Below are 49,007 nucleotides of genomic sequence, written 5' to 3'. Positions count from 1 at the left end.
ATATAATATTTATAAAACACGTGAAAACTTAAATAAATTTACAACGCAAATACAAGATACATCAGTAAAAGATTTAGAAGATGTTATCCATACAATTGAAAATGAAAGTAATGTTTCAATTGTGTATACGCCAATCAACCAGTCAATAGTTGATATGAACGAAGCACTACACACAAAACTTATGAGAAAGAAGGTAACATTAAATAAACTGTGGATTACGAAAGACGAAGTCATAAAAGTGAAAACGGAAGGGCAATCGAATAAACTATATGATCAAGGAAAGGTAAAAGCAAGCTTTTTTGCTAAATATATTGCGAAAGATGATACGATAATTTTAATTGGGACTTCTATTGCAAATTCAAATGAAATTATTAATACGTTAAATACATTTTACTTATACATTTTGTGTTTCTCACTCCTTCTCATTATTTTACTTGTGTGGATACTTTCAAAAACAATCACGACACCATTGAAAGAATTAAGTGATGTTGCAGAAGAAATTTCACGTTTGAAGTTTAAAAGAACGAAAGTGAAAACGAACGATGAAATAGGAGACTTAGCCAATAGTATCAATATTATGAGTGATAAATTGCATGAAGCACATCAAGATTTAACAGATCGTAATGAACATTTAAAACAATTTATGGGTGATATGACTCATGAATTAAAAACACCTATCGCATTAGTAAAAGCATATTCTATGGGAATAAAAGATGAGTTAGATGATGGTACGTACGTAGATACAATTATTAAACAAACTGATCACATATCAAATCTAATTGAAGAGTTATTACGATTTTCTAAACTAGAAAGAGATATATTACAAAAAGAAGAATTCCCTATTGAGCCACTAGTCCAAAGTATAATAGATAAACATAAGATTGAACTGGAATCGAAAAAAATCAATTTGCAAGTGAACAATACTGTTGGTGATACAATCATTTATGCAGATTTAAATAAAATGGGAATGGTGTTTCAAAATTTAATTTCTAATGCGATTAAATATGCAACGAATCAAAATGTGAAAATTTATTTACAAAATAGAAACGATGGTATATATTTTCAAATTCAAAATGGTATTCATGCTGAACAAATTAAAGATATCGATAAAATTTGGGAACCATTTTATGTATTAGAATCTTCTCGTAGTAAAGAAAAATCAGGTACAGGATTAGGATTAGCGATAGTGAAAAGTATTTTAGAAAGACATGGTTTTGAATATGGAGTCTCTACTATAGATGGAGAGATACAGTTTGATATTTATATGAAGAAGGGCTAATTAAAAACTAAAAAACATCGTCTATTTTCAATAGGAGACGATGCTTTTTTATGATTATAAAACAGTATTAAGTGGAACTATATAATTTTGAAAGCTCGTAGGGAGAATGTTCTACAAATTTCTCAAGTTATTGTATAAAATATAAACTGAATTTTCAGTAATTTTGTTGTATAGTAAGAAGAGAAGTATTGGGGAGGGAAGGGCATGGAGAAAAAGAAAATTGCAATTACACTATCAGCTATTTTATCTTTATCAATTACATCAGGAGTTTCTACTATGACTGCGTATGCAGAAAATAAGGAAACAAACAACAGAAATGAAAATGGCGTTAAGTTAAATGGAAAAGTTTCAGAAGCATTACATTCGAACACAAAAATTGAATTAGAAAATGGGATGACAAAACCTATTTACTCACTTGATGAAGCGATTATTGAAAATTTGTTTGTAGAAACAGAAGTTGATAGTGATCGCAATGGTAAAAAGGATCGTGTATCAGTAAAGGTTATGCGTCCAAAAACTGATCCGAATGTGAAAGTTCCTGTTATTTATGAAATGAGTCCATATCGAGCTGGATTAAAAGATGTTCCTGTATATAATGTAGATGAAGAATTGTATGCGTATGAAGGAAAACCGTATGGAGCGGTTAATCTTGGTTCGTACGGAAACTATTACGTGCCAAGAGGTTATGCAGTTATTTTAGGAGAAAGTATCGGTACTGGAAAATCAGATGGCTGTCCTACGACTGGAGACGAACAGGAAATATTGGGGACGAAGTCTGTCATTGATTGGGTAAATGGGCGTGCGAAAGCATATACAGAAGAAGGAAAAGAAGTAAATGCAAATTGGTCTACTGGAAATGTAGGTATGACAGGGGTTTCTTATAATGGTACGTTACCAAATGCTGTTGCGACGACTGGAGTTGAAGGGTTAAAAACAATTATTCCAATCGCAGCGATTAGTAGTTGGTATGATTATTATCGTGCAAATGGCGCAGTCATTGCGCCAGGTGGGTATCAAGGGGAAGATACAGATAATATGGCAGAAGCAGTACTAACAAGGGAAAACCCTGAAGTTTGCGGACAAGTTATAAAAGAGCTCACTGATGGACAAGACCGGAAAACTGGTAATTATAATGATTTTTGGGATAAACGTAACTATGTGAAAGATGCTAAAAATGTAAAAGTGAGCGTATTTGTCGTTCACGGTTTAAACGATTGGAACGTAAAAACGAAGCAGTTTTCACAATGGTGGGATGCGCTTGGAGAAAATGATGTACCTCGTAAAATGTGGTTACATCAAGGTGGACACGGCGGAACATCAAGTAATAACTGGCAGCAAACACAAAATAAATGGTTAGATTATTGGTTGTACGGAATTGAAAATGGAATTATGGATGAACCAATGGTTGATGTACAACGAGAAAATAAAACATGGGAAAGGTTAAAAAATTGGCCAGATCCAGCGGCTGTGCCGTCAAAAATCCGAATGTATTTAAGTAATAAAGCAGTCAATTTGCCATTAAGTATGGGATCTGCTAATAAGGTTTTCTCATTCGTAGATGATGCAAAAATGAAATCAAACCAATTAGTAGCAAACCCAGAACTCGAAGTAGCCAATCGATTAGTGTATACAATGCCTGTACTGCAAAAAGATACGCGTATAAGTGGTACACCAAAGATTTCAATTACGGGAAATATTGATCGATCTGTATCAAATTTAACCGCTTTACTTGTTGATTATGGAGAAGCGAAGCCAGAGGTCGTAACGAGAGGCTGGATGGATCCTCAAAACTTAAAGAGTATAGAAAATTCAACAGCGATTCAACCGGGCAAAGATTATACATTTACATGGGACATGCAGCCAGATGATTATGTCTTTAAAGCGGGGCATCAAATTGGAGTTGTTTTAATTGCTAGCGACTATGATTATACAATTAGACCGAAAGCGGGTACGAAGCTTACAGTAAAATTAAGCGAAATAATATTACCGATCGTGAAATAAATGATTTTTAATGAAGAGCTTACTATATAGTAAGCTCTTTAAATTTTGGGGTGTAATTGTTTATCAATACGAGGAGGCAATTATGAATTTCTATTAAAAGTACTTACAACAAATAAAAAAATTGCATTTAGGATTAAAATGCCACTGGCAATTTTCCATATTCGCCTATACTTCTTTGCAATAAAGAAAATTAGAGCATTAAAAGTGATAAGAAGAAAAAGAAATCCAATTAATAAATTCATCATATCATCCTTTCAAAATAAGTCTGAATTTTCGATTTCTATATATTCATTTTGAAGGAAATATTATACAATATGATTATATTCTATGGAAAGCGAGTGATATAGTATGACAGTCAGCTCTTTCGAATTTTCATTAAAATTAAAGGTACAGGAAGATTAATTGAATTGAAATGAAATCTTCCGTACGTATAAAACGGAGGAGAAAATAAATGTTTAGTTTTTATAGTACACTTTGCACGGAACTTTATGATTACACAAAGCCTGTCGGTTATTCTTTAAATGGTGATATTGAGTATTATGAAGAACGTTTAAAAAATTGTAGAGGAAGAATTCTCGAAGCGGCGGTAGGATCAGGGCGTGTCATCATCCCACTTCTAGAGGCTGGATTTAAAGTAGATGGGATAGACTATTCACCTGAAATGCTAGAATCGTGCCGTATACGATGTAAAGAGAGAGGATTACATCCTAATCTATATGAAGGAAGCTTACAAAAATTTTCACTGCCACATAAATATGAGGCAATTATCATTCCTACTGGATCTTTTTGTTTAATTGAAAATCGTGTGGATTCTATAAACGCATTGAAATGTTTTTATGAGCACCTTAAGCTAGGTGGTCGGTTAATCGTCGATATTATGCTTCCGCATGACTGGAAGACTGGAGAGATTCATACATCAAATTTTTCTTTGCCGAGTGGTGACGGAATTACATTAGAAAATAAATCAATTGAAATAGATTGGCTGAACCAAGTTACTCTATCCTATTTAAAATATGAAAAATGGAGTAAAGGAAAGTTAGTACAAACAGAACTACAACGCTTCGCACTGCGCTGGTATGGAATAGAAGAGTTTAAACTTCTGTTAGAAAGTATAGGATTCTCTAACATTATTTGTTCGGCTGACTATGTTTATGAAAAAAAATCGTCAAATGCAAATCAAATGTTTACTTTTGAAGCTGTGCGAAAAAAATAGTACAGAAACTATTAATAAAAATAAGGCAATCGATACGAAATCGACTGCCTTATTTTCTATTTTATGTAATTGTTTATAGAGAGCGATAGGAGGGAAATAAATGAAATTCATATTAATATTTGGCCCACAAGCAGTTGGGAAAATGACAGTGGGGCAAGAATTAGCAACATTAACCGGTTTAAAACTTTTTCATAACCATATGACAATTGATTTAGTAAGTCCAATTTTTGATTACAGTACGAAACAAGCAAAAAGACTAGTAAGTTTATTTCGTAATGAAATATTTGAAGAAGTATCTAAAAGTGATTTATCTGGAATGATTTTTACTTATGTATGGGCATTTGACCTCCAATCCGATTGGGATTATATACATCATGTAGTAAGTATTTTTGAATTAAAAGGTGGGACGGTATATTTTGTAGAGCTGGAAGCGGAATTAGATGAAAGATTAGAAAGGAATAAAAGCCCGCATAGATTAGAACATAAACCGAAAAAAAGAGATATTGAATGGTCTGAAAATAATTTAAAAGAAACGATGAAAAAGCATAGATTAAACTCTCTTCATGGTGAAATTGAAAAAGAAGAGTATATAAAAATTAATAATACTTACTTGAGTCCAAAAGAAGTAGCGGAAATGATTAAAGAGAAGTTTCGATTGTAAAATTTTTAAATGCTGATACGTTTTCATTGTCCAAGCATTCTCCTACTACCTACATATACTATTTATGTTAAAATCGGTCACTATTTTAAACAGGACTGCCATTTTAATATATATAACTATTCAAGGAAGAGGGGAGAATAAATTTGGAAAACGAAGAACAAGGAAGAATTGAAAATCAAGTGTATTCTAATCGGGTAGTTAGATCAGAATTTGATGAGAATTGGGAAACGTGTATTTCAAAAAGCGGTTATGTAATCTATGTAGCTACAAGTGATCATGCGGAAGTAATAGTACTTCTTGCAGATGGTTCAAGTAAATTATTAATCTTTGGAAAAGGCGGTAAAGTAGTAGTAGGTGGCGGCGGAACGAGTCATTACAGCAAACCACATATTGCAAGAAATATATAAGGTAGAACGTGTTTATTAAAAAGACACTCGAAAACGGTTAGCCACTCATGTTTAGAACATGATAGACGAACCGTTTTTATTTGTTTAAGTGATTTTAGAAAAACTTAATTTATTATTAACTTATGCATCATTCATATCATTTCGTCAAATGAATGTCACATAAAGGCTTTATAGTGTGAGTAGGAAGTGAAACATACACAAAGCAGGAGATGAAATGATGAAAAAAACGTTACAATATATATTCATATTACTTACGTTAGTAACAGTAACGAATGCTTTTTATTCAAAATATGAGAAGTATAAAGAGATTGAAAATAATAAGAAAATAATTGGTGAAGTTGCTAAGAGGTATGATATTCCAGATTGGATTCCACTATCTATCGCAGACCATAAAACAAAATTGAATCGAAAAGCGATAGGGGATAAGGGCACATCATTTGGATTATTCCAATTGCATCGGGGCGGATTAGCACCAGCCTCTTTATCTGAAGAAAGTTTAATGGATTCACAAATCAATGCAAAAATAGCAATCACTAATATGGTCAAATCATATGAGCGCGGTGTGAAAAAAGGATTAAAAGATTGGAAGTTATTAAAATATGTCGCTAATACATCAGGATGGCCAGGTAATTTAGGAGAAGACTGGACGGATAAAAACACGAAATATAATATAGGTTTGGAAGAATCATATAAGCAATATAAGAAAGTGAATTAAGAACAAGCATTTCCTATTTCGGGAAATGCTTGTTCTATGTTATAGTATAATAGTGTTTTAAAATGATGTTATTTTAATATACTTCAGATGTTGTTATGTATTATTTTTATATTAAATAATCATTTAAAGTATTTTTTTATATAAGGAGCAATAATTAAAGAAATGAAAAATATAGACTTTATACTAGAAAGTGATGAGACATTAAAACCGTCAGAACGATTAGTACTATTATTATTAGAAAAGCATAGAATGTTATATACGAACGATCTATTGGCATTGTCTAATTTATCATATAAAACATTAACGGATTCATTAACTGCGCTTGTTTTAAGATCATATGTGTTAAAGGAAACAGGTAAGGGGAGAAGGCAAAATTGTTATAGATTAGTATGATAAGTCTGCTCATATTAGAGGGTTTATACGTATTTTTTCAAATGAAAGGTTAAAATTCATTTTAGCTTTCAAATGATAAATGTTTAATAGGTAGCTATTTTTTGATATGCATAATGCGCTCGGTTTTTAATATATATTTTTATTTCATTATTATAAATCCAATTCAGTTAAGGTAAAAACGATTAAATTATTTAAAGAATTATAAAAATGAAACGTAAAAACAATCCATCTAACAGATGGATTGTTTTTTTATTGGGATAATAAATTATAAAAATAATAGTATTATGTAAACAATTTAAATGGAGAAGTAATGCGCCGTTAGTAATAGAGTTTATCCCGCTATTTGCCGGGAAGTAAAACTCCCACCTCAAAACTCGGCTGGGGCAAAGAAGTTAGGTGGGAGTGGGGCTGAACATAACCCACATTGATTAAAGTTTTACTTTATAAAAATAAAAACATTATATATTAATAAAAAGATGTAATTGTAGAATGATTCATATTAATATTAAAAGTAGTTATAGGTTGGCATAAAATTCAACTTGAAGTCTGTAGTAAAATGGAACGATTGAATTAAATAATAATTTATTTTTAATAAAGGTGTGAGATTAATGGATGAAACGCAAGTAATGGTTTATTTCAATCTGTCTGGAGATGAATTTCCAGTAGAGGTTGTTTCTGAAAGATTGCAAGTAAGCCCAACTAAAAGTTATAAAAAAGGGGACATAATTAGAAAAACAAACGAAACTGAAAACATAACAAGAAACTATACATCTTGGCAACTAAGTACAGGATATCAGGAATCATTAGATGTAGGAGATGTAATGGAGCAATTAATTCTAAAACTAAAAGATAAGTCAGCCATTATAAATGAACTAAAAAGAGAATTTGGATTAGAATGTAGATTCACTATTGTAATTAAAATAAATGATAGTCATACACCAGCTTTTCATTTAGATAATCCAGTAATTGATTTTTCTAACAGTATTAAAGCTGATTTTGATATTGATTTATATGCGAATCCTGATGTTGAGGAGATAAAATAAAGTGCTAAGTAAAAAACTCTTCTACAATAGTAGAAAAAGAATAACATAAACTACTATTTTATTGCAGCATACATAAAAAATCTCGATGTAAATATGGAAATGTCGTCGAATGCTAGCTTTAATTGGTTAATTTGTGAGATATTTTTGTGAAGGAACTTATTTTATAAGAATAGAATTTAGTTTAGTAAGAAAACGTGCCTATGGTAGTGAAAAATATGGGTTAGGGGGACTTGAAATGAGGAAACTCAAAAGAGTAAATGTTCCTAATATACCAGAGCAACTATCACAACCTAGTGACAATCGTACTATAAATAAAAAGAAGTTAAGACGATTTATTTTAATGGTTCTTTTTATTGCAGCGACTACTTTGTATGTTCAATATATTTTAACGAAACAGCAAGAGATAATAATGAATAAAAAAGATACGATTACAAATCAAAAGAAACAATTAGTTACATTAAAGAAGGATCAATCGTTTTTAAAGACTAACATTGAGAATTTAACGGATAATGAAGAGGAAATTTTGAAGTTTGCGAGAAAAGAGTACCAATTTTCTAAGTCAAATGAAACAATTTTCGTATTACCAAAGTAATGAAACAGTTAGCGATCGCTAACTGTTTTTTATTTGTAAATGAAGTACGAAAACAGAAAAGCTAATTCTTTGCATGGTACAAGGAGTTCTAACATAATGTAAGATGTACAGTTGAAGATATTACATCAAAGAAATTCACAATTATCCATAATTATGAAATATGTGTAAAGATAAATGTTGTTAAAATTCTGATAATTTTATATAATATTCGTAAGCGGATACATTTTTTAATGAACGTTGAGTTTATCGCTCGTACGACTATTAAGAAACCCGTTATCCTTGTATAAGAAAGGAAGATAGCTGTGTATGCCTCAAATACAATTTATGTCGTAGGGGATGCGAAAGCGCCTCAAAATAATCCCATTACGGAAAAGTTTAAAAGCTATTTTGTAGCTTTTGTACTTGTGAAGGAGACAGGGGAAATTGTAGATGCAGATTGCTCAGCGACAATTGCATTAACATCTCAATTCGTTAAATATTTATTTCTACATAAAAATATTAATGATCCAGCGCTAGTAACAGAAATAAAAGATCGTTATTTCGGTTCATCTCAAAAGGCATTATTAGTAGCGCTAAAAGATGCGCAAAAAAAATATAATCAGATTGCTGCTTTGTCTACTCAATCATAGACAAAATCCAGCCGTAAGGAAGTTCTTGCGGCTGGATTTTTTTATTGGACAACGAAAGGATGAGCGAAATGAAAATTACGGATATAAAGGTGAAGCGTCGTTGTGTAAAGCTTCATACTCCATTTAAAACCGCACTTCGTACCGTAACTGAAATTGAAAGTATTGATGTGTTTATTCATACAGATGAAGGAATTGTTGGAAAAGGAGCTGCGGCCGCAACACCGGTTATTACGGGAGATTTCGCTAGTGGGATTGAGGAAGCTATATTAGGGCCGCTGCGTTTATGCTTAATTGGTCAAGATATAATTCAATTTCAGCAGTTATTACAGTATATCCAAATGAGTTGTATTGGAAATACAAGTGCGAAAGCGGCGGTTGATATCGCTTTATATGATGTGTATTGCCAATATCAAAACGTTCCACTTTACGCATTATTAGGCGGTAAGAAAGAAATCTATACAGATATTACAGTAAGTGTAGATGATCCTATTATTATGGCAAAAGAGGCAAAGCAACATGTAGAAAAAGGATTTCAAACTTTAAAAATTAAAGTTGGTAAATCTGTGCATTTAGATTTAGAGCGTATTGAGGCGATTCGAAATAGCGTACCAAAAAATACAACGTTACGATTAGATGCAAACCAAGGATGGAATCCAAAAGAAGCGGTTTCTATTGTTAAAGAGATGGAAAATCGTAATTTAAATATAGAATTCATTGAACAACCAGTTCACGCGAAAGATTGGGATGGATTAAAGTACGTAAAAGAAAATGTACAAACGCCTATTATGGCTGATGAAAGTATATTTTCATCAAGTGACGCATTAAAACTCGTGCAAGGAAGCTATGCGGACTTAATCAATATTAAATTATTGAAATGCGGTGGTATACGTGAAGCGTGGCGTATTGCAGATATTGCAGAAGCGGCAGGTGTGAAATGTATGGTTGGCAGCATGATGGAATCTTCACTTTCCGTTAGTGCAGTAGCACACTTAGCTGCTGCACATCCAAATATTCATTATTTCGATCTTGATGCACCGCTATGGTTAATGGAAGAACCGGAAGGAATGACTTACTCCAGCTCAAAGGTAAACCTTCATTCTAAAGTGAATATGTAATCTTAGAAAAAATGACTAGTAACTTACCTTTTAAGGAGGATATATATGAAAAAAGTAGGAACTGCATTATTAACAACTCTATTTATATTTTCATCGTTTACATCGGCAAATGCTGAAGAGAAGAAAGATAGCAAAGCGTTTATAGATGTATCTGCCGCAACGTTATGGACTGCACCTGATTCGTTACGGCCAATTGATGCACCGAGTGCAACAAATCCAGTTGATTTATGGAAATGGACGAAATCAATGACGCTCGATGAAAAACTATGGTTAACAAATGCAAATAAATTAGAAACGCAAGCACTACTCGGTCAAGAAGTAACGGTTGTTGATAAGAAAGGTGACTGGGTAAAAGTGTTAGTACACGGACAACCGACACCGCGAAATGAAGAAGGTTACCCGGGATGGATGCCGGAAAAACAATTAACGTATAATCAAGAGTTTGCAGATAAAACAAACGAACCGTTCGTATTAGTAACGAAACCGACCGCAATTTTATATATAAATCCTTCTGAAAAACAAAAAGCACTTGAAGTTAGCTATAATACGCGACTGCCGCTACTAAGTGAAGATACCATTTCATACCGCGTATTGTTGCCAAATGGACAGAAAGCATGGCTACGAAAAAATGATGGAGCGGTTTACCGTTCTCAAGATGATATTCCAACACCGACAGCCGATGATTTAATCAACATAGGGAAAATGTTTTTAGGTTTACCATATATATGGGCTGGTACAAGTGGGTTTGGATTTGATTGCTCTGGATTCACACATACGATTTATAAATCGCACGGTATTACAATACCGCGCGATTCTGGACCGCAATCAAGAGCAGGGGTTGCCGTTGATAAAGAAAACTTACAAAAAGGAGACTTAATCTTCTTTGCGCATGATCAAGGGAAAGGTAGTGTCCATCACGTTGGGATGTATATTGGTGATGGTAATATGATTCACTCACCAAGAGCTGAAAGATCAGTTGAAATAATCCCGTTAAATACACCCGGATATATAGAAGAATACGCTGGTGCTCGCCGTTACTTACCGTAAAAAATAGAGGGGGTTTGGAAATGAAAAAGGTAGTTCGCTACTCGTTAGTTAGTACTCTATTAGTTTCTTCATTTTTAGTTGGTTGCGCAAAAGAAAAAACAGCTACAAAGCCGAAAGATGAGAAGAAAGTATTGCAGCTACTAGAAACGGGTGAAATTCCATCATTAAATTCAGGGAAAGTAACAGATGCGGTATCATTTAACGTTTTGAATAACGTAATGGAAGGGCTATTCCGATTATCGAAAAATGATGAAGTAATTGAAGCCGGAGCGCAAAAATATGAGGTTAGTAAGGATGGAAAGACTTATACATTTCATTTACGTGATGCGAAATGGTCTAACGGAGATCCAGTAACGGCTCACGATTACGTATATGCTTGGAAGCAGCTTATTAATCCAGATACAGCTTCTCAATATGCATATATTGCGTATGATGTGAAAAATGCGGAGAAAATAAATAAGAAACAACTAGGATTAGATGAATTAGGAGTAAAAGCAAAGGATGATAAAACATTTGTCGTAGAGCTGGAACATCCTGTACCGTATTTTACGAAACTACTCATTTTGCCATCTTTCTATCCGATTAATGAAAAATATGCGAAAGAGCAAGGTGATAAATACGGATTAGAAGCAAATAAAACGGTATATAATGGACCGTTTACATTATCAGAATGGAAACATGAAGCTAGCTTTACAATGAAGAAAAATGATAAGTATTGGGATAAACAAGAAGTGAAGTTAGATGAAGTAAACTATCAAATTGTTAAAGAAATTTCAACTGCGGTAAATTTATATGAAACAGATAAGGTTGATAGAGCGGTCATTTCTACAGAATTTGTAGATAAATATAAAACGAATAAGGAACTGAAACAATATACAGATCCAGTCATGTATTTCTTCCGTTTCAATGAAAATGTACCGATTCTTAAAAGTAAAAATGCGCGTCTGGCACTAAGTACAGTGTTTGATAAGAAGGGCCTTGCGACTTCATTTTTAAATGATGGTTCTGTTGCTGCAAACTACTATGTACCAAAAGGTTTTTTAAAAGGTCCAGACAAGAAAGACTTTAGAAGTACAGCAGGCGAATTTAATAAGACAGACGTAAAACTGGCAAAAGAATATTGGGAAAAGGCAAAGCAAGAAACAGGAACGAATGAAGTAACGCTTGAGTTATTAAACTATGACTTAGAAAACTTTAAAAAAGTAGGCGAATATATTAAAGAACAGCTTGAGAAAAACTTACCTGGGCTTAAAGTAAATGTGAAATTACAACCACATACGCAAAAACTAGCGTTAGAGAAGAAAAAAGAATATGAAATGTCGTTATCACGCTGGTTACCTGATTATCCAGATCCAATGACTTATTTAGAAGTATTCCTTTCAGGAAGTACTGTAAATAATACAGGGTATGCAAATCCAGAATATGATGCGTTAATTAAGAAGATTAAAACTGAATTAGGTAACGATGAAAAAGCACGTTGGAAAGCACTGCAAGATACTGAAAAAATGCTTCTGGATGATGCAGTAATTGCACCGGTATTCCAGCGCGGTCTATCTTACTTACAAAAACCATATGTGAAAGACTTATATGTGCATCAATTCGGTCCAGCTACAAGTTTAAAATGGGCAGATGTACAAAAATAAAGTGATGGAGAAACAGACTTCACGTATGTGGTGGTCTGTTTTTTTTCTTATGTAATACATAATCGGATGAATTATAGACATTTCATTTGTTTTTTCGACGTTTAAAAATAAAATTATTACTAAAATTCCAGTGTGAAATTTATGTAGAATCTTGTATAATTAACGTGTTTCTATGGAAACATTTGCTTGCGCTATTTGTATAGGACTTAATAGAACAAGGAAGGAAATACATACATGTATATAATAGATAAATAGAATGGAACATGTATAGAGAAAAAGGAGAGAAAAGATGACGTGTCAAAAACAAGGGTTACAATTTAATAGTAATGGAATGAGGAATATTTAATGAAGATGAAGCATGCTTTCGGACCAATTATTTTAGCCTGTGTACTTTTTTTCATTGTATTGCTTATTCCGTCTAAAAGTTTAGTATCGCTAATTAGTGATAAAAAGATAGAAGATGCGGCAACGTCCTTACAAAAAGAAAAACTACAAAGTGTTTTCTTACAACAGAAAATGTTAGAGAATTCTCAGTATTTACCGATGTACGGTTCATCTGAATTTTTACGAATGGATGCATACCATCCATCTAACTATTTCAAAGTAAATCCAGCAGGTTTTACACCATTTTTAATTGGAACTGGCGGTACGCAAAGTTTAGCTCATATTTTAAATATGACGTCTACAATGGATGATTTGGAAGGTAAAAAAGTCGTCTTTGTTCTTTCGCCACAATGGTTTACAAAAACGGGTGTATCACAAGGAGATTTTACTAATAATTTCTCCAAACAACAAGCATATCATTTTATTTTTAATGATGACATTAAACCTGAAATGAAGAAGCAGATCGCGAAACGACTATTAGATTATAAAGTTGTTCAAAAAGATGATATATTAAAAAATTCATTAGAAGGTATTGTTTATAATGATACGAAACATAACATAAAAGCAGGTCTAGCCAAACCACTTGCTTATATGTACCGAAACATTTTAGATCATAGAGATTTATTTAATTCTTTATTTAAGATTGAACCGATGAAAGAGAAAACAAATATGGGACTACGTTCAATTTCTTGGGAGAATGCACGTAAACATGCGGAACAAGAAGGGCAAGCGGAGTCTACTACAAATACATTTGGAATTGAAAACCCGTATTACTATAAACATAATTTAAAGAAAAAATTAAAAGGCCTAAAAAATTTTAGAGCAAATGAATCGTATGATGAATCACCAGAATATGATGATTTACAAATTGTTTTAGATCTTTTCAAAGAAAAAAATGTTAAGCCACTCTTTATCTCTGTACCTGTAAATGGACCTTGGTATGATTACGCTGGTTTCCCGAAAGAACGCCGTGAAGTGTATTATACAAAGGTTAGAGAGCAAGTTGAGAAAGCAGGGTATCCAGTAGTCGATTTCTCTAGCCATGAATATGATAAGTATTTCTTAAAAGATACGATTCATCTAGGCTGGAAAGGCTGGATCTATTTTGATGAAGCTGTGCAGAAGTTTTATTCTGAGAAATAACAACTTAGAAACAGGAACGGCTATGAGCTGTTCCTGTTTCTTAATAAAGAGGATTTTGATGTGGGCAATTCGGAAATGCGTGTATATCTTGAATTTGTCTGAAATCATAATGTTTCATCGCGAACTAAGATTGGTAAAGGTATTCATACACATATAATTGGCCATCATATGCTGAACATAATACCCCAGTAGTTCCTTGCCCATTCATGAAGGAAATGCCGATAGGGCGTCCAATTAAGTATGGTATTTTTTGTTGCCAGTGCATTGGGGGAATCACTCCTTTTTGGGATAATATACGAAAGGGATGCCTAAATTGTTGCTTATCCATGTAAATATGGGGGCTTTTCATACAATTTCTAGAAGGTGTTATTAGGAGTGGGTTATAAATGGCAGACTTGAAGCATAAAGAGGAAATAATACAATTTTTAATACATAATCAAGCCTATAATAAAAACCGCTATAATTCTGAATGAATTTTTAGCGGTTTTTTTATTATCTTAAGCAAGTTTTTTACGTTTTTTTGTCCACTTTTTTATTACGAAATATAAAAGAATAAGTACGACGCCACCGATAGCGAATGATTTCACATACGGTCCAGCAATATCATTAATATTCTCCCAGTTTTCACCTAGTTTTTCACCTAAATAAATAAAAATAATAGACCAAGGGATGATTGCAAGTGCCGTTAATGTAGTGAAACGTAGTAATGGCATTTTTGTAATACCAGCAGGGATTGAAATCGCATGACGCACTACCGGAATGAAGCGAGCTGTGAAAATTACGCCAGTTCCGTAACGATTAAACCAATCTTCGGCAGCATCGATTTGTTTTTTATGAATGAAAATATATTTTCCGTAACGTTCTAATATAGGGCGTCCACCGTATCGTCCAATCCAATAAATAAAGATTTGAGCAATAACGCCGCCAATGGTACCAAATACAACTGCACCAATAAATGAGATGCTACCATTGAATACTAAGTATCCTGCATAGGCGAGAACAATTTCGCTTGGAATAATCTCGATCATAAGTCCAAGCATAATGCCCCAATAACCTAATCCTTCAAAAAACGTTAATACTGAGTGAATAAAACTACTTAACATTGTTACACCTTCTAATGTATGGATTTTTGAATATATACCCTTTTACTTAATTACATAAAAGGTTCACTATGTGTAGATTATACCTTATTTATATAGGGGATTGCTATTTCAATTCTTTTATGTCTCTTATAAGTATTATAGTAAAGGATATAAATTGCGTTTTCATGAAGAAATAATGAAAAGTTCATTAAAAATTTCTCATATATTAATGAAAATAGACTGAAAATTAAGTATAATAATATAGGTTTTAATTTACAAAATAGGAGGAGAATGTATGCGTGTTGCAGATCCGATTTATGGCCTAATCTCTATTCATGATAGAGATATCCTTCAATTGATAGATACAAGAGCATTTCAAAGGTTGGCATATATTAAACAACAAGGACATACTTATTTTTTACATGAGAACGCAATACATACGAGGGAAGAACATTCGATAGGTGTATATGTACTAGTAAATAAAGTGATCGAACACCTTACTGAGATTGGTGATATACATTTATCGAAATATGAACGAAAGCTAGTATCGACTGTAGCTCTTCTACATGATGCTGGACATGGTCCATATTCACATTGTTTTCAGGAAATATCAGGTGAAAATCATGGTGAGTGGACGATACGAATCATTCAAGAGGATGAAAAAATACGCTCGATTTTAAATCAAACTCCTGGATTATTAGATGATGTAACGAAAGCTTTAACAGAAGATGGAGTTTTTCCAATTATAGATGAACTATTATTTAATTCATTAGGAATGGATCAATTAGATTTTTGGAATAGAGATTTATATTATTCCTCGCTTGAATTCGAGTGCTTACGAGTAGAAGGATTGATTGCTAGTATGCGTTTTATTAACGGTAAACTTGTTATTGCAGAACAAGGAATCCCATACATTGAACAACTAATGAAAATGAAAGAAGGGCTTTACAATAATGGCTTTGGCCATCCGTTTGTAGTAGGGAAAGATTTATTGTTGCAATCCATATTTCAAAAGATAAAGGAGAAAAATCTTTCGTTCCATACTCCTGGGCTACAAAATTTCTTTTATAAAAGAAAGAAGATAGAGGACTTTCTTCCATTACAAGATGAAATGATTATAAATGAAATAAAGTGCTTTGCAAAATCAGATGACATAGAAATAGCAGCATTAATCCATCTTTATTTCTCAGCAACTAAAAGTTTGTCATTTGAAAAAGGAAAAGAGGGCGATTATAAAAAGGAAAATAGCACCGCAGTGGTAATAACTGAGAAAAAGGCTTACAGTTCATACGTAGGTGGTATTTATGTGTATAGTGAGGGGCAGCTAGATGACATTTTAGAAAAATCGAATTTTATTCAAGAGATAGTAAAATTGCCTAAAAAAGAATATGCGTATTTTTTTTAATTAGGTGTAGTAATTTGAAATGTAGATGAGGTGAAAATATGGATTGGCATGAACGTTTATTACAAATAGATGATTTATCAATTATATTAGAATGGTATAACAATGAAGAATTACATAATATAGCAGATGTGAAATCATTTAAGCGATATACAATTGAAGAGCTTCGGCAGTATTGGACTGAAAAATTGTCGCGGTCTTATGCGAGCTATCATGTAATAGTAGTAGAAGATGAAGTAATAGGGAGAGTCGGATTAAAAAAGAAGAAATATGAAGATGCGTACGTGATGGAATACTCTATCCTCATTGGTGTTTCGAATTTATATTCAAAAGGGCTTGGAACGGAGATTACAAAGTATTTTATTAGTAAATCATTTTTAGATCCTGATATAGAAGCTGTTGTATTACAAGTTAGGGAAGATAATAAGAGGGCCATTCGTTGTTATGAGAAAGCTGGATTTAAAAAAGAAAAATCGTATATAGAGAATCAAGTGAAAGTGTATGATATGCACAGAGTTAAGAAAGAAGAAACAATATAGAAAAATACATGCAGTTAATTCGGAATATAATGTTAATTTAGGGGGATGAAATACATGAAACATAAAATTGCTGTACTGGCAGATGTACATGGAAATGCAACTGCTTTAAAAGCAGTTATCGAAGATTCTTTGAAAGAAGGTGTGACTGATTATTGGTTTTTAGGCGATTTAATTATGCCTGGTCCTGGATCGAATGATTTATTTGAAATGTTAGATAGTATTAACGTTGATACTTATGTACAAGGAAACTGGGAAGATAGCTTTCTTGACGTTCTTAATAAAAACATTGATATTGATAACGCAACTGATATTTATGTTTCTAGATTAGTTCAGTATCAATGTGAAAACTTGGATAAAAACTATATTAATTATATTAAAAATTTACCATTACATATAACAAAACAGGTTAATGATTTATCAATCAGTATTAGTCATAATCTACAAAATAAAAATTACGGAGGGGATTTATGGCCCACTAATAATCAAGAACAGTTTGATCGGTTATTTGATCGTGATTACGATATTGCGATTTATGCTCATACCCACCATCAATTGTTGCGCTATAGTAGCAATGATCAATTAATTATTAACCCAGGAACAGTTGGACAACCTTTTTACAAGTGGAATAAGCTAAACTCTGACTTACGTGCTCAGTATGCAATTCTTGAAATTGATGAGGCAGGGATTACCGATGTGAGGTTTAAAAAGGTTTTTTACGATGTAGAAAAGGAATATAAAAATGCCACTAATAAACATCTTCCTTATATTGATTTATATCGAGAGCTGTTAGAGACAGGAAGAACTCATACGCATGATATTGAATTATTACAAGAAATTAATGAAAAATATAATTATAAAAATGAAGTACTTAAGTTTATCGAGAAAATCTGATAGGAATTTAATAGAAAGAAATGAACATTGTTGAATGTTAGGTTAGTAATGATTTTTACATAATCAAGAGCTATTGTAGAACGAAACTTAAATGTAAAATGATTTGTGTAGTTTATATTGATTGAAAACAAGCATCCCCCTGTCATATACGTAGGACAGGGGGATGCTTGTTTTTTTACGGTTTCACATCTAAGTTTTGTAAAAATAACGTTGCTGTTACGTAACGTTTCGCTAACATTTGTACATATGCGGTATGTACAGAAAGGGTCGCAATAATGATAGCGTTACGAATTGCTTCGCGTTGTTCGTTATTAATTTGATCGAACTTGCTTGCGATTTTATCAGCTTTTTCTTTTACGATGTTTTCAATTGTATGAACGGTATCTGTTGCATTTAATTGTAAGCAATTCCCTTGATTGAGTTCTTCAAATAGAGAAGAGTATGCTACATATAAATGAACAGGATTGATTAAATCATCACTTCGATCGGCTGGGTCATTTACAATAAGGCGTAATAGCTTACGAATGGATTCAAAATCAAGTGCTGTTTTTAAATCTTCGACAATAAATAGTAAGGCTGCTTGTTCAATTGAATATTTTTTCCCTTTTTGAGGAGAGCCAATCATTTCTTTTATATCTCGTTTCACCCAGTTTTGCATAGCAGTTACAGAGAAACTTGTGTTTTCAATCTGATTGCCAAGCGCAACTATTTCATTTAAAGAAAAACCGACATCAGTATCGTCAATTTTAATCAGCTTTTCAAAAATAGGTGAAAGTGCGGTAGTAATAAAAGCTGTAACGCTTTGTCCGCTTTCAATATCTTTTTTATGTGACTTTGCCCAAGCTTCTTGTAAAATACCGAGAGGCTTTTTCGTATTCCATCCTCTTAGTGATAGAAGAAGGGTAGCCATTTCGTTTCGTGTGAGATGAAATGTTTCCATCTTTTCACCTCCAAAATAATAAAAAGTTCTTATGAACTTATAATATGTTTTGTTTCATTTAAAGTCAATTCTGTTTTGCTTAATTTTTCCTTTGTGACCAAACTGTTGAAAGTAAATAATACTTGCATATTTCGACAAAAGTTCATATAATAAGTTCATAAGAACCTTTAAAATGTTCTTAAAAACAAATCTATCATTCTAAATTTACAAGAAAGATAGATTTCACATATATCTATATAAAAGGAGAATGGATATAATATGTTGAAAAAACTTGTAGCAGTAATGACAGCATTCATGGTTATCTTTGGAGCTAGTAGCTTCATGTTTGTAGATCACGCAGCAGCGAAGAGTTACAAATCTGGTAAAAAATCATTTACACCAAGTTCAGGTCAAAAGTCAAAAGTTGATTTAAACAAAAAAGACTCAAACGTGAATTCTCAAAAAACGAATCCAGATTCAAAAACAAAAGCAACAAACACAGCGCCAAAAAGTAATAAAGGAAGCTTTATGAAAGGTTTATTACTAGGTGGTCTTGGTGGTTTACTAATGGGTAGCTTATTTGCAAATATGGGAGCTCTTGGTTCTGTATTAGCGTTTATGGTAAATATGTTAGTAATGGCTGGTATCGTAATGTTAGCAGTTCGTGCATTTAAATACTTCAAAGATCAACGTAAGAAAAAGGCAGATGAAGTAGCATGGAAACAATAAAAATTTCTGAGCAAGAGCTTATAAATGCGCTTTGCGTATATATCGCTGAAAAAAGACAAGTGGGTCCAGAAGAAGTATTAGTTGAACTAATGTATGATGATGAGTATGGTTTCTCTGCTGAAGTAGAGGTAAATGGTCGTCAACAAATTTTAATTCAAGCGAACTTAATCGAGGCACTACGCTTATTACTTGACAGAGAATACAATGTCAATTCATTCGCAGCAAGATTACAACTTGAATTAGATGATGAAGAAGGCATTTATGCATTAGCGAAATTTAATAACTCGGATGAGTAGTGAAAAGAGCTGTTGAGAGTAATCTCAGCAGCTCTTTTTAGTATGTGCATATGTGGTGGAATAATCACGCCAAATTTCATTCATCTTTCGTCTACCAGCATCAATCATTGGATTAAACTGAATCGCAGCATGATGGCGTACGGTGTGAACATGTTGGATTGCTTGTTGTAAGTGTTGTTCAACTGAATTTGATTTTATATTAGCTTGTTTTACGATTGAATATCCAGCGACACTCCCTTGCGCCATCGCGATTTTCCCACTTTCAATCCCAGTAATATTTCCGGCTACAAATAAACCTGGAAGAGAGGTTTCCATTGTTTCGGAATGAAGTGGGACGTGTCCACCTAATTCTGGGATGTAATGGAAAGGGCATCCAGCTACAGCAGCAAGCTCAGCAAGCGGATATAAACCTCCAGCGATACAAACGAAGTCTGCCTCATATATCTTCTCTGATCCATTCATAATGTTTCCTTTAGAATCAATAGTAGCAACACGAACACCTTCAACTTGATCTGTTCCAATAATTTCAAGTGCAGCTTTCCGAAGATGAAGTGGTGTCCCGTTTATTTTCATTCCGTTATTTGGATAGAAGTTTAAGCTGGCTTTTCGAATCCAATCATATTTCATAAAACGGCTACCTATACGCAAAAAAGCAGAAGGAGCGAGATGAGCTGCATTTAAAAGGGAGTTCAAAACTTCTTCTGGTTCACCAGCTTTTTGGCTTAACTCACTTTTTTCAGGAAGTACGATATGATCCACTTTAATTCCAGCTAATTGCAATTCATTTAAAATAGCGAATGATAAAATGTTAGCACCAATAATGATTCCTTTTTTTCCGACTTGCACGCGATGAACATTTGTCATAACTTGAGCCGCTCCAATTGACATAACTCCTGGAAGTGTCCAGCCAGGAAGGGGGATAGAATACTCCGCAGCGCCAGTAGCAATTAATACGAACGGAGCTTCTAACGTACCGATATTTGTATGTACGAACCAAGAACTATCATCTTTATCTAAATTATAGACGGAAACACCGCACCGAATATCGACTGACAGTGATTCGGCTTCTTCGTAAAGACGTTTTGCTTCTTTAATTCCGTTCCACCATTCTCCAGTAGGCTCTTGATGTAACTGTCCTAACAATCTCCCGCCAGGTTTCATAAATTCATCAATAACAAGTACGTTAAGTCCAAAACGTGCACAAGAGATGGAAGCTGATAATCCTGCCGGCCCTGCACCAATAATAATTACATCGATCATCGCTTTTTCACCATCTCTCTCACGATATTTGGATGCTGTTTTCCGCTTTCAACAATCATATCGTTTTCTACAACTGTTAAGCATGCGCGTACATTCGTTTGATTATTTACTGTCACACGGCATTCTGAACAATGACCGATATTACAATAAATACCTCGCGGGTTCCCGCTATCTTCATGTACACGTAGCGTTCGTATTCCATTTGCTAGCAGGGCAGCAGCAATTGTTTCATGCTCATATGCTTCATATTGTTGCCCGTTAAATTGAAAAGTGATGCGCTGACTATTATGTAAACTACCTAAAATAGGGTGATGTGTAATTCTACTCATTTATTATCACCTACCGCTCCAAAGGTAACAGCACGTATTGGTGGTTGATATTTTAACGGTATTTCATTAGGAGTTACGTCAGGATTTGCACTTTCAATCATTCGATCTAACATCATTCTACATGTGCGGCCACCGCAAAATCCCATACCGGCACGTGTTCTTAGTTTTAATTCTCTTGCCGAGCATTTATATTCAGCAATTGTCGATTGAAGTTGTCCGTATGTAACCTCTTCACAACGACAAACAATTAAGTTCTCTTTATTCGTCATATGTATTCCTCCTCTAGTTCGGTTTGCACAAATTATAATGCAAAAACTATGCCAATATAGAGGAGTTAAGAATTATCCCGCATTAACGGGCAGTAAGACCCCACCGCAAAATCCAGCGAAAGTAAAGAAGTTAGGAGGGGGATCAACTGTCCGTAAAAGCCTGATTGGTGAGGGCTGATAATCAAGTGGGGATGAACAAAACCCCCACTGATTAATGCTTCACTTTATTGTAACCCAAGTTTTTTTAAACGATTATATAAAGTGGCTCGCGTTACCCCAAGTTGTTTCGCACATTCTAATTTATTCCCCTTTAAAATGTGTAAAGCTCTTTCAATGACTTTTTTCTCATGCTCATCCATCTCTTCTTGTAAAGAAAGAATCGTATGATTATTGCTGAGTAATAGGGAATGAGACGTATGATTGTCTAAAGTATCATTTGTATGAAATGGCAAATATTCTTGTTTTATAATACCGTCTGTCGCAAATACGACGAGTCTCTCAACTACATTTCGAAGTTCACGAATATTACCAGGCCAATCGTAATGAAGTAGTTCATGCATAATGCTTGAAGGTAAGTCACGAATAGGTCTGTTATAGTTAATCGAAAAATCGTTTAAGAAAGAGTATGTTAATTCAATAATATCTTCTCGTCTTTCTCGCAGCGGTGGAATCTGTAAGCTAACTACATTTAAACGATAGTATAAATCTTCTCGGAAAGTTCCTTTTCGCATTTCTTCTTGTAAATCACGATTTGTAGCAGCGATAATACGGAAATCAATATTTATTTCTTTCTCTCCACCAACTCGGTAATACTTTCTTTCTTGCAATACACGTAAAAGTTTCACTTGCATATCGAGAGGCATTTCACCTATTTCATCAAGGAACAAAGTACCACCTTGAGCGAGCTCTATTTTACCTTTTTTTCCTTTACTATTCGCTCCAGAAAACGCCCCACGTTCATATCCGAATAATTCACTTTCAAATAACGCTTCTGGAATTGCGCCGCAGTTAATTGAAATGAAAGGCGCCTTTGCTGCCTCACTTGCTTCATGTATTGCTTTCGCAAATACTTCTTTTCCGACACCGCTTTCGCCGAGTATTAAAACGGTTGATTTCACTGAACAGACCTTTCTAGCTAATTGAATAGTCCTTTGTATAACAGGGCTTTTTCCATTCATCGCGAGGAAAGGATCGGATGTATCTTTATATTTTGCTACTTCTTGCTCTAATCGGTGCATTTCATGTGACATATTAAATAGTTTTTCATTCAATACAACTTGATTTGTCACATCTGTTTCTGAAACGACTGCTCCTATAATTTCATCGTTACAGAAAACGGGGTTTGAATTTATTAATACGAACAAATCAGGACGAGGCTGATGGAATTGAGCGATTATACTTTTTCCGTCATGCAATGATTGCAAGATTTCCAAGTCTTTATAATCAAAAAAACGAGTAATTGGTTGTCCAATAATCTCATTATGATTAACCGAAAAAATTTTTTCAGCACCATCTGTCCACGTACGGACACATTCTTTTTCATCAATGACTGTAACAGAAGAATCAGTCGTTTGAATTACAGTGTTATAAAAAGATTGTAACTCAGTGTAAGACTTATAAAGAAACGGAATCATTTGCTGAGCCGTTATACAACATATTGGCTCTTCGTTTTTGTTAATGATGACAACGGCTAATGCATGTGAAAGTGCATCAATTAAAGTAGTGAACGAGTCGTCCTCATATATATAGCCACAACTATATTCTTCTGTAGTAGAAGGGAGGTAATAAAATGTCCCATCTACTTTGTTAATGTGTTTCATGCTACTTGTATAATCGATAGACAAAATTTTCATAAACTCTTTGATTGTTGGAAATGAAAATGTCATAGCGTCCTCCTGATATGTATAAAAATTTAGACAGTGATAAAAAAATAATACACCTATTTACGATAAATTTAAAATATTTTTACAAATAAAAATATTATTTATAAAAAGTGTATATATGTAGAGTTGGCACGTCAATTGCATAAAAGAAAATGAGAGATGTAAGTGAAGGAGGGGTGTTTTGTGAGGCACTGTGACGTTTTAATAATAGGTGGTGGAATTATAGGATGTTCTATTGCATATTACACTTCAAAATACGGAAGAGACGTAACAATCATTGAAAAAGGTGAGTTTGTCAGTGGGACGTCTTCACGGTGTGACGGAAACATTTTGGCGATTGATAAAGACCCAGGGTTTGATAGTCAAATGTCATTAGTAAGTCAAAAATTAGTAACAGATTTAAGTGAGGAGTTGGAGCACTCATTTGAATATAGGGCGCCAGGAAGTATTCTAGTCTGTGAATCAGACGAAGAGATGGAGGCAGCGCAGCAATGGGTGAATCGTCAAAAAGATGCTGGGTTACCGTTTCGAATGCTTGATAGGCAAGATATAAGAGAGGAATCACCATTTTTTGCGGATGATTTATTGGGTGGTTTAGAATGCGCAACTGATTCTACTGTAAATCCATATCTCCTTGCATTTTCACTTCTAGCAGAGTCGAAAAAAATGGGTGCGAAAGCGATTAATCATACAGAAGTAAAAGAAATGAAAAGAGATATAGACGGCTCCTTTATTGTAGAAACGACAAATGGGACGTTTACTGCGAAGCAAGTTGTGAACGCAGCCGGTGTGTGGGCTCCTAAAATCGGGCAGATGTTAGATGTAAATATTCCAATCGAACCGAGAAAAGGGCATATTATTGTAGCCTCAAGGCAACAACATGTAGGTTGCCGTAAAGTAATGGAATTTGGTTATTTAATTTCTAAATTTGGCGGAAAACGAAAAGTGGATGCTTTAACTGAAAAATACGGGGTAGCTCTTGTATTTGAACCGACAGAAAGCCAAAATTTTTTAATTGGTAGTAGTCGAGAGTTTGTAGGATTTCATACGAGAATTAACAACGAGGTTATTAAATGCATTGCGAACAGAGCAATTCGTTTTTATCCGAAAATGGCAGATATGATGGTGATTCGTTCATATGCCGGCTTACGTCCGTGGACAGAAGATCATTTGCCAATTATTTCACGGGTGGATCATATTCCAAATTATTATATTGCAGCTGGACATGAAGGTGATGGAATTAGTCTTGCGGCAGTTACTGGGAAAGTGATTGAAGAGTTATTAAATGAAAAAGAAACAATTATTCCTATTGAACCACTTCGTTTGAGTCGTTTTACAGAAAGGGTGTTAAACGGATGAGGTCACAAAGAGTCTTTACGACGATTGATACACATACGGGCGGGAATCCAACGAGGACATTAATTAGCGGACTTCCTAAGTTAATTGGAGAGACGATGGCAGAGAAGATGTTACATATGAAAAAGGAATATGACTGGATTCGCAAATTGTTAATGAATGAGCCGCGTGGTCATGATGTAATGTCTGGAGCATTGTTAACAGATCCGTGTCATCCTGAAGCTGATATAGGCGTTATATACATAGAGACAGGTGGATATTTACCGATGTGTGGTCACGATACAATTGGTGTGTGTACAGCTTTAATTGAATCAGGTTTAATTCCAATAGTTGAACCGATTACTTCTTTAAAGCTTGATACACCAGCCGGCTTAGTTGAAGTGGATATTACTGTTCAAAATGGAAAGGCGAAAGAAGTTTCATTCTGTAACATACCAGCTTTTTTACTGAAAAATATTACTGTACAAGTCGAAGGAATTGGAACTGTAGAGGCTGATATTGCGTATGGAGGAAATTTTTATGCCATTATCGATGCGAAGTCAGTAGGTTTAGAGTTAGTACCAGAAAATGCATCCATAATTATTGATAAGGCGATTCATATTCGAAACACAATAAATGAGAAGTTTGAAATTATTCATCCAGAGTATTCGTTTATAAAAGGATTAACACATGTTGAATTTTATACAGATCCTACTCATAAAAGTGCGCATGTGAAAAATACAGTTGTTGTTCCGCCAGGAGGAATTGATCGATCTCCATGTGGTACAGGAACATCAGCGAAGTTAGCTGTATTATACGCTCATAAAAAAATCGACATCGATGAAGAATTTGTTCATGAGAGTATTGTAGGTTCACTATTTAAAGGGCGTGTCATGAATACAACATATGTAGAAAATATTGAAGCGGTAGTAACAAAGATTACCGGCTCAGCTTGGCTTATGGGGATGCATAGATTTTTCTACAATGAAAAGGATCCACTGAAAGAAGGCTTTTTGCTAATTCCGCCGATGGAACATGAAACGGAGGATGTAAAATGAACATTCAAAAAATGTATACAGCAGTAGATGTGCACGTAGCTGGCGAAGCGTTTCGTGTAATAAAGGACGTACCATGCAAATACTACTACAGTTTAGAACATTTAAATGAACAATTTTCAGGCGAATTAGCAGAAGAAATGCAGCTTTTATTAAATGAACCACGTGGTTTTATTGGGTTAAATGGATGTATTGTCGTTCCTTCTATTCATAAGGAAGTGGATGCAGCTGTGTTATTTTTTAATCATGAAGGAACCATTCCTCTTCATTATGGAGGTATTGTCGCAGTAATAACGATGTTACTAGAAAGTGGATATTTAAAAAAGAAAGAGTCTAATCAATACAAAATTGAAACGCTATCTGGAATATTTTCAGTTCATGCCTATGTAGTGGATGATGAAGTGATATCGGTGTCGTTTGAAAGTAAACTATGTTATATGGTTGAGAAAGATTTGAAGATTGGTAATATACGTTACTCTCTTATACAGGCTGATAAAGTATATGCAATTGTAGAAAAGGATACGTATTCACCAAAAATTTGTATTGAAAATATCTCTGAATTAAAGAAATGGGGAGAAGCTACACTTCAAGCGATACAAAAACAGTCGCTTATAAAAAGACTTATTTTAGTAGATTCTTCGCAAACAGAAGAGAAACATATAAAGTCGATTACATTTCATGAAGATAACTTTATTGTCCGTTCTCCGGGTTTTGTTTCTACTATTGTGTCCTATGTACATGCGTTATTTAATAATGAGTATATAACGGATAAACCTTTTAAAAATGAAAGCATATTTAATAGCTTTATAACAGTAGAAAAAGTGAAAAAAGAAGAATTAGGATATATTTTCCGTTTTGAGAGTAGAGGATTTATTACAGGGATGCAGACGTTTCTATTAGACCCTACTGATCCATTTCCAACAGGTTTTTTATTAAAATAAAATGTTAAAGGGAGAGATAAATATGCAAAAAATTAAAGGGGCATTTCCAGTATTAATAACACCAATGGATGAATTTCAAGAGATTGATTGGAAAGGTGTAAAACAAAACGTAAACTACTTTATTGATCAAAAGGTAGCTGGAATTATTATTAATGGAAGTACGGGGGAGTTTGTTAGTTTATCAAAAGAAGAACGATTTAACATGGTAGAAACAGTATTAAAAGAAGTCGATGGCCGTATTCCAGTCATTGTTGGAACTGCAGCAGAAACGACGAAAGAAACGATTGAATATACGAAACATGCAGAAGCACACGGAGCGGATTGCGCATTAATTATAAACTCTTACTATTGTAAACCGAAGGAAGAGGAAATTTATTTTCATTTTAAAGAAATCTCACAAGCTGTAAATATACCAATTATGTTATACAATAATCCATTTACTTCTGGTGTTGATATGAGTACAGAGTTAATGCTTCGAATTGGAAAAGAGTGTGAAAATGTTACACATATTAAAGAGTCTAGTGGAGATATTCGTAAAGCAAGAGATTTAGTAAGACAAGGCGAAGGTGCTTTTCAAGTTTTCTGCGGATCTGAAGATTTAGTTATGGAGTCTTATTTAGTTGGTGCCTCGGGATGGGTTTCAGTTGCAGGAAATATCGTACCAGGACTCGTTACGAAAATGTATGAGCATTTTCAAAATGGTGAATTAGAAAAAGCATGGGAGATAAACGATGCGATTTTACCGCTTTGTGAATTTCTTGAAGGTTCAGGGAAATATGTGCAAATCGTTAAACGGTCAATGGAATTACACGGGCAAGTTGGAGGACCTTCTCGTTATCCGAGATTAGGATTAACTGAAGTAGAAGATCAAAAGCTTCAAACGATATTATCTGAAATCGCAGCTCATGCAGCTGTTTAAATAGGGAGGCGTGTATATATGTTAACGACAAACATTGAGCTAAAACCAAAAGTGAAAGCGTTTTTAAATGAAGAGATTAAAATGTTTATTAATGGTGAATTTGTTCCTTCTATTAGCGGGAAGACGTTTGAAACATATAATCCAGCAACAGAGGATGTTCTAGCTGTCGTATGTGAAGCACAAGAAGAAGATATTGATGTCGCAGTAAAAGCTGCGAGATTGGCCTTTGAATCAGGCCCTTGGACAGAAATGACTACTGCTGAAAGAGCACATCTTATATATAAACTAGCGGATTTAATTGAAGAACATAAAGAAGAATTAGCACAGCTAGAAGCATTAGATAATGGAAAACCATATCAAGTAGCACTTGAAGATGATATTGCAGCGACGGTTGAAAACTACCGTTATTATGCAGGTTGGGCTACAAAAATTATCGGACAAACAATTCCGATTTCAAAAGATTACTTAAATTACACACGCCATGAACCAGTTGGTGTTGTAGGTCAAATTATTCCGTGGAATTTTCCACTCGTTATGTCTTCTTGGAAAATGGGAGCTGCACTTGCAACTGGTTGTACGATTGTATTAAAACCTGCAGAACAAACACCTTTATCGTTGCTATATACAGCAAAACTTTTTAAAGAAGCTGGTTTTCCAAACGGTGTTGTAAACTTTGTACCAGGTTTCGGCCCTGAAGCAGGAGCTGCGATAGTAAATCATCATGATATTAATAAAGTTGCTTTTACAGGATCTACTGTTACGGGAAAATATATTATGCGTCAATCTGCAGAAACAATTAAACATGTAACGTTAGAGCTTGGTGGTAAGTCACCAAATATCATTTTAGAAGATGCTGATTTAGAAGAAGCGATTAATGGTGCATTCCAAGGGATTATGTATAATCATGGCCAAAATTGTAGTGCGGGATCCCGCGTATTCGTTCATCGGAAGCATTATGAAATGGTAGTAGAAGAGTTAGTAAAAAGGGCAAATAATATTAAACTTGGAGCTGGGATGGAAACTGATACAGAAATGGGGCCACTCGTATCTAAAAAACAACAAGAGCGTGTGCTGCATTATATTGAACAAGGAAAGAAGGAAGGTGCTACTGTTGCAGCTGGTGGTGAACGTGCATTTGAAAAAGGCTATTTTGTTCAGCCAACTGTATTCACAAATGTTACTGATGATATGACAATTGTTAAGGAAGAAATCTTTGGACCGGTTGTCGTTGTACTTCCATTCGATTCAACAGAAGAGGTAATCGAAAGGGCAAATCACTCTTCATATGGACTTGCAGCAGGCGTATGGACACAAAATATTAAAACAGGACATCAAGTTGCCAATAAATTAAAGGCAGGAACAGTATGGATTAATGATTATAACTTAGAAAATGCAGCTGCACCATTTGGTGGATATAAGCAATCTGGTATTGGGCGCGAACTAGGTTCCTATGCGCTTGATAATTATACAGAAGTGAAGAGTGTTTGGGTTAATATTAAGTGAAAAACTAGTTTGTGAGAGTCTTGCAGACGATGAATAGTGAGATAAAAGAATGATGAAATAGTATGAGAAGCGGACAACTGGAATGTGGGATAAAGGTTGTCCGTTTTCTTATATAAAAAATTACTTTTTCAAAAGAATGATAAGGGGGATTTGGATGGAAAAGTTAGTAGAGTGGTTAGTGGGGCAAGTATGGAGTATAGGTTTAGTTGTTTTCGCATTAGGAGCAGGAGTGTATTTTACCATTGCGACTCGTTTTTTACAGATTCGTTATTTTAAAGAGATGATTAAGCTACTTTTTGAAGGGAAAAGTTCAGAGACTGGAATATCATCCTTCCAAGCATTTTGTTTGGCTCTATCAGGAAGGGTTGGAATAGGTAATATCGCAGGGGTAGCAACAGCAATAGCTTTTGGGGGACCGGGCGCTGTATTTTGGATGTGGGTGATGGCACTTTTAGGAGCCGCTAGCGCATTTGTTGAATCAACATTATCTCAAGTATATAAAAGTAAAGTAGGAAATGAATATCGTGGTGGTACACCATATTTCATTGAGAAAGGTTTAAAAATGAAATGGTTTGCAGTCATTGTAGCGGTAGTTGTAACACTTTCATACGGCGTTTTATTACCAGGTATTCAATCGAGTAGTATCGCTGTTGGATTTGAAAACTCTAACGGTATTAGTAAATATGTAACAGGTATATTTTTAGTTGTGTTACTAGCAGCGATTATTTTTGGGGGAGTAAAAAGAATTGCTGGTGTGTCACAAATGTTAGTACCTTTTATGGCAATTGGTTATGTAATTGTTACATGCATCATTTTAATTGCAAATGTAACAGAAATTCCAAGTATGTTTGCTTTAATTTTCTCAAGTGCATTTGGTGTAAATGAAATGTTTGGCGGGATCGTTGGTGCAGCAATTGCATGGGGTGTAAAGCGAGCGGTGTTTTCAAACGTTGCAGGTGTTGGAGAGGCAACATATAGTTCGGCTGCTGCAGAAGTATCGCATCCTGCAAAACAAGGGTTAGTTCAAGCGTTTTCTGTATATATCGATACAATTGTAGTTTGTACAGCGACAGCGCTTATGATATTAATAACAGGTATGTACAATGTTATACCTGAAGGGAAAAGTGCAATTGTACAAAATATAGGTAATGTAGAAGCAGGTCCTATTTATACACAACAAGCAGTTGAAACTGTTATGACTGGATTTGGTCCAATATTTATTTCAATCGCAATCTTCTTCTTCGCATTTACAACTTTGCTTGCTTATTACTATATCGCAGAAACGACTCTCACTTATTTAGATCGTGAATTGAAATATGGATGGTTAAAACCAGTTTTAAAAATTGGATTTTTAATTATGGTATACATCGGTAGCGTAGAATCAGCTTCACTTTTATGGAATCTTGGAGATTTAGGAATCGGTAGTATGGCATGGTTAAACCTTATTGCAATCCTATTATTAAGCAAAACCGCATTAAAAGTGTTAAAAGATTATGAGGCGCAGAAAAAAGAAGGGAAAGATCCAGTATTTGATCCTAAAAAAGTAGGAATGGAAGGTTTAACGATTTGGGAAGAGCGAAGTAAAGAGGGAGAAAGGAAAAGTTCTAAAGAAAAAATGTCGGTGGATGATGGGCTGAAACTGTAAACGTGTAAATTTAAAAGTTTAATAAACTGAAAATTCTTTCTGTTTTTAAAGTGAATATTTGTATATATCATTCATTTTATCTCATACTAAAGTAAGTGTAAATAAAATGAATGGAGGATATACGATGGAAAATCAACAATTTGGCTCTATAAATGATGTATTACTTCATTACAAAGAAGGTATTGGGAATTTCACACAACAAATTCCTGAAATTGCAGAAACCTATAACGCTTTTACACAAGCGTGTTTTCAGGAGGGTGCATTAACTAAAAGAGAAAAACAGCTTATTGCATTAGGGATTAGTTTAGCAACACAAGACGAATATTGTACGATTTATCATACAAAGGGATGTATTGACCAAGGATGTTCTGATAAAGAAATTTTAGAAGCTTGTGGTGTTTCGACCGCGTTTGCTGGCGGAGCTGCAATGAGTCAAGCAGTAACTTTAGTACAAGAGTGTATGGTGGAATTAAAAAATCAAAGTCATTAAACTAGAAAACCCTCCTTAAAATATTATTTTAAGGAGGGTTTTCTAGTTTATCCTAATTTTTTTGAAAAAGTTTCAATTGCTTCATATAGTCGATAGCTTTTGTTTTATTTCTTTGCTTAGAAACATATTGTGCCTCGTTTAAATGCCTATAATAATTTTTAAATATTTCTTCAGAAAGAATTCCATCAGACATGGCTTTTTTAACCGCGCATTGTGGTTCATTTGTATGTGAACAGTTAGAAAATTTACATTCCCTAGAGATATCAACTATATCTTCATATCCAATATTTAAGTTACCTTCATGATTTATTAAGTCAAATCCTATTTTACTAATAAGTAATCCCTCCACTTTTAAATGAGTTTTTTAGAAGCATACTTACAAATTGTATCGTTTTTAAGTTATGCTTGTTTTAATATTCTGTATGCTTATAAATTGATTTCTCTACATCAGGGAGAAGGGTGTATATGCTCTTCCCAATTAAAGATTCTAATTCATTCTTAATTGTATAGAATCCTTTCCAATGTAAAGAAGTATGAGAGGTTGTGCCATGACGTAAACCAACAGAAACCAATCTTCTTTCAAGCGTAGTAAAACCATCTGCATCAGCAAGAGCGTCGCAAAGAGTAATTACTTTATTGTATAAGTCATAGTCACTATGTTCATTCAATATTTCAATTAATCGGCTTTTCATATAATCGGGAACAAGGCTCCACTCTGCTGCGATATCTATATGCTCATTTTTGCAAGGAAATGAATGCGTCACACATATAACGGCGTTTCCTGTATACCCTAAATCATTCATATACATGTAACCATCATAGGAATGAATAACAGATTTAGTAAAACCTTTATATCTTCCTATATCATGCAGGAGAGCGGCATTATATGCTATATCAACATCTAAGTCATACCCATTTTTTATAAGTTCTACAATTATTTTTTCAGTTGCATTGGCAACATGAATTGAATGCTTGAACCAAGGACCTGGGTTTTGTTCATATGCCCAATCCAGTAATTGTCTTGCGTATTTCCTGTCTAATATATATTTCATATAGTGATCCTTTCTCTAAAAAATCGTATCTTAATTAATTTCATCTTAATATTTAATTATTCCTGCTATAAAAATTGTTAAAATGAAAACAAAAGGGGGAAAAGTAATGCGAAATTTAGTAATTGAAGAAATGAAGCAACTAGAAAATGAGATTGAAGATCTTTCTAAACTTTTGACAACGGTTGTAGATGATGGGGCATCAATTGGTTTTTTACCTCCATTGGAACAAAAAGAAGCAACAAATTATTGGCAAACGGTATTAGCACCAGAAGTAATATTGTATGTTGCTAAAATAAACAATGAAGTGGCAGGAAGTGTTCAATTACATTTAGTTACAAAGCCTAACGGGAGCCATAGAGCTGAGATTTGCAAGTTAATGACTCATCCGAATTTTAGACGTAACGGTATTGGACGTTCACTTATGCAAAAAGCAGAGGAAAGAGCGAAACTAGAAAACAGATCTCTTTTAGTATTAGATACTAGAGAAGGAGACCCTTCCAATAGATTGTACAAGTCATTAGGCTTTCAAGAATCCGGTAAAATACCGGGGTATGCAATTTCTCCGGATGGTGAGTTAGATGCAACGGTTATTTATTATAAAATGATTTAGTTTTTTCTTTTCATTCTTTAACTTCAAATTGAACGTTCAATTTGAAGTCCAGTTTATATAAGAGTTTAACAGGTTTTTAAGAGGTAGTATTAAAATAGGGATTTTGAAGCCATTTGGTGAATAGTAAATATTAATCTAAAAGATGGAGGTTGCTGTGATGTTGAAACTGTTTCAATATAACTGGCAAGTTCGTGATGATTGGTTTACATGGTGCGAAGACATGTCGGCTGAAGAACTGGTAAAGAAACGGGTCGGTGGGTTCGGCAGTATACTACATACCCTATTTCATATTATAGATGTGGAATATATGTGGATCTTAGGGTTGCGCGGTGAATCAGTCCCTGAGGAACCAGTGTTTGAAGAGTATGCCAGCTTACAAAAAGTGAAAAATCTTTCAGCTCAATACCACGAGAAAGTGAAGCCGTTTGTGACTTCTTGGACAAATGAAATGGATTCTCGGAAACTTTCAAAAGCTGACTTCAAGGAAGAGCCGATTAGCTCAAGAGACGCACCAATTAGGCGCCGAGTCATTGAATGTACACACGGAGAGTTAATACGTCATGTCATTGTCCACGAAATCCATCATATCGGCCAGTTATCTATATGGGCACGTGAGATAGGAAAGGAGCCAGTTTCTGCAAATCTGAGAGGGAGAGGGCTATTTGATAACTAGACTACCTTTGCAAAATTCGTAATTGCACGCTTTAATGGCACAAGGATCAAGTAATAATCAACCTTTTTCTATTTATTATTTTATCTAGGTTTATAGAGTTAATGTAATCAAACTTTTTTAAGCGCTACACTGTGAGATATAATTGTAAGTAGTTAACAATAAAACGACAAAATAAATAATAGATGTGATAACTGATAATTAAAATGCGTGAAGAATTGATATTGTTGTAGCTAAACGAATTTGAGAAAGTTTTTAGAGGGTTCTTTTAGTAATGCTCTTCCACTTATAATGGATGTAGAGAAGATGACTAGGCAACTATAGTTATTTTCGTTTCATTTTTGGGAAGGGGATGAAAGAATGAAAAAGACAAGTTTACAAAAGATGAAAAAGGTTATGTTAAGTGGCGGGATATTACTTACGGGATTATTAACATTTGGATTTTCAGAAAAGGCTTCAGCTCATGGGTATGTAGAATCACCAGCGAGCCGATCTTATTTATGTAAGCAAGGGGTAAATGTAAATTGCGGTCCAGTTCAATATGAACCACAAAGTGTAGAAGGAATAGGCGGCTTTCCGCAATTAGGACCTTCTGATGGACAAATTGCAGGTGCTGGTCATTTTCCTGCTTTAGACGCTCAATCAGTAGATAGGTGGAAGAAAGTTACGTTAAACGGCGGGACGAATACATTCAAGTGGAAACTAACGGCTCCTCATAGTACGAAAGAATGGAAATATTACATTACAAAGAAGGATTGGAATCCAAATATGCCTTTAACAAGGTCTAGTTTAGATGTAGTGCCGTTCTATGTGAAAAATGATGGCGGAGTTAGACCGGGGACAACAGTAATGCATGAAGCAAATGTACCAACTGATCGTAGTGGCTACCATCTTATTTTAGCTGTTTGGGAGATTGCGGACACTGGAAATGCATTTTATCAAGTTATTGATGTGAACCTTGTGAATAATGGTTTAAATTCCAATTTTGCGTTTAACAATGCAGTGCAAGTTCCTACACTATTTTAAATTAAATATACATTTTGATCATCTAATTCATTTTAGATGATCTTTTTTATGAAAAATATAGAGGAAAGTACAATTATTTATAAAAAATTCGGCTTTAAATATTGTCATATTTGCTTCTTTAAGATATCCTTTTCATGAAGAGGTGGAAAACATGGAAAAAGTACTAGTTTTCGGGCATAAAAACCCAGATACAGATGCAATTTGTTCTGCAATTGCTTATGCAGAATTGAAAAAAGAATTAGGAATGAATGCTGAGCCTGTACGTTTAGGCGAAATCAGCGGTGAAACTCAATTTGCGTTAGACTATTTTAAAGTAGAAGGACCGCGTTTTGTTGAGACAGTTGCAAGCGAAGTGGACAACGTTATTTTAGTTGACCATAACGAGCGTCAACAAAGTGCTAACGATATCGAATCTGTTCGTGTGTTAGAAGTAATCGATCATCACCGTATTGCTAACTTTGAAACAAGCGATCCTATTTACTACCGTTGTGAGCCAGTTGGATGTACAGCTACAATTTTAAACAAAATGTACAAAGAAAATGGCGTTACAATTCGTAAAGAAGTTGCAGGTTTAATGTTATCTGCAATCATTTCAGATTCTTTATTATTCAAATCTCCAACTTGCACAGAACAAGACGTAGCAGCAGCTCGTGAATTAGCGGAAATCGCTGGTGTAGATGCAGATAGCTATGGCTTAGAAATGTTAAAAGCTGGTGCTGACTTAAGCGGAAAAACAATGGAGCAATTAATCTCTCTTGATGCTAAAGAATTCCAAATGGCTAACGCGAAAGTTGAAATTGCACAAGTAAACGCTGTTGATACTAACGACGTTCTTGTACACCAAGCGGAACTTGAAAAAGTTATCTCTGTAGTAGTAGAAGAAAAAGGTTTAGACCTATTCTTATTCGTTGTAACTGATATCTTAACTAACGATTCTGTCGGTCTTGCGATCGGTAAAGCAGCAAACGTTGTTGAGAAAGCATACAACGTATCTCTAGAAAACAATACAGCTACATTAAAAGGTGTTGTATCTCGTAAAAAACAAATCGTACCAGTATTAACTGAAGCATTCCAAGCTTAATACTATTTAGTACTGATTAACAAAAAGGACAAGTAGTCGGATGGCTACTTGTCTTTTTTATTTGTTACATAGGATACTGATATGAAAATAAGGACAGCATTAGCTATCCTTATAACTGTTTATTCCGCATTAACGGACAGTAAGAGCATTACCTCAAAGTTCAGCGAAAGTAAAGAAGTTAGGTGAGGGATCAACTGTCCGTAAGAGCCCGATTGGTGAAGGCCAATAATCCGTGGGGGATGAAGAAAACCCTCACGGATTAAAGTTTCACTTTATTCGTAAGACTTTTTCCTGTTTATATAAAATGTAATAACAGCAGTAATGAGGAAAATGGGTATTGCGTATGCTTGCCCAACAAACAACTTCCAACTAATAGAATTATAGCCTTCAGATGCTGGAACAATCATAACAATAACACAAACGATAAAATAGACGAATAGTGCAGGGATAATATTTTTCATTATTGTTCACCTCCTTTAAAAAAACAATAAAATAAATATATTCATATATTACAATTTTTATGATTTGTTTTAAAGATTAAGCTCACAAAATGTTTATGAAGTAGTATTATATTTGTATAGAGTGCAGTGTACTACGTAGATGTAGAACGAAAAAAATTGGACTATGCTTCTGAAAAGAAGTGAAATATGAGTGGAAATCGATATAAATATGGTGAAATATTCAATTGTGACGTTTGGAATTATTATATAGTATTTTGCGAGGGAAATGTATGAAATAATTGATTTAACATAAGGAAGAAAAGAGGTAAAAAATATAGATGAAAAGATTATGTATAATCCCATGTGGAAAGAAGAAAATCTGGGATAAGTATGTAGATTATGGACCTACTGAGGCGAAGAATGTATATATTAGTCCTTTCGGGAAAGCATGTCAGGCGTACGCAACTGAGTTTTTTGATGATTGGGTTATTTTATCAGCAAAGCATGGATTTTTAAAGCCGAATGATATTGTACAAGAAAACTATGATCTTGCATTTGATTCGAAGAGTGATGAAGTTATTAGTATAGAGCAACTACAAAAACAGATGATTGATAAAGGTTTAATACAGTTTGACGAAATTGTTTTGCTTGCGGGAAAGAAGCATAAAAAAGTAGTCACAAAGTTATATCCAGAAGAAATCATTACATATCCGTTAGAAGGATGTAAAGGGATCGGGTATATGCTGCAGAGGTTGAAGGGGGCTGTGGAAGCGCAGAAAGAAGTATAACCTTAGAAAAAAGGCGCTGAAAATGATTTGTAATACAAAGTTATATGAATGAAACTATTTATAATACATATAAAATAGACTAGTAAACAAGCCTTTTTATACTTTCAAACATAGAATATGATGAATGCCATTGAAGGGAGAGTCATATTCATGGGAAACAATTGTCGTTGTAGACAGTTCCGGGATTGTAATAGATTTTGGGATGATCTAATGTTTGGAAGATGCAGACGTAGAGATTGTGACGATTGCTGCTGTAGACGTAAACGTCATTGTGATTGTGATGATTGCCGTTGCAATCGTAAGCGTGACGATGATGACGATAAATGCCGCAAGTGGTAATTTTTTTGAAAGAGTACTTACTTTAAAGTAAGTACTCTTTTTGTGTATGAACCTTTTATATTCCAACTTGAACTAATTTTTTTTCAATTTCCCATGTATCTCGCTTTTTAATTTTTATAGTTACATTAGTTCCGCCAGATTCTTTATAAAAAATATAGCCATTGTTTGCGTTTACGTATGTTATTGGTTCACTTATGCAATCTCGTGAACAAGATGTATTAACGAGCTCAAGTAAGGATAGTTCGCTCGGGTCGGTTTTACTTTCAGCTATAACGGCATCAATGTTTGTTTTACGATAACCTTGTAAATTCACATGGAAAATCTGTTCAATTTCTCCTGTAATGCCAGTATTCATTACTTCTACTGAATTCTTTTTTTCTTGAAGAAATCCATTTTCATAAAGTAATTTTGTATATCCAAGCCAGGCGATTAAAACTAGTATGATAAACATACTAGACATTTTTAGTGTTCGAAGTCTTTTACTAACAATTGTTTCTGAGTATTTCATTCAGTCTAATCCTCCAATGTTTTTAATTTAAAGTATGCCTGGATACATACATTTAGAAGAGGATGGAAGGCAACAAGTTGTTGATTCAAAAAAGAAAACATCAGAAGTTAGATGCTTTCTTTTTGAATGATTATTGTTATCTGTTCGTTACTTGTTTCATAAGCGGTCTTATTTCTTTAACAGGTGGTTTTTTATCATAGGCATCAACGTAAGAAAAGTAATAATTTAAATTTCTAAGAAGTCCTTTTCCTATTTTAGCGCTTAAAAAGGGGAATACTTGTCCAGTATAATCATCGAGAGATTTACAGTAGTATTTTTCATCTAAATATATACTGTATTTACAAGTGAGTTCTACTAATGAGTTACCTTCATCATCAATTACCTCTTTAGAATCAATAATGTCTATTAATGCAAATTTTTCATTCAAATACACTTTCTTCTTTTTCTCGTGTTTATTTGTGAGTATAAATACGAGACCAATGGCGTTAATCAAACTATTTCCTCCTATAAAAAACGGATATAAATAAAATATATCGATATACGTTAAATGTAAAGAGGAGAGGCGAAATAACATTGAGAGAAAGCTAAATAAGCCGATTTTTTTTTTGAAATCGGCTTATGCTTATTTTTATCCCGCATTTGACGAGAAGTAAGAATCACACCTTGAAATTCAGCTTAAGTAGAGAAGTTAGGCGGGAGATAAAATGCTCGTGAAACCCTGATTGGTCTGGGTTAGTAATCGGTGGGGATGTACAAACCCATCACTGGTTAACGTCTCAGTTTATTGAAATACTTGCGGGAATTGTTTTACGATTCCGTTTGTTATCATGTCGGCCATTTCTAATGCTTTTTTTTCAATTTTATCGTAAAGTTTTACTCCTGCTTCAAAATCTTTATTAAGGAAGGCAAGCGCTTCTGATTTCGTTAGTGCTAAATGTTCATAAAACATTTTTCTAAATTCCTCTTTATCTATATATGGATTGATACTGTGAAGAAATTCAATAATTTCATCACCATTAGCGTACCATTTCTTCTCTATAGCGGCAGCTGCATTTTGATCACCAGCTTTTGCGGCTTTCACAAGATCGGCTGCAATTACTAAATGATCTTTAATTAATGCACTATATTTCTTTACTGCATCCTCGCCATAGAAGGGCTCAAGTGATAGTCCCATATGTGTTGCGTTTTGTAGAAGCCGTCCAACAGTAACGTTAACATCGGGTAAATTAAAGACAATACTTATAATAGCCAATCTCGTCCAAGCGACGTGTTGTTCCCATAAAGAACGTATATATCCTTTTAAAAAATTCTCGTTTTTACTTATTCGGTAGTTACGTACGGATAAATCATAGTTTACATAAAGGTTATGATAGGGGGAGTAATACGATTGCCAATAAGAATACATAAAAAGTAACACTCCTTTGAACATGTATAACTCAAAGTATGATAAAGATTTATTTTTAGTTACGTGTCCTAGATAATTTTCAGGTAATTTGAAATGGAGAAATTCAATGAATGATATTGTGATATATATAAATAAATTGAATATAAAGTAAAAGAGGCTCTGCAAGGGAAGTTGCAGAGCCTCTAAAGGGTATTGCCGAGATGTCGGACTCGACTACGTAATATTATCATAAAATTCTTTTAAAAAAACCTGGTAAATGTGTCCAAATGAAAATGGAACTTTAATAAAGTCAAAGGGACCTGCTTCCCGCGGCAGGCCCCATTAACTAGATAATGTAGATGAGCAAAAACTCATCTGGAGTACTTTTATAGTAACAAGTAAAATGCGTTTTGTGTATTGAGAAAAAAGAATTGCATAATTACATGTGAACAATTTATATTTTACTTTTTATGATTATCATGAATTGTTGGGATTTAAATCTGGTTATAAAATGGAGAAAAGACTTGGAAGTGAAATTGAAGTGCACAAAAATATGTAATCATGAAAAAGACCTGCTATTATGAGCAGGTCTTTTTAAGGGGTTTATCTAACTGATTATTATATAGGATAACAACTGAATTTTAGTAAGTCTATACGTTTCATATTGAGAAACCTTCTGTAAATGATATATTTTTACGCATATATTAACGTCTAAAAAGTTGAGAAAGAAAATTAAAAATCTTTTTATAAGAGAATAATGGCTGGTATTTATAGTATGATTCATATTTCCACGCATCATTATTAGAGAATTGGAGTTGTTTTGTTTTCGTTTTTGCCTTGGTGGAACCCATATTACGATGCTTCATATAGTAACCTCCTGCATTTATATGTATACGATTAGTAGTATTCAAGAAAGGGCAATAAAATGAATATTAAAATTGAAATGCTTTCTTCATGTGTAATGGATGTATGTTTTAAATGTTGTGAAACATACAAAACACCGATGCTAATTAATATTAAATACGAGGAGAAATATAGAATAATGAAAAAACAATAAGCATTTATTCATCGCTTTCAAGTCGCATAAGTGATGATATAATAGAAGTAGATGAAAGATAAAGAAAAGCAGGTGAATCTTTTTTGTTTACAAAAGCACAAGAACTTTTAGCGTCTTATTTCGGTTATTCGTCATTCCGAAGAGGGCAAGATGAAACAATTAAAAATGTATTAGAGGGGAAAGATACAGTCTGCATTATGCCTACGGGCGGAGGTAAGTCAATTTGTTATCAAATTCCCGCATTAGTATTCGAAGGAACGACGTTAGTAATATCACCTTTGATTTCACTTATGAAAGACCAAGTAGATACACTAATACAAAACGGTATATCCGCTACGTATATTAATAGTTCTATTTCAATGACAGAAGCTAATCATAGAATTCAATTAGCGAAACAAGGGCATTATAAGTTACTTTATGTCGCTCCTGAGCGTCTTGATTCAATGGAGTTTGTTGATCAACTTATCGATATGAAAATCCCGATGATTGCGATTGATGAGGCGCACTGTATTTCGCAGTGGGGACATGATTTCCGTCCAAGTTATTTACATATACATCGTATACTAGATTATCTCCCAGAAAAACCGCTCGTATTAGCGTTAACAGCGACAGCAACTCCGCAAGTACGTGATGATATTTGCAAAACGCTTGAAATTAATCAAGAAAATACAATTATGACAACTTTTGAGCGTGAGAACTTATCATTTTCTGTCATTAAAGGACAGGATCGTAATGCTTATTTAGCGGATTATATTCGTCAAAATCAAAAGGAATCAGGGATTATATATGCAGCTACTAGAAAAGTAGTTGATCAGTTGTATGAAGATTTAATGAAAGCGGGAGTTTCGGTATCAAAATATCACGCTGGTATGAGTGATCATGATCGAAATGAGCAACAAGAAATCTTTTTACGAGATGAAGTAAGTGTAATGATAGCGACATCTGCATTCGGAATGGGTATTGATAAATCGAATATTCGTTACGTTATTCATTATCAGTTGCCAAAAAATATGGAAAGTTACTATCAAGAAGCAGGACGTGCTGGTCGTGACGGATTAGATAGTGAATGTATTTTGTTATATTCTTCTCAAGATGTGCAAGTACAACGCTTTTTAATTGATCAATCAACAGGAGAATCACGTTTTTCGAATGAACTTGAAAAATTGCAAAATATGACTGATTACTGTCATACAGAACAATGTTTACAATCATTCATTTTGCAATACTTTGGAGAAGAACCGAAAGAAGATTGTGGACGCTGCGGTAATTGTACGGACGACCGTGAGAGCATCGATGTGACGAGAGAATCACAAATGGTTTTATCCTGTATGATTAGAACGAACCAACGATTTGGAAAACAAATGATTGCACAAGTATTAACTGGATCGAAAAATAAGAAAGTTATTGAATTTAATTTTCATACTTTACCAACGTATGGCCTTTTATCAAACCGTAGTGTAAAAGAAGTGAGTGACTTTATAGAGTTTTTAATTTCAGATGAGTTAATTGCAGTTGAACATGGTACGTATCCGACATTAAAAGTAACCGGAAAAGGGAAAGAAGTATTACTTGGTAATGAGAATGTTCTACGAAAAGAACGAGTAGAGACGAGACAAATCGTCCAAGATCATCCTTTATTTGAAGTGTTGCGTGAAGTACGTAAAGAAATCGCACAAGGAGAAGGTGTACCTCCGTTCGTTATTTTCTCTGACCAAACATTAAAAGATATGTGTGCAAAAATGCCGCGAAATGATTCCGAACTGTTAACAGTAAAAGGTATTGGAGAACACAAACTTGTGAAGTATGGCTCGCACTTCTTACAAGCAGTTCAGCATTTTATTGATGAAAATCCAAACTATGCAGAAACAATTAAGACAGAAGTTGTTTCTGAGCGTAAAAAATCAGGAAAAGCTTCAGCGAATTCTCATTTGGAAACGTATGAAATGTATAAACAAGGAATTGACCTAAATGAGATTGCAAAAGAACGTGATCTATCAAGACAAACAATTGAAAACCATTTAATTCGCTCTTTTGAGGATGGGATGGAAGTAGATTGGCAAAGTTTTGTACCAAAAGAGTATGAATCTCTTATAGAAACTGCTGTACAAAATGCAGAAGGTGGTTTGAAATCTATTAAAGAACAGCTTCCAAATGAAGTGAGTTACTTTATGATCCGTGCTTATTTACAAATAAGAAAGTAGAGACATACAAAGGGGATAGGGATTTATGTATCATGTTTTCGTTTATGGCACGTTAAGAAGAGGGCAAACGAATGCTCATTATATGCAAGGTGCAACATGCATCGCAGACGGAGCATGGACGTATGGGGAATTATTTGATACAAACGAAGGATATCCGGCCATGATTTGTTCTGATGAAGTAAAGGTATATGGGGAAGTTTATGAAGTAAATGATGATGTTTTGCATAAGTTAGATGAACTAGAAGAATATACAGGTAATGCAGAGACTGATTTATATGACCGAATAACGCAAACAGTGTATGTTGCTGATACGGAAATACATGCGTATGTGTATATTGCTCAGGATAAAAAGATGTTAAAGAAAGTGATTAATTCTGGGGATTGGCTTTTATATCAAAAAGTATAATAGAAGTAACTATATAAAATTGGAAAGCAGATAATGAAATATTTCATTATCTGCTTTTTATTGTTTCTTTTAATTGAACTTCTCAAATTAATAAAGAATGTTTTAAATATGTTATATCGAATTAAAGCAAAGCAGAGTAGGGATTAATAGTTACTCTTTTATATTTTAGAAAATTCTCACTAGAACTATTGACTTTGCGAATGGATTTTTAATACAATTATATTTCGACTGAAAAATTAGAACGGACAGGAGGGAATCGTCGAAATGAGCAACATATTTGAAGATGAGTTACAAAAAATGAGGGATACTTTACATACGATGGATGATCAATTAGAACAGCTTGAAAAAATCCCGGTTTATTATGGAGAAGATTTTAAAGAGCAAATTCTTGAAAGCATGAGGGAGTCAAATAGACAGAACTTACGTATCGGTGTGGAAGAGCCGTATTTTGGAAGACTAGACTTTCAAGAGGATGGAAAAGAACAAGTTATGCCGATTTATATCGGTAAAGTAGGTGTTTCAGATAAGGACACGATGAAACCAATTGTTATCGATTGGCGAGCGCCTGTCGCAAGTATGTTTTATTCATTTACCGGTGGAGAAGAACTAGCGTTTTATCAATCACCAGATGGGCTAGTTGAAGGTGATGTGTATTTAAAACGAAACATTTCCATTCGTAAAAGAGAACTTGAACGTGTTGTTGATACATATGTGAAAGGAAATGAAGATGTATCGCATGCCGATGATTTTCTTCTATATCGATTAGGTGAGAATAAAGATAATAAACTAAAGGATATTGTTTCAACGATTCAATCGGAACAAAATGATATTATTCGAGCGGAAAGAAATTTACCATTACTTATTCAAGGGGTTGCAGGGAGCGGAAAGACAACAATCGCTTTACATCGCCTTGCTTTTTTAATTTATGAATACCGTGAACAGTTAGAGGCAGAAAGAATGATTGTATTTGCTCCGAACAGCTTGTTTTTAGATTATATTTCGAGTGTACTGCCTGAATTAGGGGTAGGGAATATTAGTCAAACAACGTTTCCAGATTGGGCATTGCGTACGTTAGATGATTCAGTGAAACTAAAGCAAACAGAAGAGAAATTGAAAGAAGCATTTTCAATTAATCGTGATGAAAGTAAGGTAATGCTCGGTAAATTAAAGGGTACACTGGAATTTAAGGCGTTTATTGAAGAGAGAATGATTCAATTTGAAAATGACTTAGTTCCGACAAACGATTTTGAGGCGTGGGATAAAGCGATTATTCCAGTGGAAGACATTAAAAAATGGATGCAAGTTGAATATAAACATTATCCACTAAAGAAAAGAAGAGAACGTTTAGTAGGCCGCATGAAGCGCTGGATTGAAATTGAACTTAAAAAGTTTGGGGAAACGAACGAGAAAAAATTGCTCAAAAAAGAAGCGACTAAGAGATTGAACACATATATGAAGTTTTGGCCAAAAATGAGTGCTCTTTCACTGTATAGTTCAATATTGAAAAGTAAAGAAATACTCGAAGTTTTACCTGAAGAACTTGTTAAAGAAACAGAAAAGAGTTGTCGTAAAAAAGAAGTGTATGTAGAAGATTTACCTGCCTTAATTTACATCCATCATCGCATAACAGGTATTGAAATCGGTCAGAAGTTTCATCATGTCGTTATTGATGAAGCGCAAGATTTTTCGCCATTTCAAGTGTATGTATTAAAAGAAATTACACTAGGTAATTCTTTCACTATATTAGGTGATTTATCGCAAGCGATTTATGATTACCAAGGAATTGAAGATTGGAACGCATTTAAGGAAGTATTCCAAGAAACAGGTTATTTTGAATTGACTAGAAGTTATCGTTCTACAAAAGAAATTATTGAATTCGCAAATGAAATTATTAAAAATGCAGAAATACCAGTGGGGCTCGCAACACCAGTTTTCCGTAGCGGTGAAGACGTAAAAGTAATCCATGCAGAAGATCAATTCACTGAAGTTTTGAAGACAATAAAGCATTTGCAAAATGAAGATGTGAAAACAATTGCGGTAATAGGTAGAACAGATGATGAATGCCACGATATGTATGAGAAATTAACGAATGCAGGATTGACGGTAAATGTCATTGAAGCAAATCAAAGTAAATATGAAGGTGGTATTTCAGTAGTACCTGTATATTTAGCGAAAGGTTTAGAATTTGACGCTGTAATTCTAATGGATGTTGATGAAGAACATTATAAAAATACAAAGCATGATGCGAAGTTACTGTATGTCGCATGTACGAGATCACTGCATGATTTATGGATTTTCCATAGCGGTGAAGCGTCGCCTTTAATTAAAGGATTAAAATAAATGTAAAAAGAGGATTTTCTAGTAGGGTATGAAAATCCTCTTTTTTATATTTAAAAGCTAGATGAATTAACGACCTGAGCGGTTATTTAAATAATATAATAAAGTAAAAAAAGTGCAATGGAGTTATATGCATTAATATGTGCGTTTAAGTATAAATCTTGGTGATGGAAGTGTTTCTTGTTCTGCTTCAAAATACGCAACTTGATTTGTAATTGAGTATAGAATAGAAGGCATTCCCATTCCAACAGCAGCCTCTAATGCGTCCAGCAAAGGGAGTGTTTTTCCATCGATTTTTGTGTCCCATGATATGGCGTAACAAGAATCAACAGCCCCATGTTTTTTTAACAGATCTCCTATATCAATTGGACAAGAATTAGGCTTAGGAATTTCAATCATATATTCTTCACGTAACGTAATTCTGTAATTATGGCAAAGTCGACCGATCGCATCTTTACGTTTTTTTGAAGAAGAAAGCTCAAATAGTACTCTATTTTGAAGGCGCTTAGTAAAAAATGATTTTACAATGATCTCTTCTAATTTTTTATCCATTGAGATTCTCCAATCAACTAATCATTTGTTGGAAATTTTAGTGTTATTATATCATTACATATATTAAAAAAGGGGAAAAGCTATGATTACAAAAGTAATAACAAAAAGAAAATGGGAAATCGCAAAAACAACTGGAGAAATTCATGAAGAGTCACTTATAAAAGAGGGGTTTATTCATTGTTCATTATTTGAACAAGCTTTAAAGGTTGCAGAAAAACATTTCTTTCATGAAGAAGAGGTTTTATTACTTACAATAAATCCATCCTTGGTAAAAGCAGAAATAAAATATGAACTTGCTTCAAATGGTCAAGAATACCCGCATGTATATGGAGTAATCAATGTTGAGTCGATTGTAGGGGTTATCCCATTTCCTAAAGAAAAAGGAGAGTTTATATTACCAGAGGTACAAAGTTAAGCGTGTTATAAATATATAAGTTAGCTAGAAAAGCACAAATCGTATAGTTTGTGCTTTTTTTATCCGTTTTTTGGTAAATGATGATTGTTTTTGTCACACGAATACTGTACGATACATAGTATAAAACACATACTGTATGACATATAGTAATAAAAATGAGGTGGGTGAATGGATACTTTATTAAATTCATTAATTACTGAGTTAAGAAGAGGGACATTGACATTAGCGGTTTTAAGCCAATTAAGAACGCCGCAGTATGGATATTCACTTGTCCAATTATTGGAGCAATCAGGGATTACAATTGATCAAAGTACTTTATATCCACTACTTCGTCGATTAGAAAAGCAGAAACTAGTTACGAGTAGTTGGGATAAAACGGAGAGTAGACCTCGTAAGTATTATGTTTTAAGTGAATATGGACTAGAGATATTTTTACAATTGAAACAGGAGTGGATAAAGGATTCGAAAGAACTTTATAACCTATTAAAGGAGGAGGACGAGAATGAGTTTGATTGATATGTACGTCCAAGAAGTGGCGAAGAGATTACCTGAAAAAAATCGTGAAGATATTACGCTTGAGCTACGGTCGACAATAGAGGATATGTTACCAGACGATTATAATGAGGATGATGTGAAGAGCGTTCTCGAAAAATTGGGAAGTCCAGTTTCATTGGCTAATGGGTATTTGGATAGACCGATGCATTTAATTGGACCACGTTATTTTGATGTATATACGACGTTATTAAAAATGATTATACCAATTGCAGCTGTTATCGCACTCATTGCAATGGTTGCAGAAAATTTTATAGGCTATACTGGTGATCAAGCAGTATTAGATGTTATTTTAAAATTGATAGGTAAAGGCATTGGGGAAATTGTTGAAGTAGGCCTCCATGTGTTTTTCTGGTTGACACTTGTTTTTGCTGTTTTAGAAAGAACTGATAAAGAAAAGGATCCACACCCATTAACAACAAGTTTAAAAAAATGGACGCCAGATGATTTGAAAAATATCTCGTATATCCCGAAGAAAAAGGCAATCTCAAAGTTTGAAGTTTTTGGAGGTTTAATGTGGACAGCAATATGGGCTACCCTTTACTTTTATGCAAACCATCTTGTAGGCGTATATAATGGTACGGAAAACGGACTGAAGTTTATCGCGCCAACGTTTAATCAAGATGTTTTACTTCAATATTGGCCAATTATTTTGGTTATGATCGTTTTTGAAGTAGCTATATCTCTTTATAAGTTAGTACAAGGACAATGGACGAAAAGATTGGCAATCGGAAATGGTATTCTTCAAGTAGTCGGAACGATAGTATTCATTGTAATTGTAGTAAATCCACATATATTTAATGAAGGATTTATTACGTATTTGGCAAATGTGTTTACTATTTCCCCAGAAGGATTTAAAACGTGGTTAGTTGGCGGTGGAATTATCATTTATACGTTGTCCGCTGCGATTAATATATTTGATGGTTTCCGAAAATCAAGTATTCGTATGTGGGAATAAAACAGAAATTTCGGTAAAATAAAATTGTTAAAAATATAGTGAAAGAAGATAAGCATTAGGGAAGGAAGAAAACAATGATCAGGGAAGCAACGAAAAGAGATGTAGCATATATTTTAGACATTTATAATGATGCGATACTTTATACAACAGCTGTATATGCGTATAAACCTGTAACCCTTGAAAATAGAATAGAATGGTTTGAACAAAAAAAAGCTGATGGCTATCCAATTTTCGTATATGAACTAGATAATAAAGTAGTGGGATTTGCGACATTCGGCCCATTTAGAGCGTGGCCTGCTTACAAATATTCAATTGAACATTCTGTGTATGTTGATAAGGAATATAGAAAAAATGGCATTGGATCCTCTTTGATGGAAAAATTAATCGCAACCGCAAAAGAAAGAGAATATATGACCTTAATTGCTGGAATCGATGCGGAAAACGAGAAAAGTATAGCCTTGCATCAAAATTATGGATTTGTTCATGCCGGAACAATACAAAAAGCTGGTTATAAGTTTAATAGATGGCTAGATTTAGCCTTTTATCAATTGGAGCTTAACGGGCCTGAAAATCCTATAGAAGATTAGAAGTTTTTCGTGAAAATGAATGTTTTAGGTAGCAAGGAGTAATTCATGCTACCTTTTTCTAATTGTCATTACAAAAATAACCTGTCAAAAAAGGTTTTTTATATTCCATATTGAATTATTAGAAGGTGATATAACGATGTGAAAAGAGGAATGGAAATGGAAACTGTCATTCAAAAAATGAAAGAGATACAAGTTGGTCATGTAGGAGTAGCTATTTATTCTACAAAAAACGAATGTATAATTACTTCATATAATAGTGAATTATATATTCCATTAGCATCGGCAGCAAAAG

General features: G+C 34.0%; 54 protein-coding genes and 1 pseudogene (1 of these 55 only partly in view). 40 read left to right on the top strand and 15 right to left on the bottom strand.

Annotated features, from left to right (window positions below):
• The 14 genes from JDS81_RS15945 to dltD form a co-directional block, all read left to right on the top strand.
• The coding region (locus tag JDS81_RS15945; RefSeq protein WP_206772286.1) for a HAMP domain-containing sensor histidine kinase at positions 1-1,279 on the top strand (1,279 nt) is incomplete at its 5' end.
• A gap of 204 nt (positions 1,280-1,483) precedes the next feature.
• Entirely contained in the window at positions 1,484-3,280 is a 1,797-nt protein-coding gene (locus tag JDS81_RS15940) for a Xaa-Pro dipeptidyl-peptidase (RefSeq protein ID WP_199688520.1), read from the top strand.
• Positions 3,281-3,731: 451 nt separating this feature from the next.
• The gene (locus tag JDS81_RS15935) at positions 3,732-4,493 is read left to right on the top strand and encodes a class I SAM-dependent methyltransferase (RefSeq protein ID WP_097952427.1); all 762 of its coding nucleotides are present in this window, start codon (positions 3,732-3,734) and stop codon (positions 4,491-4,493) included.
• A 100-nt stretch (positions 4,494-4,593) separates the two neighbouring features.
• The gene (locus JDS81_RS15930) at positions 4,594-5,154 is read left to right on the top strand and encodes an AAA family ATPase (RefSeq protein ID WP_097952430.1); all 561 of its coding nucleotides are present in this window, start codon (positions 4,594-4,596) and stop codon (positions 5,152-5,154) included.
• Between the two features lie 143 nt (positions 5,155-5,297).
• Positions 5,298-5,561, top strand: a complete 264-nt coding sequence (locus JDS81_RS15925) for a hypothetical protein (RefSeq protein WP_000426647.1) — start codon at positions 5,298-5,300, stop codon at positions 5,559-5,561.
• 214 nt (positions 5,562-5,775) lie between these two features.
• Positions 5,776-6,276 carry an invasion protein gene (locus JDS81_RS15920; protein ID WP_097952432.1) on the top strand — a complete coding sequence of 167 codons (501 nt, stop codon included), beginning with the start codon at positions 5,776-5,778 and terminating at the stop codon, positions 6,274-6,276.
• Positions 6,277-6,438: 162 nt separating this feature from the next.
• Complete coding sequence (locus JDS81_RS15915) at positions 6,439-6,669, top strand: hypothetical protein (protein ID WP_000789037.1); 231 nt, start codon at positions 6,439-6,441, stop codon at positions 6,667-6,669.
• 608 nt (positions 6,670-7,277) lie between these two features.
• On the top strand, positions 7,278-7,712 hold the full coding sequence (locus tag JDS81_RS15910) for a DUF4279 domain-containing protein (RefSeq protein ID WP_097952434.1): 435 nt from the start codon (positions 7,278-7,280) through the stop codon (positions 7,710-7,712).
• Between the two features lie 235 nt (positions 7,713-7,947).
• Positions 7,948-8,304: an FtsB family cell division protein gene (locus tag JDS81_RS15905; protein WP_097952437.1), complete on the top strand. Its 357-nt coding sequence runs from the start codon at positions 7,948-7,950 to the stop codon at positions 8,302-8,304.
• A gap of 302 nt (positions 8,305-8,606) precedes the next feature.
• Positions 8,607-8,933 (top strand): DUF3870 domain-containing protein, encoded by a 327-nt coding sequence (locus JDS81_RS15900; protein ID WP_000271326.1) that lies wholly within the window; start codon positions 8,607-8,609, stop codon positions 8,931-8,933.
• Positions 8,934-9,001: 68 nt separating this feature from the next.
• The gene (locus tag JDS81_RS15895) at positions 9,002-10,048 is read left to right on the top strand and encodes a dipeptide epimerase (protein WP_097952439.1); all 1,047 of its coding nucleotides are present in this window, start codon (positions 9,002-9,004) and stop codon (positions 10,046-10,048) included.
• A 45-nt stretch (positions 10,049-10,093) separates the two neighbouring features.
• Complete coding sequence (locus tag JDS81_RS15890) at positions 10,094-11,095, top strand: C40 family peptidase (protein WP_097952441.1); 1,002 nt, start codon at positions 10,094-10,096, stop codon at positions 11,093-11,095.
• Between the two features lie 20 nt (positions 11,096-11,115).
• Complete coding sequence (locus JDS81_RS15885) at positions 11,116-12,738, top strand: peptide ABC transporter substrate-binding protein (RefSeq protein ID WP_097952443.1); 1,623 nt, start codon at positions 11,116-11,118, stop codon at positions 12,736-12,738.
• Between the two features lie 345 nt (positions 12,739-13,083).
• Positions 13,084-14,265 (top strand): D-alanyl-lipoteichoic acid biosynthesis protein DltD, encoded by a 1,182-nt coding sequence (gene dltD / locus JDS81_RS15880; RefSeq protein WP_000782332.1) that lies wholly within the window; start codon positions 13,084-13,086, stop codon positions 14,263-14,265.
• A 40-nt stretch (positions 14,266-14,305) separates the two neighbouring features.
• Here the strand turns inward: dltD and JDS81_RS30425 are convergent.
• Positions 14,306-14,530, bottom strand: a pseudogene (locus JDS81_RS30425) (hypothetical protein).
• A gap of 232 nt (positions 14,531-14,762) precedes the next feature.
• Entirely contained in the window at positions 14,763-15,368 is a 606-nt protein-coding gene (gene uptA, locus JDS81_RS15870) for an undecaprenyl phosphate transporter UptA (RefSeq protein WP_000952907.1), read from the bottom strand.
• Positions 15,369-15,642: 274 nt separating this feature from the next.
• On the opposite strand from uptA, the gene JDS81_RS15865 reads away from it, so the two are divergent.
• Genes JDS81_RS15865 through JDS81_RS15855 form a run of 3 tightly spaced genes read left to right on the top strand, consistent with a single transcriptional unit; the run spans position 15,643 to position 18,179 of the window.
• On the top strand, positions 15,643-16,752 hold the full coding sequence (locus JDS81_RS15865; protein ID WP_097952445.1) for an HD domain-containing protein: 1,110 nt from the start codon (positions 15,643-15,645) through the stop codon (positions 16,750-16,752).
• A gap of 38 nt (positions 16,753-16,790) precedes the next feature.
• Positions 16,791-17,288: a GNAT family N-acetyltransferase gene (locus JDS81_RS15860; protein WP_097952447.1), complete on the top strand. Its 498-nt coding sequence runs from the start codon at positions 16,791-16,793 to the stop codon at positions 17,286-17,288.
• Positions 17,289-17,342: 54 nt separating this feature from the next.
• Positions 17,343-18,179: a metallophosphoesterase family protein gene (locus JDS81_RS15855; protein WP_097952449.1), complete on the top strand. Its 837-nt coding sequence runs from the start codon at positions 17,343-17,345 to the stop codon at positions 18,177-18,179.
• 175 nt (positions 18,180-18,354) lie between these two features.
• On the opposite strand, the gene JDS81_RS15850 is transcribed toward JDS81_RS15855, so the two are convergent.
• Positions 18,355-19,119 carry a DUF1836 domain-containing protein gene (locus JDS81_RS15850; RefSeq protein ID WP_000447231.1) on the bottom strand — a complete coding sequence of 255 codons (765 nt, stop codon included), beginning with the start codon at positions 19,117-19,119 and terminating at the stop codon, positions 18,355-18,357.
• A gap of 258 nt (positions 19,120-19,377) precedes the next feature.
• Between JDS81_RS15850 and JDS81_RS15845 the strand changes: the two genes are divergently transcribed.
• Entirely contained in the window at positions 19,378-19,827 is a 450-nt protein-coding gene (locus JDS81_RS15845) for a hypothetical protein (RefSeq protein ID WP_000914476.1), read from the top strand.
• Positions 19,815-20,123 (top strand): YxcD family protein, encoded by a 309-nt coding sequence (locus tag JDS81_RS15840; protein WP_000447764.1) that lies wholly within the window; start codon positions 19,815-19,817, stop codon positions 20,121-20,123. Before JDS81_RS15845 ends, JDS81_RS15840 begins: the two co-directional genes overlap by 13 nt.
• Positions 20,124-20,147: 24 nt before the next feature.
• Here JDS81_RS15840 and JDS81_RS15835 read toward each other — a convergent pair whose 3' ends face one another.
• The 4 genes from JDS81_RS15835 to JDS81_RS15820 form a co-directional block, all read right to left on the bottom strand.
• Positions 20,148-21,383: an NAD(P)/FAD-dependent oxidoreductase gene (locus JDS81_RS15835; RefSeq protein ID WP_000567616.1), complete on the bottom strand. Its 1,236-nt coding sequence runs from the start codon at positions 21,381-21,383 to the stop codon at positions 20,148-20,150.
• Entirely contained in the window at positions 21,380-21,712 is a 333-nt protein-coding gene (locus tag JDS81_RS15830; protein ID WP_000087053.1) for a (2Fe-2S)-binding protein, read from the bottom strand. The genes JDS81_RS15835 and JDS81_RS15830 overlap by 4 nt, the downstream gene beginning before the upstream one ends.
• Entirely contained in the window at positions 21,709-21,981 is a 273-nt protein-coding gene (locus JDS81_RS15825; RefSeq protein WP_000182286.1) for a (2Fe-2S)-binding protein, read from the bottom strand. The genes JDS81_RS15830 and JDS81_RS15825 overlap by 4 nt, the downstream gene beginning before the upstream one ends.
• A 224-nt stretch (positions 21,982-22,205) precedes the next feature.
• Complete coding sequence (locus tag JDS81_RS15820; RefSeq protein ID WP_097952451.1) at positions 22,206-23,867, bottom strand: sigma-54 interaction domain-containing protein; 1,662 nt, start codon at positions 23,865-23,867, stop codon at positions 22,206-22,208.
• A 180-nt stretch (positions 23,868-24,047) separates the two neighbouring features.
• On the opposite strand from JDS81_RS15820, the gene JDS81_RS15815 reads away from it, so the two are divergent.
• The 7 genes from JDS81_RS15815 (at position 24,048) to JDS81_RS15785 (ending at position 31,752) form a co-directional block, all read left to right on the top strand.
• The gene (locus JDS81_RS15815; protein WP_001215240.1) at positions 24,048-25,223 is read left to right on the top strand and encodes an NAD(P)/FAD-dependent oxidoreductase; all 1,176 of its coding nucleotides are present in this window, start codon (positions 24,048-24,050) and stop codon (positions 25,221-25,223) included.
• Positions 25,220-26,257 carry a proline racemase family protein gene (locus JDS81_RS15810; RefSeq protein ID WP_097952453.1) on the top strand — a complete coding sequence of 346 codons (1,038 nt, stop codon included), beginning with the start codon at positions 25,220-25,222 and terminating at the stop codon, positions 26,255-26,257. Before JDS81_RS15815 ends, JDS81_RS15810 begins: the two co-directional genes overlap by 4 nt.
• The gene (locus JDS81_RS15805; RefSeq protein ID WP_097952456.1) at positions 26,254-27,195 is read left to right on the top strand and encodes a proline racemase family protein; all 942 of its coding nucleotides are present in this window, start codon (positions 26,254-26,256) and stop codon (positions 27,193-27,195) included. Before JDS81_RS15810 ends, JDS81_RS15805 begins: the two co-directional genes overlap by 4 nt.
• 22 nt (positions 27,196-27,217) lie before the next feature.
• Positions 27,218-28,114, top strand: coding sequence for a 4-hydroxy-tetrahydrodipicolinate synthase (gene dapA / locus JDS81_RS15800; protein WP_097952458.1), 897 nt, complete (start codon positions 27,218-27,220; stop codon positions 28,112-28,114).
• A gap of 18 nt (positions 28,115-28,132) precedes the next feature.
• Positions 28,133-29,617: an aldehyde dehydrogenase family protein gene (locus tag JDS81_RS15795; RefSeq protein WP_000958332.1), complete on the top strand. Its 1,485-nt coding sequence runs from the start codon at positions 28,133-28,135 to the stop codon at positions 29,615-29,617.
• Positions 29,618-29,753: 136 nt separating this feature from the next.
• Positions 29,754-31,262, top strand: a complete 1,509-nt coding sequence (locus JDS81_RS15790; RefSeq protein WP_175282545.1) for an alanine/glycine:cation symporter family protein — start codon at positions 29,754-29,756, stop codon at positions 31,260-31,262.
• A 124-nt stretch (positions 31,263-31,386) separates the two neighbouring features.
• The gene (locus JDS81_RS15785) at positions 31,387-31,752 is read left to right on the top strand and encodes a carboxymuconolactone decarboxylase family protein (RefSeq protein ID WP_000431413.1); all 366 of its coding nucleotides are present in this window, start codon (positions 31,387-31,389) and stop codon (positions 31,750-31,752) included.
• Positions 31,753-31,804: 52 nt separating this feature from the next.
• Here JDS81_RS15785 and JDS81_RS15780 read toward each other — a convergent pair whose 3' ends face one another.
• A complete protein-coding gene (locus JDS81_RS15780; RefSeq protein WP_000398685.1) occupies positions 31,805-32,101 on the bottom strand; it encodes a ribosome small subunit-dependent GTPase A in 297 nt (98 codons plus the stop codon).
• A 61-nt stretch (positions 32,102-32,162) separates the two neighbouring features.
• Complete coding sequence (locus tag JDS81_RS15775; RefSeq protein WP_097952460.1) at positions 32,163-32,804, bottom strand: HD domain-containing protein; 642 nt, start codon at positions 32,802-32,804, stop codon at positions 32,163-32,165.
• A 106-nt stretch (positions 32,805-32,910) separates the two neighbouring features.
• Between JDS81_RS15775 and JDS81_RS15770 the strand changes: the two genes are divergently transcribed.
• The 4 genes from JDS81_RS15770 to ppaC all read left to right on the top strand — a co-directional run bounded on the left by JDS81_RS15770 (position 32,911) and on the right by ppaC (position 36,191).
• Positions 32,911-33,414 carry a GNAT family N-acetyltransferase gene (locus JDS81_RS15770; protein WP_097952463.1) on the top strand — a complete coding sequence of 168 codons (504 nt, stop codon included), beginning with the start codon at positions 32,911-32,913 and terminating at the stop codon, positions 33,412-33,414.
• 157 nt (positions 33,415-33,571) lie between these two features.
• Entirely contained in the window at positions 33,572-34,087 is a 516-nt protein-coding gene (locus tag JDS81_RS15765; protein ID WP_000915558.1) for a DinB family protein, read from the top strand.
• Between the two features lie 357 nt (positions 34,088-34,444).
• On the top strand, positions 34,445-35,110 hold the full coding sequence (locus JDS81_RS15760) for a lytic polysaccharide monooxygenase (RefSeq protein ID WP_000753784.1): 666 nt from the start codon (positions 34,445-34,447) through the stop codon (positions 35,108-35,110).
• A gap of 151 nt (positions 35,111-35,261) precedes the next feature.
• On the top strand, positions 35,262-36,191 hold the full coding sequence (gene ppaC / locus JDS81_RS15755) for a manganese-dependent inorganic pyrophosphatase (RefSeq protein WP_000416868.1): 930 nt from the start codon (positions 35,262-35,264) through the stop codon (positions 36,189-36,191).
• A 272-nt stretch (positions 36,192-36,463) separates the two neighbouring features.
• Here the strand turns inward: ppaC and JDS81_RS15750 are convergent, their stop codons facing one another.
• Positions 36,464-36,652, bottom strand: a complete 189-nt coding sequence (locus JDS81_RS15750; protein WP_000789481.1) for a DUF4017 family protein — start codon at positions 36,650-36,652, stop codon at positions 36,464-36,466.
• 317 nt (positions 36,653-36,969) lie between these two features.
• Here JDS81_RS15750 and JDS81_RS15745 point away from each other — a divergent pair, with 317 nt between their 5' ends.
• Together JDS81_RS15745 and JDS81_RS15740 are read left to right on the top strand one after the other, a co-directional pair.
• The gene (locus JDS81_RS15745; protein ID WP_097952465.1) at positions 36,970-37,419 is read left to right on the top strand and encodes a DUF6884 domain-containing protein; all 450 of its coding nucleotides are present in this window, start codon (positions 36,970-36,972) and stop codon (positions 37,417-37,419) included.
• 150 nt (positions 37,420-37,569) lie between these two features.
• Positions 37,570-37,758: a hypothetical protein gene (locus tag JDS81_RS15740; protein ID WP_087969889.1), complete on the top strand. Its 189-nt coding sequence runs from the start codon at positions 37,570-37,572 to the stop codon at positions 37,756-37,758.
• A gap of 55 nt (positions 37,759-37,813) precedes the next feature.
• Here JDS81_RS15740 and JDS81_RS15735 read toward each other — a convergent pair whose 3' ends face one another.
• The 4 genes from JDS81_RS15735 to JDS81_RS15720 all read right to left on the bottom strand — a co-directional run bounded on the left by JDS81_RS15735 (position 37,814) and on the right by JDS81_RS15720 (position 40,516).
• Positions 37,814-38,266 carry a hypothetical protein gene (locus JDS81_RS15735; RefSeq protein ID WP_097952467.1) on the bottom strand — a complete coding sequence of 151 codons (453 nt, stop codon included), beginning with the start codon at positions 38,264-38,266 and terminating at the stop codon, positions 37,814-37,816.
• Positions 38,267-38,402: 136 nt separating this feature from the next.
• Positions 38,403-38,759 carry a hypothetical protein gene (locus JDS81_RS15730; RefSeq protein WP_000606238.1) on the bottom strand — a complete coding sequence of 119 codons (357 nt, stop codon included), beginning with the start codon at positions 38,757-38,759 and terminating at the stop codon, positions 38,403-38,405.
• 288 nt (positions 38,760-39,047) lie between these two features.
• Positions 39,048-39,671, bottom strand: coding sequence for an acetylglutamate kinase (locus JDS81_RS15725; RefSeq protein ID WP_142312439.1), 624 nt, complete (start codon positions 39,669-39,671; stop codon positions 39,048-39,050).
• Between the two features lie 683 nt (positions 39,672-40,354).
• Positions 40,355-40,516 (bottom strand): hypothetical protein, encoded by a 162-nt coding sequence (locus JDS81_RS15720; RefSeq protein WP_000682735.1) that lies wholly within the window; start codon positions 40,514-40,516, stop codon positions 40,355-40,357.
• A 274-nt stretch (positions 40,517-40,790) separates the two neighbouring features.
• On the opposite strand from JDS81_RS15720, the gene recQ reads away from it, so the two are divergent.
• The 3 genes from recQ to JDS81_RS15705 all read left to right on the top strand — a co-directional run bounded on the left by recQ (position 40,791) and on the right by JDS81_RS15705 (position 45,654).
• On the top strand, positions 40,791-42,908 hold the full coding sequence (gene recQ / locus JDS81_RS15715; RefSeq protein WP_097952471.1) for a DNA helicase RecQ: 2,118 nt from the start codon (positions 40,791-40,793) through the stop codon (positions 42,906-42,908).
• Between the two features lie 25 nt (positions 42,909-42,933).
• On the top strand, positions 42,934-43,314 hold the full coding sequence (locus JDS81_RS15710; RefSeq protein WP_000274910.1) for a gamma-glutamylcyclotransferase family protein: 381 nt from the start codon (positions 42,934-42,936) through the stop codon (positions 43,312-43,314).
• A gap of 264 nt (positions 43,315-43,578) precedes the next feature.
• Positions 43,579-45,654 carry a HelD family protein gene (locus tag JDS81_RS15705; RefSeq protein ID WP_000065188.1) on the top strand — a complete coding sequence of 692 codons (2,076 nt, stop codon included), beginning with the start codon at positions 43,579-43,581 and terminating at the stop codon, positions 45,652-45,654.
• A 132-nt stretch (positions 45,655-45,786) separates the two neighbouring features.
• Here the strand turns inward: JDS81_RS15705 and JDS81_RS15700 are convergent, their stop codons facing one another.
• Positions 45,787-46,203, bottom strand: coding sequence for a hypothetical protein (locus JDS81_RS15700; RefSeq protein WP_097952473.1), 417 nt, complete (start codon positions 46,201-46,203; stop codon positions 45,787-45,789).
• 82 nt (positions 46,204-46,285) lie between these two features.
• Here JDS81_RS15700 and JDS81_RS15695 point away from each other — a divergent pair, with 82 nt between their 5' ends.
• The 5 genes from JDS81_RS15695 to JDS81_RS15675 form a co-directional block, all read left to right on the top strand.
• Complete coding sequence (locus tag JDS81_RS15695) at positions 46,286-46,618, top strand: DUF952 domain-containing protein (protein WP_000629055.1); 333 nt, start codon at positions 46,286-46,288, stop codon at positions 46,616-46,618.
• A gap of 168 nt (positions 46,619-46,786) precedes the next feature.
• A complete protein-coding gene (locus JDS81_RS15690; protein WP_097952477.1) occupies positions 46,787-47,134 on the top strand; it encodes a PadR family transcriptional regulator in 348 nt (115 codons plus the stop codon).
• Positions 47,121-48,128: an HAAS signaling domain-containing protein gene (locus tag JDS81_RS15685; RefSeq protein WP_097952479.1), complete on the top strand. Its 1,008-nt coding sequence runs from the start codon at positions 47,121-47,123 to the stop codon at positions 48,126-48,128. Before JDS81_RS15690 ends, JDS81_RS15685 begins: the two co-directional genes overlap by 14 nt.
• A 74-nt stretch (positions 48,129-48,202) precedes the next feature.
• Complete coding sequence (locus JDS81_RS15680; RefSeq protein ID WP_097952481.1) at positions 48,203-48,715, top strand: GNAT family N-acetyltransferase; 513 nt, start codon at positions 48,203-48,205, stop codon at positions 48,713-48,715.
• Positions 48,716-48,871: 156 nt separating this feature from the next.
• Positions 48,872-49,007 carry the beginning of a serine hydrolase gene (locus JDS81_RS15675; RefSeq protein ID WP_097952483.1) on the top strand. 641 nt of this gene lie beyond the right edge of the window, so the window shows 136 of its 777 coding nt (coding positions 1-136); it begins with the start codon at positions 48,872-48,874; its stop codon lies off the right edge, out of view.

Origin of the sequence: Bacillus cereus group sp. N31, from assembly GCF_016483245.1 — a bacterium.
Taxonomy (GTDB): Bacteria; Bacillota; Bacilli; order Bacillales; family Bacillaceae_G; genus Bacillus_A; species Bacillus_A toyonensis.
Note: the sequence above shows the minus strand (reverse complement) of the source record. Positions and strands in the feature narration are given on the sequence as shown.

Bases quoted from the DNA above. Each gene is read 5' to 3' on its own strand.
- JDS81_RS15735 (WP_097952467.1), bottom strand. From the start codon at position 38,266: ATGAAATACTCAGAAACAATTGTTAGTAAAAGACTTCGAACACTAAAA.
- JDS81_RS15700 (WP_097952473.1), bottom strand. From the start codon at position 46,203: ATGGATAAAAAATTAGAAGAGATCATTGTAAAATCATTTTTTACTAAG.
- ppaC (WP_000416868.1), top strand. From the start codon at position 35,262: ATGGAAAAAGTACTAGTTTTCGGGCATAAAAACCCAGATACAGATGCA.
- JDS81_RS15720 (WP_000682735.1), bottom strand. From the start codon at position 40,516: ATGAAGCATCGTAATATGGGTTCCACCAAGGCAAAAACGAAAACAAAA.
- JDS81_RS15840 (WP_000447764.1), top strand. From the start codon at position 19,815: ATGGAAACAATAAAAATTTCTGAGCAAGAGCTTATAAATGCGCTTTGC.
- JDS81_RS15825 (WP_000182286.1), bottom strand. From the start codon at position 21,981: ATGACGAATAAAGAGAACTTAATTGTTTGTCGTTGTGAAGAGGTTACA.
- JDS81_RS15710 (WP_000274910.1), top strand. From the start codon at position 42,934: ATGTATCATGTTTTCGTTTATGGCACGTTAAGAAGAGGGCAAACGAAT.
- JDS81_RS15940 (WP_199688520.1), top strand. From the start codon at position 1,484: ATGGAGAAAAAGAAAATTGCAATTACACTATCAGCTATTTTATCTTTA.
- JDS81_RS15805 (WP_097952456.1), top strand. From the start codon at position 26,254: ATGAACATTCAAAAAATGTATACAGCAGTAGATGTGCACGTAGCTGGC.
- JDS81_RS15775 (WP_097952460.1), bottom strand. From the start codon at position 32,804: ATGAAATATATATTAGACAGGAAATACGCAAGACAATTACTGGATTGG.
- JDS81_RS15890 (WP_097952441.1), top strand. From the start codon at position 10,094: ATGAAAAAAGTAGGAACTGCATTATTAACAACTCTATTTATATTTTCA.
- JDS81_RS15920 (WP_097952432.1), top strand. From the start codon at position 5,776: ATGATGAAAAAAACGTTACAATATATATTCATATTACTTACGTTAGTA.
- JDS81_RS15820 (WP_097952451.1), bottom strand. From the start codon at position 23,867: ATGACATTTTCATTTCCAACAATCAAAGAGTTTATGAAAATTTTGTCT.
- JDS81_RS15750 (WP_000789481.1), bottom strand. From the start codon at position 36,652: ATGAAAAATATTATCCCTGCACTATTCGTCTATTTTATCGTTTGTGTT.
- JDS81_RS15690 (WP_097952477.1), top strand. From the start codon at position 46,787: ATGGATACTTTATTAAATTCATTAATTACTGAGTTAAGAAGAGGGACA.
- JDS81_RS15765 (WP_000915558.1), top strand. From the start codon at position 33,572: ATGTTGAAACTGTTTCAATATAACTGGCAAGTTCGTGATGATTGGTTT.
- JDS81_RS15760 (WP_000753784.1), top strand. From the start codon at position 34,445: ATGAAAAAGACAAGTTTACAAAAGATGAAAAAGGTTATGTTAAGTGGC.
- JDS81_RS15930 (WP_097952430.1), top strand. From the start codon at position 4,594: ATGAAATTCATATTAATATTTGGCCCACAAGCAGTTGGGAAAATGACA.
- JDS81_RS15790 (WP_175282545.1), top strand. From the start codon at position 29,754: ATGATAAGGGGGATTTGGATGGAAAAGTTAGTAGAGTGGTTAGTGGGG.
- JDS81_RS15830 (WP_000087053.1), bottom strand. From the start codon at position 21,712: ATGAGTAGAATTACACATCACCCTATTTTAGGTAGTTTACATAATAGT.
- JDS81_RS15795 (WP_000958332.1), top strand. From the start codon at position 28,133: ATGTTAACGACAAACATTGAGCTAAAACCAAAAGTGAAAGCGTTTTTA.
- JDS81_RS15860 (WP_097952447.1), top strand. From the start codon at position 16,791: ATGGATTGGCATGAACGTTTATTACAAATAGATGATTTATCAATTATA.
- JDS81_RS15745 (WP_097952465.1), top strand. From the start codon at position 36,970: ATGAAAAGATTATGTATAATCCCATGTGGAAAGAAGAAAATCTGGGAT.
- JDS81_RS15865 (WP_097952445.1), top strand. From the start codon at position 15,643: ATGCGTGTTGCAGATCCGATTTATGGCCTAATCTCTATTCATGATAGA.
- JDS81_RS15685 (WP_097952479.1), top strand. From the start codon at position 47,121: ATGAGTTTGATTGATATGTACGTCCAAGAAGTGGCGAAGAGATTACCT.
- JDS81_RS15835 (WP_000567616.1), bottom strand. From the start codon at position 21,383: ATGATCGATGTAATTATTATTGGTGCAGGGCCGGCAGGATTATCAGCT.
- JDS81_RS15785 (WP_000431413.1), top strand. From the start codon at position 31,387: ATGGAAAATCAACAATTTGGCTCTATAAATGATGTATTACTTCATTAC.
- JDS81_RS15845 (WP_000914476.1), top strand. From the start codon at position 19,378: ATGTTGAAAAAACTTGTAGCAGTAATGACAGCATTCATGGTTATCTTT.
- dapA (WP_097952458.1), top strand. From the start codon at position 27,218: ATGCAAAAAATTAAAGGGGCATTTCCAGTATTAATAACACCAATGGAT.
- JDS81_RS15905 (WP_097952437.1), top strand. From the start codon at position 7,948: ATGAGGAAACTCAAAAGAGTAAATGTTCCTAATATACCAGAGCAACTA.
- uptA (WP_000952907.1), bottom strand. From the start codon at position 15,368: ATGTTAAGTAGTTTTATTCACTCAGTATTAACGTTTTTTGAAGGATTA.
- JDS81_RS15895 (WP_097952439.1), top strand. From the start codon at position 9,002: ATGAAAATTACGGATATAAAGGTGAAGCGTCGTTGTGTAAAGCTTCAT.
- JDS81_RS15810 (WP_097952453.1), top strand. From the start codon at position 25,220: ATGAGGTCACAAAGAGTCTTTACGACGATTGATACACATACGGGCGGG.
- JDS81_RS15915 (WP_000789037.1), top strand. From the start codon at position 6,439: ATGAAAAATATAGACTTTATACTAGAAAGTGATGAGACATTAAAACCG.
- dltD (WP_000782332.1), top strand. From the start codon at position 13,084: ATGAAGATGAAGCATGCTTTCGGACCAATTATTTTAGCCTGTGTACTT.
- JDS81_RS15725 (WP_142312439.1), bottom strand. From the start codon at position 39,671: ATGTATTCTTATTGGCAATCGTATTACTCCCCCTATCATAACCTTTAT.
- JDS81_RS15910 (WP_097952434.1), top strand. From the start codon at position 7,278: ATGGATGAAACGCAAGTAATGGTTTATTTCAATCTGTCTGGAGATGAA.
- JDS81_RS15740 (WP_087969889.1), top strand. From the start codon at position 37,570: ATGGGAAACAATTGTCGTTGTAGACAGTTCCGGGATTGTAATAGATTT.
- JDS81_RS15695 (WP_000629055.1), top strand. From the start codon at position 46,286: ATGATTACAAAAGTAATAACAAAAAGAAAATGGGAAATCGCAAAAACA.
- JDS81_RS15855 (WP_097952449.1), top strand. From the start codon at position 17,343: ATGAAACATAAAATTGCTGTACTGGCAGATGTACATGGAAATGCAACT.
- JDS81_RS15850 (WP_000447231.1), bottom strand. From the start codon at position 19,119: ATGGAAACATTTCATCTCACACGAAACGAAATGGCTACCCTTCTTCTA.
- JDS81_RS15885 (WP_097952443.1), top strand. From the start codon at position 11,116: ATGAAAAAGGTAGTTCGCTACTCGTTAGTTAGTACTCTATTAGTTTCT.
- JDS81_RS15770 (WP_097952463.1), top strand. From the start codon at position 32,911: ATGCGAAATTTAGTAATTGAAGAAATGAAGCAACTAGAAAATGAGATT.
- JDS81_RS15935 (WP_097952427.1), top strand. From the start codon at position 3,732: ATGTTTAGTTTTTATAGTACACTTTGCACGGAACTTTATGATTACACA.
- JDS81_RS15705 (WP_000065188.1), top strand. From the start codon at position 43,579: ATGAGCAACATATTTGAAGATGAGTTACAAAAAATGAGGGATACTTTA.
- JDS81_RS15680 (WP_097952481.1), top strand. From the start codon at position 48,203: ATGATCAGGGAAGCAACGAAAAGAGATGTAGCATATATTTTAGACATT.